Annotated in this window: 53 protein-coding genes (1 of these 53 running past the window's edge); 21 read left to right on the top strand and 32 right to left on the bottom strand. The window is 59.4% G+C overall.

What is annotated here, in order from left to right:
- Positions 1-641: the 5' portion of a peptidoglycan editing factor PgeF gene (gene pgeF, locus D882_RS0116025; protein ID WP_027924180.1), read on the bottom strand. 112 nt of this gene lie to the left of the window's left edge; the window shows 641 of its 753 coding nt (coding positions 1-641); the start codon lies at positions 639-641; its stop codon lies off the left edge, out of view.
- A complete protein-coding gene (rluD, locus tag D882_RS0116030; protein WP_007942311.1) occupies positions 638-1,600 on the bottom strand; it encodes a 23S rRNA pseudouridine(1911/1915/1917) synthase RluD in 963 nt (320 codons plus the stop codon). The genes pgeF and rluD overlap by 4 nt, the downstream gene beginning before the upstream one ends.
- Before the next feature lie 151 nt (positions 1,601-1,751).
- Here rluD and D882_RS0116035 point away from each other — a divergent pair, with 151 nt between their 5' ends.
- The 4 genes from D882_RS0116035 (at position 1,752) to D882_RS0116050 (ending at position 6,052) form a co-directional block, all read left to right on the top strand.
- A complete protein-coding gene (locus tag D882_RS0116035) occupies positions 1,752-2,774 on the top strand; it encodes an outer membrane protein assembly factor BamD (protein ID WP_027924181.1) in 1,023 nt (340 codons plus the stop codon).
- A 122-nt stretch (positions 2,775-2,896) separates the two neighbouring features.
- Positions 2,897-3,130 (top strand): PP0621 family protein, encoded by a 234-nt coding sequence (locus tag D882_RS1000000132090; protein ID WP_027924182.1) that lies wholly within the window; start codon positions 2,897-2,899, stop codon positions 3,128-3,130.
- Positions 3,120-4,709, top strand: a complete 1,590-nt coding sequence (locus tag D882_RS0116045; protein WP_027924183.1) for a PAS domain-containing sensor histidine kinase — start codon at positions 3,120-3,122, stop codon at positions 4,707-4,709. The genes D882_RS1000000132090 and D882_RS0116045 overlap by 11 nt, the downstream gene beginning before the upstream one ends.
- A 2-nt stretch (positions 4,710-4,711) precedes the next feature.
- Complete coding sequence (locus D882_RS0116050) at positions 4,712-6,052, top strand: sigma-54 dependent transcriptional regulator (RefSeq protein ID WP_032833556.1); 1,341 nt, start codon at positions 4,712-4,714, stop codon at positions 6,050-6,052.
- Between the two features lie 72 nt (positions 6,053-6,124).
- On the opposite strand, the gene thiO is transcribed toward D882_RS0116050, so the two are convergent.
- From thiO to D882_RS0116085, 7 genes are read right to left on the bottom strand one after another with little or no spacing between them, the layout of a single operon-like run.
- Positions 6,125-7,225 carry a glycine oxidase ThiO gene (gene thiO / locus D882_RS0116055; RefSeq protein WP_027924185.1) on the bottom strand — a complete coding sequence of 367 codons (1,101 nt, stop codon included), beginning with the start codon at positions 7,223-7,225 and terminating at the stop codon, positions 6,125-6,127.
- 55 nt (positions 7,226-7,280) lie between these two features.
- Positions 7,281-7,682 (bottom strand): type IV pilin protein, encoded by a 402-nt coding sequence (locus D882_RS0116060; RefSeq protein ID WP_027924186.1) that lies wholly within the window; start codon positions 7,680-7,682, stop codon positions 7,281-7,283.
- A 14-nt stretch (positions 7,683-7,696) separates the two neighbouring features.
- Positions 7,697-10,789 (bottom strand): pilus assembly protein, encoded by a 3,093-nt coding sequence (locus D882_RS0116065; protein ID WP_027924187.1) that lies wholly within the window; start codon positions 10,787-10,789, stop codon positions 7,697-7,699.
- Positions 10,776-11,246 (bottom strand): PilX N-terminal domain-containing pilus assembly protein, encoded by a 471-nt coding sequence (locus tag D882_RS0116070; protein ID WP_027924188.1) that lies wholly within the window; start codon positions 11,244-11,246, stop codon positions 10,776-10,778. Before D882_RS0116070 ends, D882_RS0116065 begins: the two co-directional genes overlap by 14 nt.
- Positions 11,243-11,956, bottom strand: a complete 714-nt coding sequence (locus tag D882_RS0116075) for a PilW family protein (protein WP_027924189.1) — start codon at positions 11,954-11,956, stop codon at positions 11,243-11,245. The genes D882_RS0116070 and D882_RS0116075 overlap by 4 nt, the downstream gene beginning before the upstream one ends.
- The gene (pilV, locus tag D882_RS0116080) at positions 11,953-12,402 is read right to left on the bottom strand and encodes a type IV pilus modification protein PilV (protein ID WP_027924190.1); all 450 of its coding nucleotides are present in this window, start codon (positions 12,400-12,402) and stop codon (positions 11,953-11,955) included. The genes D882_RS0116075 and pilV overlap by 4 nt, the downstream gene beginning before the upstream one ends.
- Positions 12,399-12,872, bottom strand: coding sequence for a GspH/FimT family pseudopilin (locus tag D882_RS0116085; protein ID WP_027924191.1), 474 nt, complete (start codon positions 12,870-12,872; stop codon positions 12,399-12,401). Before D882_RS0116085 ends, pilV begins: the two co-directional genes overlap by 4 nt.
- A 130-nt stretch (positions 12,873-13,002) precedes the next feature.
- On the opposite strand from D882_RS0116085, the gene D882_RS0116090 reads away from it, so the two are divergent.
- Entirely contained in the window at positions 13,003-13,521 is a 519-nt protein-coding gene (locus D882_RS0116090) for a GspH/FimT family pseudopilin (RefSeq protein WP_027924192.1), read from the top strand.
- Here the strand turns inward: D882_RS0116090 and ispH are convergent.
- The 6 genes from ispH to murJ form a co-directional block, all read right to left on the bottom strand.
- On the bottom strand, positions 13,518-14,465 hold the full coding sequence (ispH, locus tag D882_RS0116095; RefSeq protein WP_027924193.1) for a 4-hydroxy-3-methylbut-2-enyl diphosphate reductase: 948 nt from the start codon (positions 14,463-14,465) through the stop codon (positions 13,518-13,520). The genes D882_RS0116090 and ispH overlap by 4 nt on opposite strands.
- A gap of 147 nt (positions 14,466-14,612) precedes the next feature.
- A complete protein-coding gene (fkpB, locus tag D882_RS0116100; RefSeq protein ID WP_010467538.1) occupies positions 14,613-15,050 on the bottom strand; it encodes an FKBP-type peptidyl-prolyl cis-trans isomerase in 438 nt (145 codons plus the stop codon).
- A 7-nt stretch (positions 15,051-15,057) separates the two neighbouring features.
- Positions 15,058-15,570: a signal peptidase II gene (gene lspA / locus D882_RS0116105; RefSeq protein ID WP_027924195.1), complete on the bottom strand. Its 513-nt coding sequence runs from the start codon at positions 15,568-15,570 to the stop codon at positions 15,058-15,060.
- Complete coding sequence (gene ileS / locus D882_RS0116110; RefSeq protein WP_027924196.1) at positions 15,563-18,394, bottom strand: isoleucine--tRNA ligase; 2,832 nt, start codon at positions 18,392-18,394, stop codon at positions 15,563-15,565. The genes lspA and ileS overlap by 8 nt, the downstream gene beginning before the upstream one ends.
- Complete coding sequence (ribF, locus tag D882_RS0116115; RefSeq protein ID WP_027924197.1) at positions 18,395-19,345, bottom strand: bifunctional riboflavin kinase/FAD synthetase; 951 nt, start codon at positions 19,343-19,345, stop codon at positions 18,395-18,397. It lies immediately after the preceding gene.
- A 128-nt stretch (positions 19,346-19,473) separates the two neighbouring features.
- Positions 19,474-21,012, bottom strand: coding sequence for a murein biosynthesis integral membrane protein MurJ (gene murJ / locus D882_RS0116120; protein ID WP_027924198.1), 1,539 nt, complete (start codon positions 21,010-21,012; stop codon positions 19,474-19,476).
- Between the two features lie 252 nt (positions 21,013-21,264).
- On the opposite strand from murJ, the gene rpsT reads away from it, so the two are divergent.
- Positions 21,265-21,543, top strand: coding sequence for a 30S ribosomal protein S20 (rpsT, locus tag D882_RS0116125; RefSeq protein WP_007942340.1), 279 nt, complete (start codon positions 21,265-21,267; stop codon positions 21,541-21,543).
- 184 nt (positions 21,544-21,727) lie between these two features.
- On the opposite strand, the gene D882_RS0116130 is transcribed toward rpsT, so the two are convergent.
- The 5 genes from D882_RS0116130 to rplU form a co-directional block, all read right to left on the bottom strand.
- Positions 21,728-22,192, bottom strand: coding sequence for a CreA family protein (locus D882_RS0116130; protein WP_008022496.1), 465 nt, complete (start codon positions 22,190-22,192; stop codon positions 21,728-21,730).
- A gap of 12 nt (positions 22,193-22,204) precedes the next feature.
- A complete protein-coding gene (gene proB / locus D882_RS0116135; RefSeq protein ID WP_027924199.1) occupies positions 22,205-23,323 on the bottom strand; it encodes a glutamate 5-kinase in 1,119 nt (372 codons plus the stop codon).
- 137 nt (positions 23,324-23,460) lie between these two features.
- On the bottom strand, positions 23,461-24,684 hold the full coding sequence (gene cgtA / locus D882_RS0116140; RefSeq protein WP_027924200.1) for an Obg family GTPase CgtA: 1,224 nt from the start codon (positions 24,682-24,684) through the stop codon (positions 23,461-23,463).
- 194 nt (positions 24,685-24,878) lie between these two features.
- A complete protein-coding gene (rpmA, locus tag D882_RS0116145; protein WP_007943982.1) occupies positions 24,879-25,154 on the bottom strand; it encodes a 50S ribosomal protein L27 in 276 nt (91 codons plus the stop codon).
- 34 nt (positions 25,155-25,188) lie between these two features.
- Complete coding sequence (rplU, locus tag D882_RS0116150) at positions 25,189-25,503, bottom strand: 50S ribosomal protein L21 (protein ID WP_003176051.1); 315 nt, start codon at positions 25,501-25,503, stop codon at positions 25,189-25,191.
- A gap of 240 nt (positions 25,504-25,743) precedes the next feature.
- Here rplU and D882_RS0116155 point away from each other — a divergent pair, with 240 nt between their 5' ends.
- The 3 genes from D882_RS0116155 to D882_RS0116165 all read left to right on the top strand — a co-directional run bounded on the left by D882_RS0116155 (position 25,744) and on the right by D882_RS0116165 (position 27,640).
- Positions 25,744-26,712 carry a polyprenyl synthetase family protein gene (locus tag D882_RS0116155; protein ID WP_027924201.1) on the top strand — a complete coding sequence of 323 codons (969 nt, stop codon included), beginning with the start codon at positions 25,744-25,746 and terminating at the stop codon, positions 26,710-26,712.
- A gap of 122 nt (positions 26,713-26,834) precedes the next feature.
- Complete coding sequence (locus tag D882_RS0116160) at positions 26,835-27,176, top strand: zinc ribbon domain-containing protein YjdM (protein WP_027924202.1); 342 nt, start codon at positions 26,835-26,837, stop codon at positions 27,174-27,176.
- Between the two features lie 206 nt (positions 27,177-27,382).
- A complete protein-coding gene (locus D882_RS0116165) occupies positions 27,383-27,640 on the top strand; it encodes a hypothetical protein (protein ID WP_027924203.1) in 258 nt (85 codons plus the stop codon).
- A 113-nt stretch (positions 27,641-27,753) separates the two neighbouring features.
- Here the strand turns inward: D882_RS0116165 and D882_RS0116170 are convergent, their stop codons facing one another.
- From D882_RS0116170 to D882_RS0116180, 3 genes are all read right to left on the bottom strand, one after another.
- Complete coding sequence (locus tag D882_RS0116170; protein WP_027924204.1) at positions 27,754-28,371, bottom strand: FKBP-type peptidyl-prolyl cis-trans isomerase; 618 nt, start codon at positions 28,369-28,371, stop codon at positions 27,754-27,756.
- Between the two features lie 121 nt (positions 28,372-28,492).
- On the bottom strand, positions 28,493-28,804 hold the full coding sequence (locus D882_RS0116175; RefSeq protein ID WP_027924205.1) for a DUF6482 family protein: 312 nt from the start codon (positions 28,802-28,804) through the stop codon (positions 28,493-28,495).
- A 212-nt stretch (positions 28,805-29,016) separates the two neighbouring features.
- Positions 29,017-29,505: a TIGR00645 family protein gene (locus D882_RS0116180; protein WP_027924206.1), complete on the bottom strand. Its 489-nt coding sequence runs from the start codon at positions 29,503-29,505 to the stop codon at positions 29,017-29,019.
- Between the two features lie 171 nt (positions 29,506-29,676).
- Here D882_RS0116180 and D882_RS0116185 point away from each other — a divergent pair, with 171 nt between their 5' ends.
- A complete protein-coding gene (locus D882_RS0116185) occupies positions 29,677-31,506 on the top strand; it encodes a hypothetical protein (protein ID WP_027924207.1) in 1,830 nt (609 codons plus the stop codon).
- A 4-nt stretch (positions 31,507-31,510) separates the two neighbouring features.
- Here the strand turns inward: D882_RS0116185 and D882_RS0116190 are convergent, their stop codons facing one another.
- Together D882_RS0116190 and D882_RS0116195 are read right to left on the bottom strand one after the other, a co-directional pair.
- Positions 31,511-31,840: a hypothetical protein gene (locus D882_RS0116190; protein ID WP_027924208.1), complete on the bottom strand. Its 330-nt coding sequence runs from the start codon at positions 31,838-31,840 to the stop codon at positions 31,511-31,513.
- Between the two features lie 324 nt (positions 31,841-32,164).
- Entirely contained in the window at positions 32,165-34,603 is a 2,439-nt protein-coding gene (locus tag D882_RS0116195; protein ID WP_027924209.1) for a Lon protease family protein, read from the bottom strand.
- Positions 34,604-34,881: 278 nt separating this feature from the next.
- Here D882_RS0116195 and D882_RS0116200 point away from each other — a divergent pair, with 278 nt between their 5' ends.
- The 4 genes from D882_RS0116200 to D882_RS0116215 all read left to right on the top strand — a co-directional run bounded on the left by D882_RS0116200 (position 34,882) and on the right by D882_RS0116215 (position 38,456).
- Positions 34,882-35,370 carry a DUF3015 domain-containing protein gene (locus D882_RS0116200; protein WP_027924210.1) on the top strand — a complete coding sequence of 163 codons (489 nt, stop codon included), beginning with the start codon at positions 34,882-34,884 and terminating at the stop codon, positions 35,368-35,370.
- A gap of 92 nt (positions 35,371-35,462) precedes the next feature.
- Positions 35,463-37,316 carry a DUF4105 domain-containing protein gene (locus tag D882_RS0116205; RefSeq protein ID WP_027924211.1) on the top strand — a complete coding sequence of 618 codons (1,854 nt, stop codon included), beginning with the start codon at positions 35,463-35,465 and terminating at the stop codon, positions 37,314-37,316.
- A gap of 218 nt (positions 37,317-37,534) precedes the next feature.
- Positions 37,535-37,891 carry a hypothetical protein gene (locus D882_RS0116210; protein ID WP_027924212.1) on the top strand — a complete coding sequence of 119 codons (357 nt, stop codon included), beginning with the start codon at positions 37,535-37,537 and terminating at the stop codon, positions 37,889-37,891.
- A 70-nt stretch (positions 37,892-37,961) separates the two neighbouring features.
- The gene (locus tag D882_RS0116215; protein WP_027924213.1) at positions 37,962-38,456 is read left to right on the top strand and encodes a GreA/GreB family elongation factor; all 495 of its coding nucleotides are present in this window, start codon (positions 37,962-37,964) and stop codon (positions 38,454-38,456) included.
- A 91-nt stretch (positions 38,457-38,547) separates the two neighbouring features.
- Here the strand turns inward: D882_RS0116215 and ettA are convergent, their stop codons facing one another.
- Positions 38,548-40,212: an energy-dependent translational throttle protein EttA gene (gene ettA / locus D882_RS0116220; protein WP_027924214.1), complete on the bottom strand. Its 1,665-nt coding sequence runs from the start codon at positions 40,210-40,212 to the stop codon at positions 38,548-38,550.
- A gap of 285 nt (positions 40,213-40,497) precedes the next feature.
- Between ettA and D882_RS0116230 the strand changes: the two genes are divergently transcribed.
- The 5 genes from D882_RS0116230 to D882_RS0116250 all read left to right on the top strand — a co-directional run bounded on the left by D882_RS0116230 (position 40,498) and on the right by D882_RS0116250 (position 48,915).
- Positions 40,498-44,346 carry a bifunctional diguanylate cyclase/phosphodiesterase gene (locus D882_RS0116230; RefSeq protein ID WP_027924215.1) on the top strand — a complete coding sequence of 1,283 codons (3,849 nt, stop codon included), beginning with the start codon at positions 40,498-40,500 and terminating at the stop codon, positions 44,344-44,346.
- 250 nt (positions 44,347-44,596) lie between these two features.
- Positions 44,597-45,850, top strand: a complete 1,254-nt coding sequence (gene glyA / locus D882_RS0116235) for a serine hydroxymethyltransferase (protein WP_027924216.1) — start codon at positions 44,597-44,599, stop codon at positions 45,848-45,850.
- 275 nt (positions 45,851-46,125) lie between these two features.
- On the top strand, positions 46,126-47,439 hold the full coding sequence (locus D882_RS0116240; RefSeq protein ID WP_027924217.1) for a C4-dicarboxylate transporter DctA: 1,314 nt from the start codon (positions 46,126-46,128) through the stop codon (positions 47,437-47,439).
- 57 nt (positions 47,440-47,496) lie between these two features.
- Positions 47,497-48,201 carry a FadR/GntR family transcriptional regulator gene (locus D882_RS0116245; RefSeq protein WP_027924218.1) on the top strand — a complete coding sequence of 235 codons (705 nt, stop codon included), beginning with the start codon at positions 47,497-47,499 and terminating at the stop codon, positions 48,199-48,201.
- A gap of 24 nt (positions 48,202-48,225) precedes the next feature.
- Positions 48,226-48,915, top strand: a complete 690-nt coding sequence (locus D882_RS0116250) for a GntR family transcriptional regulator (RefSeq protein ID WP_027924219.1) — start codon at positions 48,226-48,228, stop codon at positions 48,913-48,915.
- 96 nt (positions 48,916-49,011) lie between these two features.
- On the opposite strand, the gene yjiA is transcribed toward D882_RS0116250, so the two are convergent.
- From yjiA to D882_RS0116265, 3 genes are all read right to left on the bottom strand, one after another.
- Positions 49,012-49,986, bottom strand: coding sequence for a GTPase (gene yjiA / locus D882_RS0116255; RefSeq protein WP_027924220.1), 975 nt, complete (start codon positions 49,984-49,986; stop codon positions 49,012-49,014).
- Positions 49,987-50,149: 163 nt separating this feature from the next.
- The gene (locus tag D882_RS0116260) at positions 50,150-50,347 is read right to left on the bottom strand and encodes a YbdD/YjiX family protein (RefSeq protein ID WP_007895266.1); all 198 of its coding nucleotides are present in this window, start codon (positions 50,345-50,347) and stop codon (positions 50,150-50,152) included.
- A gap of 15 nt (positions 50,348-50,362) precedes the next feature.
- The gene (locus D882_RS0116265; RefSeq protein ID WP_027924221.1) at positions 50,363-52,429 is read right to left on the bottom strand and encodes a carbon starvation CstA family protein; all 2,067 of its coding nucleotides are present in this window, start codon (positions 52,427-52,429) and stop codon (positions 50,363-50,365) included.
- A 160-nt stretch (positions 52,430-52,589) separates the two neighbouring features.
- Here D882_RS0116265 and D882_RS0116270 point away from each other — a divergent pair, with 160 nt between their 5' ends.
- Positions 52,590-52,958 carry a PilZ domain-containing protein gene (locus D882_RS0116270; protein ID WP_027924222.1) on the top strand — a complete coding sequence of 123 codons (369 nt, stop codon included), beginning with the start codon at positions 52,590-52,592 and terminating at the stop codon, positions 52,956-52,958.
- 119 nt (positions 52,959-53,077) lie between these two features.
- On the opposite strand, the gene radA is transcribed toward D882_RS0116270, so the two are convergent.
- Genes radA through D882_RS0116285 form a run of 3 tightly spaced genes read right to left on the bottom strand, consistent with a single transcriptional unit; the run spans position 53,078 to position 56,634 of the window.
- Positions 53,078-54,445 carry a DNA repair protein RadA gene (gene radA / locus D882_RS0116275; protein WP_008040321.1) on the bottom strand — a complete coding sequence of 456 codons (1,368 nt, stop codon included), beginning with the start codon at positions 54,443-54,445 and terminating at the stop codon, positions 53,078-53,080.
- A gap of 45 nt (positions 54,446-54,490) precedes the next feature.
- Entirely contained in the window at positions 54,491-55,033 is a 543-nt protein-coding gene (locus D882_RS0116280) for an ankyrin repeat domain-containing protein (protein ID WP_027924223.1), read from the bottom strand.
- A 59-nt stretch (positions 55,034-55,092) separates the two neighbouring features.
- Positions 55,093-56,634, bottom strand: coding sequence for a catalase (locus tag D882_RS0116285; RefSeq protein WP_027924224.1), 1,542 nt, complete (start codon positions 56,632-56,634; stop codon positions 55,093-55,095).
- A gap of 284 nt (positions 56,635-56,918) precedes the next feature.
- Here D882_RS0116285 and mscL point away from each other — a divergent pair, with 284 nt between their 5' ends.
- Entirely contained in the window at positions 56,919-57,332 is a 414-nt protein-coding gene (gene mscL / locus D882_RS0116290; protein ID WP_027924225.1) for a large-conductance mechanosensitive channel protein MscL, read from the top strand.
- Positions 57,333-57,355 lie beyond the last annotated feature (23 nt).

Here is a 57,355-nt window from a genome sequence, read left to right on the forward strand (position 1 = left end):
CAAAAACCGCCACCGTAAACAGCGGTAACACCACGGGCCGCCAGACGCAAACGCGCCAGTTCGTAGATATCGGCCATGAACTTGCCAGCATTGGCACTCGGCACAAAGGCTTTGGCGGCTGCCGGCAATTGCTCGACGAAGGTTTCGCGCACTTCCGGGCCGACTTCAAAGGCTTTGGGGCCAATGGCCGGGCCGAGCCAGACCAATACGTCAGCGGGCGGCACGTCCAGGCTGTCGAGCGTTGCTTCCAGCACACCCGCCGCCAATCCACGCCAACCGGCATGGGCCGCCGCAACGCGAGTGCCGGCACGGTTGCAAAACAGCACCGGCAGACAGTCAGCGGTCATTGAAGCGCAGGCAATACCGGGCGTGGCTGTCCAACTGGCGTCAGCAGTGACGACCTGGCCTGGGTCCGCGTGGGCCACGGCAATGCCGTGAACCTGTTGCAGCCAGGCCGGTTGAATAGAGAAATGATCGGTGAGACGCCGGCGATTTTCGGCCACAGCTTCGGGGCTGTCGTCGACGTGATCGCCGAGGTTGAGGCTGTCGAACGGCGCCAGACTGACGCCGCCCGCACGGGTGGTCACGCAGGCTTTCACCCCGGCAGGCGCAGGCCAGTCGGGAATCAGCCAGTCACTCATCCGATGAACGCCTCACGGTCTTGCTTGAGCAGGGTCAGCAACCAGACGAAATCGTCCGGCAGCGGCGATTCCCAGCTCATGCGTTTACCGGTGGTCGGGTGATCCAGTTCCAGGAACCGCGCATGCAGGGCCTGGCGCGGGAACGCCTTCAACGATTCGACCATGGTCACACTGGCTGCCGGCGGGATACGGAAGCGACCGCCGTAGGCAGGGTCTCCGACCAACGGGTAGTTGATGTGGGCCATGTGCACACGAATCTGGTGGGTACGACCGGTTTCCAGCTTCACCCGCACGTGAGTGTGGGAGCGGAAACGCTCGAGCACGCGATAGTGGCTGACGGCTTGCTTGCCGCCTTCCATGACCGCCATGCGCTGACGTTGCTGGCCGTGACGACCGATTGGCGCATTGATCTTGCCGCCTGCCGTCACCACGCCGATCACGATGCATTCGTAGATCCGGCTTACGCTGCGGCTCTGCAATTGCGTGACAAGCTGTGTCTGCGCCTGAATGGTCTTGGCCACCACCATCAGACCGGTGGTGTCCTTGTCCAGGCGATGCACGATACCGGCGCGGGGCACATTGATAATGTCCGGCACGTGGTGCAGCAAGGCGTTGAGCAAGGTGCCATCAGCGTGGCCGGCAGCCGGATGCACCACCAGACCCGCAGGTTTGTTGATCACCAGGATGTCATCGTCTTCATAGACGATGTCCAGTTCGATGTCTTGAGCGATCCATTCGCCCTGAGCTTCCTGCTCGGCGGTCAGTTCAAGAATGGCGCCACCGTGAACGATGTCTCGCGGGCGGATAACCGCCCCATCCACAGTCAGGCGGCCGTCTTTGATCCAGGCGGAAAGGCGCGAGCGCGAGTGCTCAGCGAATAATTGTGCGGCGACTTGATCGAGGCGTTGGCCGCCCAATTCGGACGGCACCTCTGCGCGAAGTTCAATTTTATCGGACATGCTCAGACTAGGCGTCGGCACAGCCTTTGGTTTCGGCTGCGCGCTTGTGGTTAAATACGGCGTCTTTTGCCCCGAGGCTATTCAACGGGGCGCTCATCATAACAGGACGGCCCCGCCCAAGACAGCGGCCGTCATAGGGACGCAAGCCGCCATGCAAGTGAAACACCTGCTGCTGATCGCCATCCTCGCATTGACCGCTGCTTGCTCATCGAAGGAAGTCGTAGACGAAAACCTTAGCGAAGTCGAGCTGTACCAGCAGGCTCAGAACGATCTGGACAATAGTAGCTATACCAGCGCCATTGCCAAGTTGAAGGCTCTGGAATCGCGCTATCCGTTCGGTCGCTACGCTGATCAGGCTCAACTCGAGCTCATTTACGCCAACTACAAGAACACCGAGCCTGAAGCCGCCAAGTCTGCTGCCGAGCGTTTCATTCGCCTGCACCCGCAGCATCCGAACGTGGATTACGCCTACTATCTGAAAGGTTTGACGTCGTTCGACCAGGACGTCGGCCTGCTGGCGCGCTTCCTGCCGCTGGACATGACCAAGCGTGACCCGGGTGCCGCTCGCGACTCCTACAATGAGTTCGCCCAGCTGACCAGCCGCTTCCCGAACAGCCGCTACTCGCCGGATGCCAAGCAGCGCATGATTTACCTGCGCAACCTGCTGGCCTCCTACGAGATTCACGTTGCCGACTACTACCTGACCCGTCAGGCCTATGTCGCCGCCGCAAACCGTGGCCGTTACGTGGTGGAAAACTTCCAGGAAACCCCGTCCGTCGGTGACGGCCTGGCGGTCATGACTGAAGCCTACCAGCGCCTGCACCTGGACGAACTGGCAGCCACCAGCCTCGAAACCCTGAAGCTCAACTACCCGAACCACCCAAGCCTGGTGGACGGTCAGTTCCAGCCTTCGGTTGCCGAAGCCGACAACCGTTCGTGGTTGAGCAAGGCCACCCTGGGCCTGATCGAATCCCGTCCGCCGCTGCCGCCGGGCGAAACCCGCGCCAACCAGGACGTGCAGAAGCAGTACCAGGATGCCAAGGACGCGATTCCGAGCGAGCTGAAGCCTAAAGATGGCAATGGCGATGCCGTCGAAGAAGAGCAACACGAGTCCGAAGGCAACAGCAGCGACCGCTCGTGGTTCAGCTACATGACCTTTGGCGTGTTTGACTGACACCTCAGGTTGTACAAAAAGGAGCCTCGCGAGGCTCCTTTTTTGTGGGCGTGATGATTACGCTGTGCGCTCGGCATGACCTTGGCTAAACTGCTGAATCACTCGTCATAAAGCAGCTCACCATGCTTCGTTTACTGTTCTGGATCGCCCTGATTGCCGCTGCAGTATGGTTCTGGCGCAAGTTCAAGGGCGCGGCTAATGCCCCAAGGTCCTCCGCCGAGCTGGAGGCGGCTCCCATGGTCCGTTGCGCCCATTGCGGCGTGCACTTGCCCCGCGACCGCGCGCTGAGCCTTCAACAACAGTGGTATTGCAGCCAGGCTCACCTTGAGCAAGGCCCGGGCCCAAGTGGTCGCTGAGACCTCCAGTCCCGGCGGCAAACAGGCTCAGCGACTGCTGCGCCTCTATCACCTCTACCGTTTAAGTATCGGCATCACCCTCGTGCTGTTGATGACCAGCAACCTGGACAACCAGTTGCTGGCGTTCGCCAATGACGACCTGTTGCGCAATGGCAGCTGGTTGTACCTGGTACTGAACATTCTGCTGGTGGTGTTCCTGGAAAACACCCGCCGGCCGGCGCAGCTGTTCAGCCTGGCGCTGGTCGATGTCTTGCTGCTCTGCGGTTTGTTCTACGCCGCGGGCGGAGTGGCCAGCGCCATCGGCAATCTGTTGATTGTGTCGGTGGCCATCAGCAATACCCTGCTGCGTGGGCGTGTCGGCCTGTTAATCGCCGCGGTCGGCGCGCTGGGCATCGTCAGTTTGAGCTTCCTCCTGAGCTTCAGCCATCCGGCCAGCCCCAACGATTACCTGCAAGTCGGCATGCTCGGCGCACTCTGTTTTGCCGCGGCTTTGCTGGTGCAAGGGCTGAGCAGACGCCTGGAAGTCAGCGAACACCTCGCCGAACAGCGAGCCGGCGAAGTGATGGGGCTCGAAACGCTCAATGCGCTGATCCTGCAACGCATGCGCACGGGCATTCTGGTGCTCGACGAACAGCGACGAGTGCAACTGGCCAATCACAGCGCATTGATACTGCTGGGGCACAAAGCACTCGACGGACGGCTGATCGACGATTTTTCCCCGACGCTGGTCGAACGTCTCCAGCTGTGGCTCAACAATCCGATCTTGCGCCCGCAAAGCCTGAAAATCCCCGCCAGCGGCCTGGAGCTGCAACCCAGCTTCATTGCCCTGGACCAAAGCCCGAACCCACAAACCCTGGTTTTTCTCGAAGACATCGCTCAGGTTGCACAACAGGCGCAGCAATTGAAACTCGCCGCCCTCGGTCGACTGACGGCGGGTATTGCCCACGAAATCCGCAATCCATTGGGTGCCATTAGTCATGCCGCGCAATTGCTGCGCGAATCCGAGGAACTCAACGGTGCGGATCGGCGTCTGACCCAGATTATTCAAGACCACTCTCAGCGAATGAATCGGGTTATCGAAAACGTCCTGCAACTGTCTCGCCGCCAGCAAACCGTCCCGCAACGGCTGGACCTGAAGCCGTGGCTGGAAAGGTTCGTTGCTGAAACCCGTGAGAACGCGAAGGACGCCCAGCAGATCCACCTGCGTATGGGTTCCGGCGACTTCAACACCTTGATGGACCCAAACCAGCTCACCCAGGTCCTGGACAATTTGTTGCGAAATGCCTGGCGCCACAGCGCCCTGAATCACGACACGGCTCAGGTCTGGCTCGAGTTGTTTGTCGATACCGACAGCCAATTGCCGGTTCTCGAAGTTGTGGACGACGGCCCCGGCGTGGCGCCCGACCAGCAGGGGCATTTGTTCGAGCCGTTTTTTACCACCAGTAGCCAAGGCACAGGCCTTGGGCTTTATCTGTCCCGTGAGCTGTGCGAAAGCAACCAGGCCCGCCTAGACTTCAAACCACGCCAAGGCGGCGGCTGCTTTCGCATCACTTTTGCTCACGGACGGAAACAAAGTTGAACATGAGCCCACGGCCCAAAGTCCTGATCGTCGACGACGAACCGGATATCCGCGAACTCCTGGAAATAACCCTGGGACGGATGAAACTCGATACCTTCAGTGCCCGCAACCTGGTCGACGCCCAAGCCTTGCTGGCCCGGGAAACCTTCGATCTGTGCCTGACCGACATGCGCCTGCCCGACGGCACCGGCCTTGAGCTCGTGCAACACATCCAGAAGCGTTACGCACAGGTGCCGGTGGCGATGATCACGGCCTACGGCAGCCTTGAAACAGCCATTAACGCACTCAAGGCCGGCGCCTTCGACTTCCTGACCAAACCGGTCGACCTCACTCGCCTGCGGGAACTGGTCACCAGCGCCCTGCGCCTGCCTGCTCCAGCCGACGCCAGTACGGCGATTGATCGCCGGCTGCTGGGCAACTCGCTGCCCATGCGTAACCTGCGCAAACACATCGACAAACTCGCCCGCAGCCAGGCGCCGGTGTACATCAGCGGCGAGTCCGGCAGCGGCAAGGAGTTGGTTGCAAGACTGATCCACGAACAAGGCCCGCGAGCTCATCACCCCTTCGTCCCGGTCAACTGTGGGGCGATTCCGTCAGAGCTGATGGAAAGCGAGTTCTTCGGGCATCGCAAAGGCAGTTTCAGCGGCGCCGTCGAAGACAAGCGCGGACTGTTCCAGGCCGCCCAGGGCGGCACGCTGTTCCTCGATGAAGTCGCGGATTTGCCGTTGGCGATGCAGGTCAAACTGCTGCGTGCGATTCAGGAAAAAGCCGTGCGCAGTATTGGCGAGCAACAGGAAACCGTGGTCGATGTGCGCATCCTTTGCGCCACCCACAAAGACCTTGAGGCCGAAATCGTCGCCGAGCGTTTTCGTCAGGATTTGTACTACCGGCTCAACGTGATCGAACTGCGGGTTCCGCCCTTGCGCGAACGCCGTGACGACATCGAGGCATTGGCCAGCCATGTGCTCAAGCGCTTGGCGGCCGACAGCGGCCGACCTCCCGCGACACTCCATCCGCTCGCCCTGGATGCGCTCAAAAGCTATCGCTTTCCCGGCAATGTGCGGGAACTGGAGAACGTTCTCGAACGGGCTCACACCTTGTGCGAGAACAAGCAGATCGAAACCAGCGATTTACGATTGGCCGACGGTAATTGCGCGGCAGAAGGCGGGGTGCCGGACCTGACGCAGATCGACAATCTGGAAGACTATCTGGAAAACATCGAGCGCAAAGTCATCCTCCAGGCGCTGGAGGAAACCCGCTGGAACCGTACGGCGGCGGCTCAGCGGTTGAATTTGTCGTTCAGGTCGATGCGTTACAGGCTCAAAAAACTGGGCCTGGATTAAGGGCCCCTTGGCGAGCAGGCTCCGGGCGGCGTTCCGACGAAGGCAATATGACAGTCGCCGTAGATCCTGCGACTAGATACGCCCGACCGGAGCATAAGGCGTGGGATCAATAATCGGCTCACGCCCCAGCATCACATCCGCAAACAACTGACACGACGCCGGCGCCAGCACCAGCCCGTTTCGGTAGTGCCCGCAATTGAGCCAAAGCCCTTCAAACCCCGGCACCTGACCGATATAAGGAATGCCTTCCGGCGAGCCCGGCCGCAATCCGGCCCAGTGCCCGACGACTTCGGCCTCCGCCAGCGCGGGAATCAACTCCACCGCCGATGCCTTCAGGCTTTCCAAAGCCGAATCGGTCGGCGTCTTGTCGTAGCCTTCATGCTCCAGCGTACTGCCGATCAGAATGTGCCCGTCGCGGCGGGGAATCGCGTAACGCCCTTTGGCCAATACCATGCTCGGCAGAAAGTCGGCCGCGCACTTGTACAGAATCATCTGCCCTTTTACCGGTTCGACCGGCAGCGCCAGGCCCAGCCCCTTGAGTAAATCTCCACTCCAGGCGCCAGCGGTCAGCACCACTTGATCGCCCTGAATGGCCCCCGTCGAAGTCTGCACGCCAACGACTTGATCGCCTTCACGAATAAACCCGCTGACTTCGCACTGCTCATGGATGGTCACATTTGGCAGTGCCAGCAACGCAGCCTTCAGCGACTTCACCAGCCGCGGATTGCGCACATTGGCCACATCGGCCATGTAGATCGCCCGCGAGAACCCCGTGCCCAATACTGGCACCGCATCGTGTGCCGCCGAGATATCCACAGCCCGCAGCGGGCGGTTTTGCCGTTTGGCCCACACCAGTGCCTCGGCTTCGTCATCCAGGTCCAGCCAGTACAGGCCGGTGGTGTGAACTTCAGGATCGACTCCGGTCGCAGCGAACAAACGCTCACCGAGCTGTGGATAAAAATCCTGAGACCAATGCGCCAACGCAGTGACCGCCGGGTTGTAGCGCCACGGGTAGAGTGGCGAAACAATCCCGCCGCCCGCCCATGACGACTCCTGCCCGACGTTCGAACGATCCATCAGCACCACGCTGCGCACTTCGGACGCGAGATTGAACGCCGTCAGCAGCCCGATCACCCCGCCGCCGACAATCACCACTTGCTGTTGCCTGGTCATGTTCAGATCCAACCGTTAAATAGACAGAGGGCGCAAAAGGCGCCCGAAAGGAAACTCAGCGACCCCAGCAATCCTTGGCGGTCAAACCGGCTGTGGCGTTGACCATGTTCCGGACACCGGTATTGGTGAGGGTGAAATCCCCGCACTTGTCGGTTGCCATGCTCGAACCGGCCTTGCGCACGGCCGTCAGCAGGAAGGTCTGGTCAGTGATAGTCGGGGTGATGGTGTAATAGTCATTGCCGACGCTCAGGCCTGTGGCGCCGGTGTAGACATTGCTCTTGGTGTAGAACCGTTCAAGGATCTGCGCCTGCTCCGACAACACCCCGGCGATTTCGCTGCGCCGGCCCTTCTTCAGGTACTCGGTGAAGCTCGGGGCGGCAATGGTCATGACGATCCCGATGATCGCAATCACGATCATGATTTCGATCAGGGTAAAACCTCGGTTGGATCTACGCATGCCTCAACTCTCACTTACTGTATTTGTCGCCACATGATGCGACGGCTGCCGCCGCCGGATTTTTCCACCAGCGTGCTGATACCGCCACTGGAATCGTTTACGATTTTGCGGGTTGCACCGTTGACGATGGCGTTCAGGGTCGGAATGCCACCGGTGAAAATCACTCCGCTCGACACCGTATCTGTACTGTCGACCACCCCGTCGCCATTGGTATCAAGCACCGCATAGTTGAGCATCTTACCGCTGAATGCCTCCAGCTCGACCAGTTTGCCGGTACCGAAGCTGGCGCACGGGTCCGTAGTGTCCACACTCGCCGTAGTAAAAACGATCCGCCCCAGTATCAGACTGGCCTGATTGATCACCCGCTCGCCGATCAGCGCGTTGTTGTACACCAGTGGCAAATACCAGCCCTTCTCTGTCGGGTAGGTCACGTCGTTCTGGCTGGTGGTGATGAACTGGCCAGTGCTGCCAGAGAACACCCCCGTTACCGCCTGAGCCTGCAAACTGGCCACGGTGATTTGACCTGATCCGCCGTCCGCATCCCACACCGCATAAAATGCCTGTAGATCCTTGTTGGTCTTGTCGGCCGTCTCGTTGAATTTTCCGGTGCCGACAAACACTTCCTTACCGCCCAATGCATTATCCGCCAGCAACGGCTGCGCAGTGATGGGCTGAGTGGCGCCGCCTGCCGTGGTAAACAGCGGTTTGCCGGAAAAGGCTACGCCCCAGGTATCGGGCGCCGTGGCGCTCAGATCGAACTTCCACAACCGCCCTTTCAAGTCGCCGCCATAAGCGGCCTGCACCACATTCTGCGAGTTGACCCTGAGCTTCACCGACGACAGACCATTGGTGGTTTCAGTGCTGTCGACCACGATTTTCTTGATCAACGATCCATCACGCACATCCACCACGTACAACGCAGCGACGCCGGAGTTGCTGCCATAACCGTTAGAGATAAAAGCGGCCCATCGACCATCGGCCAAGCGTGCCACTTCCGGTCGAGCGTAGGCATAACCCAGGTCATTGAACACGTTTGCCGAACTCGGCGTGGTCGGCGCGGCGATTTCCCACAGCGCCTTGAATGCGTTACCCAACGAGGCATCGAACAGTTGCAGCGCATAGAAGACTTTGCCGCCCGCCCCGGTGCCGCCAATGGCCAGGGTTTTCCAGGCGCCGCTGAGTTGGGCATCGAACACACCGACCTGCCCATCGACCAGATACTTGTGGCTCACACCGTTGATGTAGGCTGGATCGGCGATGTACCGCAGCGAGGGCAAAACACTGGACGGCATGTAGGCATAGCGCCTGACACCATTGGCCGAGTTGATGACATTCACAAAACCGTCATTGGCGTTCACCACCAGGCTGGCACTCATATTGGCGGCTTTGGTGTTCAGGAAGGTGCTGTAAGTACTGTCGCCCAGCAGATCGGATGCGGTTTTATCCACAGGGGAGGCCAACACCAGCGGCGAGTTGATGATGTCGCCGAGCAATACGCTACGCACCTTGAGCCCGGTTTTGTTGGTGCCCTTGCTCCACTCCACCAGATCGCTGCCAGTGATGCCGGTGGGCAAGCTCTGACTCAACGATGTCTGCTGCGCCGGGGAGAAACTGCTGTAAGCCAGCGTGACGGCGGAGTTGTTCAGGGTGTTCCAGGATTGAAAGGTCGGTGCGGTGGCACCGGGGACGATGGTGGTGTCGGTGGTCCATTGCACAGCGGCAGTGTTCACCGCTCCACCGGACGTGAAACCAAAGGACTTGAGGGTGCCGCGCCAGTCTTTCGGGTCATAGCTGGTCTGAAAATAGCTGGAACCGCTGGCCAGAGTGGTGCCGCTGGTGACCCCGCTCCCCCCGGAACCAGCCTTGGAAGTGATCTCACTCAACGCTGACGACAATGCGTTGTTGAGCCCCACACTATCGGTCGCCTGATAATACTTGCCCTGCCCATAGCTCGCCGAGTCCGACAGCATTTGATTCGCAGCGGTGAACCCCACGGTGTAGGTGTTCATGTTCTGTTTCGGGAAATCCACCGCGTTCCAGCTTTTGCCGGCCGCGTCGGTGCCGGTGGAGCGCATGTCGATGTCGAACGCGAACTTGGCGATATCGTCGAGATAAAGCGTGTCACCTTCGCCGTCACCATTGAGGTTGTTGCCATCATTGTTCACGCCATCCCAGTTCGGCAGGCGAGCACCTCCCAGCGGATCGTTGGTCGGGAAGCTGCGGTCAAACGTCGGCAGGCCATCGGTGATGACCACACCGTAGTTCTTCTGGCAACGGTACTGGATCGGGCTGGTGTACGTGGCCGGCGTCGAGTTGTAGTACGGCGCCACCCCCCGGAAGTAGCGGGTGATTTCGTAATAGGTTTCCGCCAGTGGCGTATTGGCCACGGCGCTCAAGCCGTTGATGGAGGAGATCAGGTTGTTGTAATTGTTGTCGGCCTGCGATTGGGTCACGCTGCCGCTCACCACCGACAGATCACTGATCGAGCGGGCGATGAAGCCGCCATTGCCGGAGTTGCTGCTATTTACCGGATTGAACGTTGCAAGCCCCATGCGCAGGCCGCGGTTGCTGCTCACCAGTGCCGTGGACACGTTTCGCGCCACGTTCATGCGGTAGTCGTTGGGGATCGAGCCGGTGGTGAAGTCCCGGTTGCTGCCGTTGGCCAACCCCACCAGGTAGGACAGGTAATCGTCGGAGTAGCGGGTGTTTTCATTGCCCACCGGGTCCGGCAACTTCAGGCACAACGGCGCCAGGCTGTTGTTGTAAAACGCGTAGGCCCCACTGGAACAACCGGACTGCGGCAGGCTGGACAGGAAGATCGAATCACCGACGATGTCGCTGCCGCTCAAACACAGCCCGAGGAAAAAATTACATTGCTTGGCGGGCGGGCGCCCCGTGACGGTCGGATCGAACCCGGCGGCGTAAAGGATGCTGTTCATGCTCCCCGAATCGTCGATCAGCAACATCACGTTCGGTGCAACAGCGGCAGCGCTTAACAGCGGTGAATCCGAAGGCGTGAAGGCATACGCCGGGGCCGACAGATAAAGGCCGAACACAATGCCGCAAAACAGCTGCCCAATGCGGGCGCGCCATTCAGTACTTCGCATAGATACTCTCCACGACGCTGCGCGAGTTGCCCGCGATGCCGACGGCGGTCACCCGGTAAAGCGTCGCCGAGGTATTGCTCGGCACATTGACGGCGTTCAGCGTGGTGCCGATGTTCTGCACCCCGTAAAATCCACTGCCGGAAGCGATCCACGTCACACCAGAGCTGGAGTTGAGACCGGCGGCCGTGATGCTTGTGGCCTCGGCCGGCGGTGCACACTGGCTGCAGACCGGCAATGAATAGCTGTCGAGTTGCACCGCGCTTTCACCCACGCGCAACGCCGCTTCGGCCCCCTGAAACGACTGGTTGCGCAGGCTCACACTGCCGGCCATTTTTTCCTGCAGGGTGGCGTTCTGCATCGAAGAAAGGCCGATCAGTGTCAGCAACAGCAGAAACACCAGGCTGACCAGCAGCGCCATGCCACGTTGGGCTTGAGACGTCATGGTGGCCGTCCTCATGGCAGACGGTTGCGCAAGGCGGCAACCACGCTGAAGGTCTGATTGCGTACCCGATTATTCGGGTCGGTGAGGGTCAGGCTCAGACGTACGCTGCGAATGCGCGCCGGGTCCGACGGGTTGCTGCTGTAACTGGAAGCCGCCACATCGGTGGCGGAACTGGCGAGGCCGAAGCTCACGTTGAACGCACTCACGTTGTTCACCAGCACGTACTGGGCGGGCGTGCCGGCGCCGGCGCCCATCAATATCTGGTTGTTGCTGAAGCTGTAGATCAATCGCCGGATCGGAAACGCCAGAAACCCTGTCGCGGGTGTACGTGCGCCGGTGTATGCCGTCGCCAAGTTTCGACAGTCAGACACCACCGTCCAGGTCGGCGCCCCGCCGTTGCCGCCGACATCCGCCGTCACCAGGGTCAGCTTGAGGTTGGCGTTGTCCCAACTGATGGGCGTGATCTGACTGGCGTTGAAGTCACCCGACGAACTCGAATCGGTGATGGTGCCCAGACAGCCGAACATGCCGACCATACGGATTTCCTGAATCATTTTGCTCAACACAAAACGCGCGTCTTCCTGCATCCCGGCGGAGACGTTCTGGCTAACGTAGGTATTTTTCGCCGCGATGAAAATCTGCGCCACGCCCAGGACCACGATCAGGCTCAACGCCAGCGCAATCAGCAACTCGATCAAACCGAACCCTCGGCTGGAGCGGTTCATGGCGTGGACACCGGGTCGACCGTGGCGCGACTGGTCAGGACAAAGCTGCGGCGCGCGCTGGCGATATTGGCGGCGCGCGAGTCATCCCAGGTGATAGTGATGGTGTAGACCCGCTGGTTCAGCGTCACGCTGCCAGTGGCCGTCGCGCCACCGAAATTGACGATGTTGGTGGTGAAGTCGTAGAGGTCCTGGTCCCGGGCGACACTCAGGTTGCCCGAGGTCGGAGGCGTGACGGTGTAATCGGCGGCGGAATTGGCGCGGATGCGGTCCATCATGTCGTAGGCGATAAAACTCGCCTGGCTGGTCATCCGTGAACTGTCGGTGTACTTCAGTGCATTGAGCTGAATCGCCGCCGCCCCCAATAGCCCCACGGTCAGTATCAACAACGCCACCAAGACCTCGATCAGCGTCATGCCCTCCTGTGCACGCTTGCTCCCTTCCCTCATCCGCAACTTCCACCCAATAGAATTCGTCCGTTCAAACACACGTTCAGCGTCCTGTTTTGCGCCCCCGATACATAGTTGATGACCACGGCGGTAGACGGTGCCGACAAACCGCCCAGGTTGTTGAAGTCCAGCGCGGTTACTCCTGAGGTTAGCGACAGAGTGGCGCCGCTGCTCATCGCTGGAACAACCCGCAATACATTGGCCGGTGTGCCAGTACCGTCATAGACCGTCAATTCACCGGTCCACACACTGCCGCCCGCCGTCGGACGGACCCGGGTGGTAATGCCACGGTCGATGGCCTCCAGCCGGGCGAAGTTAAGTCCACGCTGCAAGTCGCCGATTTCGGTGTCGGCCCGGGTGGTTTGCACCGAACGGGTAAACGCCGGCACGGCCAGGGTAATGAGGATCAGAAACACCGCGAGCGTGATCAACAACTCGATCAGCGTGAAACCTTTTGTACGATGATCCATCGGTGCCCTCCGTTGCCGTCGGCTATACCTGCTTCTACACGCTAGAACATTCGACCGGCCCAGGCGGGTTGTTTTGCCATTACTCGCGCAAGGATTGCGCGGGTCACACCACTCCAGGGAGGGAAATGCCATGCATCAGCGAGGTTTCAGCCTGATCGAACTGCTTATGGGACTGGCGATTGCCGCAATTGTTCTGCTGTTGGTCAGTCCGGCGTTCGCAGCACTCACTGAATCGAACCATCGCGAGGCGACGGCGAACGCTCTGGTCAGTGGTATTCGCAATGCCAGAACCTTGGCCATTACACGCAATCAGGCCGTTGTGATTCACGGCATCAACGGGGATTGGGGTCAGGGCTGGCGGATCATTCTGGACATCAGTGGCAAAGGACCAGAGGACAGCAGCAATCCGCTGCTGGTTGAGCGCGTGGATAGCGCTCGGGGAGCGATTGTCGGCAATTGGCCGGTCAGGCGATATGTTCGATTCAGCGGGATCGGCGAACCCCAGATGCCCGGACGGGCGTTTCAAGCGGGGACTGTGCATTTTTGCGCAGCCCGCGAACCGGTCAGCCAGCTCCAGGTGGTGCTGGCCGCTACAGGTCGCGTCAGCCTGCGCAGCGACAAGGCTGAGCAGGCTTTATGTCAGCGTTAAAGCAGGGAACGCACGCGCAGCTCTTTAGGCATGGAGAACGTGATGTTCTCCTCGCGACCGGCCAGTTCATCGGCACCGGTGGCGCCCCATGCCTGCAATTGCTGGATCACGCCCCGCACCAACACTTCCGGAGCGGAGGCACCAGCGGTAATGCCGATACGTTCGACACCCTCAAACCAGCTCTTTTGCAGGTCTTCGGCGCCGTCGATCAGGTAAGCCGGGGTGGCCATGCGCTCGGCCAGTTCACGCAAGCGATTGGAGTTGGAGCTGTTCGGGCTGCCAACTACCAACACCACGTCGCATTCGTCGGCCAGTTGCTTGACCGCGTCCTGACGGTTTTGCGTGGCATAGCAGATGTCGTCCTTGCGCGGACCACCAATCGCCGGGAAACGTGCACGCAGTGCGTCGATCACGCGGCTGGTGTCGTCCATGGACAGGGTGGTCTGGGTCACGAAAGCGAGTTTTTCCGGGTTGCTCACCTGTAACTCGGCGACGTCTTTCTCGTCTTCGACCAGGTAAATCGCACCGCCATTGCTGCCATCGTACTGGCCCATGGTGCCTTCGACTTCCGGATGACCGGCGTGGCCGATGAGGATGCATTCACGACCATCGCGGCTGTAGCGTGCGACTTCGATGTGCACCTTGGTCACCAGTGGGCAGGTTGCGTCGAACACCTTGAGGCCACGGCCGGCGGCTTCGGTACGCACCGCCTGGGAAACGCCGTGGGCACTGAAGATCACGATGACGTCGTCCGGCACCTGATCCAGTTCCTCAACGAAGATCGCCCCGCGAGCACGCAGGTCTTCGACGACGAATTTGTTGTGGACCACTTCGTGGCGCACGTAGATCGGCGGCCCGAATACTTCCAGGGCGCGATTGACGATTTCGATCGCACGGTCCACACCGGCGCAGAAGCCACGGGGGTTGGCGAGTTTGATTTGCATGCTGTGCCTCGTGTCTTGCGCGCAAGAAATTAAAACATTGCAGGAGCTGAGCTTGCTCGCGAAAGCGCTGTGTCAGTCAACATTGATGCTGAATGTGGTGACGCCTTCGAGCAAGCTCTGCTCCTACAGGTGACCGTGTTCGGTCAGTTACAACGATTTGACGCTGATGATCTCGACGTCAAAGGTCAATGTCTTGCCGGCCAGCGGGTGGTTGAAGTCGATGGTCACTTGCTCGTCATCGAATTCTTTCACCACGCCAGGCAGCTCAGTATTCGCCGCATCGTTGAAGATCACCAGCAAACCCGGTGACAGCTCCATGTCCTTGAACTGCGAACGCGGGATGATCTGTACGTTTTGCGGGTTCGGCTGGCCGAAAGCGTTTTCCGGCTGAATGGTCAGCGTACGCTTGTCGCCTGCCTTGAAGCCGAACAGTGCCGCTTCGAAACCTGGCAACAGGTTGCCGTCGCCGACCTGGAAGGTCGCCGGGGCTTTGTCGAAGGTGCTGTCGACGGTGTCGCCGTTCTCCAGGCGCAGTGCAAAGTGCAAGGTGACTTCCGTGTTCTGGCGGATGCGTTGCTCAGCCAATACCTGTTCAGTCATGAACGGTTTCTCCGGTCTTCTTACTTTTGAACATATCCAGTGCCAGCATCACCGCACCGACAGTAATTGCGCTGTCGGCAAAGTTGAACGCCGGGAAATACCAGCGGTTCTGCCAATGCACCAGAATGAAATCGATCACATGGCCCAGGGCGATGCGGTCATACAAATTGCCCAGCGCGCCACCCAGCACCAGCGCCAGCGCGACGGCCAGCCAGGTTTCGTTGCGCCCAAGACGCTTGAGCCATACCACCAGCACCGCGCTGACCACCACGGCGATCAGGGCGAACAGCCAGCGCTGCCAGCCGGAGCTGTCAGCCAGGAAGCTGAACGCAGCGCCGGTGTTATAAGCCAGGGTCCAGCTGAAGTAATCGGGGATCACCACGATTTGCTGGTACATCTGGAGCTTGCCTTCGAAGTAGAACTTGCTGACCTGGTCGATGACCAGGACCAGCAAACTCAACCAGAGCCAGCTCAGCCGTCCGAAACGGCCAACGGCATTAGGCATAGTGACGAACCTCGCCAGCGCCGCTGATGTTGTCGACGCAACGACCGCAGATTTCCGGATGCTCCGGGTTCACGCCGACGTCTTCACGGCAGTGCCAGCAACGGGCGCACTTGGCGTGGCTGGACTTGACCACTTGCAGCTTCAAGCCGCTGACTTCGGTGACTACCGCATCGGCCGGTGCCAGTACAAACGGCGCAACGGTCGCGGTCGAGGTGATCAGCACGAAGCGCAGTTCGTTGCTCAGTTTGGCCAGGTCGGCGCTCAGCGCGTCATCGGCAAACAGCGTCACTTCGGCTTGCAGGTTGCCACCGACGGCCTTGGCCGCGCGCTGGATTTCCATTTCCTTGTTGACGGCTACCTTGACGGCCATGATCCGCTCCCAGTAGGCGCGGTCCAGCTCGACGCCTTCCGGCAGCTCGGTCAGACCTTCGTACCAGGTGTTGAGCATCACCGACTCGTTACGCTCGCCCGGCAGGTATTCCCACAGTTCGTCAGCGGTGAACGCGAGGATCGGCGCGATCCAGCGCACCAGCGCTTCGGAGATGTGGTACAGCGCGGTTTGCGCCGAACGACGGGCCTTGCTGTTGGCGCCAGTGGTGTACTGACGGTCCTTGATGATGTCGAGGTAGAAACCACCCAGCTCCTGCACGCAGAAGTTGTGGATCTTGGAGTAGACGTTCCAGAAGCGGTATTCGCCGTAGTGCTCTTGCAGCTCGCGTTGCAGCAACAGGGTGCGGTCCACGGCCCAACGGTCCAGCGCCAGCATGTCTTCGGCCGGCAGGATGTCGGTGGCCGGGTTGAAACCGGTCAGGTTCGAGAGCAGGAAGCGCGCGGTGTTACGGATACGCCGGTAGGCGTCCGCACTGCGCTGCAGGATCTGCTCGGACACAGCCATTTCACCCGAGTAATCGGTGGAAGCCACCCACAGACGCATGATGTCGGCGCCCAGGGTGTCGTTGACCTTTTGCGGAGCAATCACGTTGCCCAACGATTTGGACATCTTGCGACCGGACTCATCGACAGTGAAGCCGTGGGTCAGCAGTTCGCGGTACGGCGCGTGGTTGTCGATGGCGCAACCGGTCAGCAACGACGAGTGGAACCAGCCACGGTGTTGGTCCGAGCCTTCCAGGTACAGGTCGGCACGTGGACCGGTTTCGTGGCCCATCGGGTGCGAACCGCGCAGGACGTGCCAGTGCGTGGTGCCCGAATCGAACCAGACGTCCAGGGTGTCGCTGATTTTGTCGTAAAGCGGCGCTTCGTCACCGAGCAGTTCGGCGGCGTCCATCTTGAACCAGGCTTCGATGCCTTCGACTTCGACGCGCTTGGCAACTTCTTCCATCAGCTCGGCAGTGCGTGGGTGCAGTTCGCCGCTTTCCTTGTTCAGGAAGAACGGGATCGGCACGCCCCAGTTGCGCTGACGGGAGATGCACCAGTCGGGACGGTTGGCGATCATCGAGTGCAGGCGCGCCTGGCCCCAGGCCGGAACGAACTTGGTGTCTTCGATGGCTTTGATCGCCCGCTTGCGCAGGGTGTCGCCGGTCGCAGGCTCTTTGTCCATGCCGATGAACCACTGCGCGGTGGCGCGGTAGATCAACGGGGTCTTGTGACGCCAGCAGTGCATGTAGCTGTGTTCGATGATGGTGGTGTGCAGCAGCGCACCGACTTCAGTCAGTTTATCGACGATGGCCGGGTTGGCTTTCCAGATGAACTGGCCGCCAAAGAACTCCAGCGACGGCACATAAACGCCGTTGCTTTGTACCGGATTGAGGATGTCGTCGTTGACCATGCCGTACTTCTTGCAGGTCACAAAGTCGTCCACGCCGTAGGCCGGTGCGGAGTGAACCACGCCGGTGCCAGCGCCCAGTTCAACGTACTCGGCCAGGTAAACCGGCGACAGGCGATCGTAGAACGGGTGACGGAAATTGATCAGTTCCAGTTCTTTACCGGTGGTGGTCGCGATGACCGAACCTTCCAGGCTGTAACGGGCCAGGCACGACTCGACCAGCTCTTCCGCCAGTACCAGCAGCTTGTCGCCGACGTCGACCAGGGCGTAGTTGAATTCCGGGTGAACGTTCAGCGCCTGGTTGGCCGGGATGGTCCACGGGGTGGTGGTCCAGATCACGATCGAAGCCGGCTTGTCCAGCGACGACAGACCGAATGCGGCAGCCAGTTTGGCTTCGTCGGCGATCGGGAACGCTACGTCGATGGTCGAGGACTTCTTGTTCTCGTACTCGACTTCCGCTTCAGCCAGGGCCGAACCGCAGTCGAAGCACCAGTTCACAGGCTTGAGGCCCTTGAACACGAAGCCGCCCTTGACGATTTCAGCCAGGGCACGGATTTCACCGGCTTCGTTCTTGAAGTCCATGGTCTTGTACGGGTTGGCGAAGTCGCCCAACACGCCCAGACGGATGAATTCGGATTTCTGCCCTTCGATCTGCTCGGTGGCGTAGGCACGGCACAGTTCGCGGGTCTTGTCCGCGCCCAGGTTCTTGCCGTGGGTCACTTCGACTTTGTGCTCGATCGGCAGGCCGTGGCAGTCCCAGCCCGGAACATAAGGCGCATCGAAACCCGACAGGGTCTTCGAGCGGATGATCATGTCCTTGAGAATCTTGTTCAACGCATGACCGATGTGAATCGTGCCGTTGGCGTACGGAGGACCGTCGTGAAGTACGAACTTCGGACGATCCTTGCCAATCTCGCGCAACTTACCGTACAGGCCAATGCTGTCCCAGCGCTGCAGAATCTGCGGTTCGCGCTGAGGCAGGCCGGCCTTCATTGGGAAGGCGGTGTCCGGAAGGTTTAGCGTGGCTTTATAGTCGGTCATTTAAGGCTCTTCATTAGCGATTGGCGCTAGGTGCGACAGGGCACGGGCGGCGGCGACATCCGCATTGATCGCCGTCTTAAGCGCCTCCAGAGAGGCGAAACGCTGCTCTTCACGCAGCTTGTGGTGGAAGACCACCGTCAAACGCCGGTCATACAGATCGCCGGCAAAATCTAAAAGATGCACTTCGAGGTGGGCTTTGCCATCCCCTTGGACCGTTGGCCGCACGCCGATATTGGCGACGCCTGGCCAGGTCTTGCCGTCGATGTCGACGTTGACCAGGTAAACCCCGGTCAGCGGCACGCGACGACGCTTGAGTTGTATGTTGGCCGTGGGCGTACCCAGCTGGCGCGCCAGCTTCTGGCCATGTAGCACCCGGCCAGTAATCTGGAACGGCCGCCCGAGCAGTCGCTCGGCCAGGACGAAATCGGCAGCGGCCAGGGCATTGCGGACCTGGGTGCTGCTGACGCGAATGCCGTCCAGTTCGACGGTTTGCGCAGCTTCCACGGTAAAGCCCTGAACGATGCCGGCCTGTTGCAGGAAATCGAAATCGCCAACGCGGTCACAGCCGAAGCGGAAGTCGTCACCGACCTCAAGGTGCTGCACACCAAGGCCGTCCACCAGAATGGTATCGACGAATTCGCTGGCGCTGAGCTTGCTCAGCCGCTGGTTGAAGGCCAGGCACAGGACGCGGTCGACACCTTCGTCGGCCAGCAGCTGCAGTTTGTCCCGCAGCCGGGCCAGACGGGCCGGGGCCGTGTCCGGGGCGAAGAATTCTCGCGGCTGCGGCTCAAAAATCACCACGCAGCTCGGCACGCCCAACTCGAGCGCACGTTCACGCAGCCTCGCCAGGATAGCCTGGTGGCCACGGTGAACACCGTCAAAGTTGCCAATAGTGGCGACACAGCCCCGATGCTGGGGGCGCAGATTTTGGAGGCCTCGAACCAGCTGCATAACGCGCTTCTTGCTCATAAAGTGGTCGATTATAACCACACCCGGCGGCCGACGACAGGCAACACCGTAACCAAAGTGATCGAGCCGACAAAACCACCGGCTCGCCCGTGTTTATCGAGACTGCAACCTCAGCTCAATGCCTTGCGATTGAAGTCGCGCAAACGGAAGCCCATCAGCAGCAACATTCCGAAGTAAGCGACGATGCCGGCGGCGATCAAGGCGCCCAGACGCAGGAATCTTTCAAGCATATGCCCTTGATCCCATGCCGGCATAAAGTGCATCCCGACCAGCAATACGGCGGACATCACCAACACGGCGATAACGAGCTTGGCGCCGAACTTCGCCCAGCCCGGCTGCGGTTGGTACATCTGCTGCTTGCGCAGTTGATAGAACAACAGCCCGGCGTTGATGCAGGCACCGGCACTGATGGCCAGGGCCAGGCCGGCGTGGGCCAGCGGACCGATCAGCATCAGGTTGAACAACTGCGTAACCACCAGGGTGAAAATGGCGATTTTTACCGGCGTGCGGATGTTTTGTTGCGCATAAAAGCCCGGTGCCAGCACTTTGATCACGATAATCCCGAGCAAACCGACGGAATAAGCGATCAGTGCACGCTGGGTCATCGACGCATCAAAGGCACTGAACTGGCCGTACTGGAACAGCGAAACGGTCAGCGGCTCAGCCAGGATCCCGAGCGCCAGCGAACACGGCAACACCAGGACGAAGCACAGGCGCAGGCCCCAGTCGAGGATCCGCGAATATTCGTGACGGTCCTTGCTGGCGTAGGTTTTGGCCAGCGTCGGCAACAGAATCGTGCCCAGCGCCACACCCAATACGCCGGACGGCAACTCCATCAGGCGGTCGGCGTAATACATCCAGGACACGGAACCGGCCACCAGGAAGGACGCGAAAATGGTGTTGATGATCAGGGAAATCTGGCTGACCGATACGCCGAGAATCGCCGGCAGCATCTGCTTCATGACCCGCCACACGCCGCTGTCGCGCAGGTTCAGACGCGGCAACACCAGCATGCCGATCTTTTTCAGGTGCGGCAGCTGGTAAAGCAATTGCGCCAGGCCACCCACCAGAACCGCCCATCCGAGCGCCATGACCGGCGGATCGAAGTACGGCGTCAGGAACACCGAAAAGACGATCATGCTGACGTTGAGCAAGGTCGGCACAAAGGCCGGCACCGAAAAACGGTTGTAGGTATTGAGGATCGCACCGGCCAGGGACGACAGGGAAATCAGCAATATGTAGGGAAAGGTCACCCGTAACAGGCTGGAGGTCAGCTCAAATTTTTCCGGTGTATCGGTAAAACCCGGCGCCGTTGCCCAGATAACCCAGGGCGCTGCAATCATCCCCAGTGCCGTGACCAGCGCCAGCACGAGTGTCAGCAGGCCCGAGACGTAGGCAATGAATGTTCGCGTCGCCTCCTCGCCCTTCTGGCTTTTGTATTCGGCCAGAATCGGCACGAAGGCTTGGGAAAACGCCCCCTCGGCGAAGATTCGCCGCAACAGATTGGGCAATTTGAAGGCGATAAAGAAGGCGTCCGTCGCCATCCCGGCACCAAATGTACGTGCGATCAGCGTGTCACGAACAAACCCCAAAACCCGGGAAATCATCGTGATAGAGCTGACGGCGGCCAACGATTTGAGCAGATTCATTGAAAGAGTTTGTGCCTGTCGATAAACAGCAGGCGAACAAAGCGCCTACTTATGCGATACTCCGCGCCGCAGCAGCACAGAGCCAAAGCTCGCGAGTTTACAGGTCAAGCGCCGGAAATAAATATCCCGCCTCTTTATACCTACCACTTAGCGGAACGTCTCAACCGCCCTTGACAAGACATCAACTCATCGGCATGATTCGCGGCCTATTTTGTTTGCTATTTCCTAAAAAGTCTTTCGAGGAGCTCGACGGTGGCCAACACACCTTCCGCCAAAAAACGTGCAAAACAGGCTGAGAAGCGTCGCAGCCACAACGCCAGCCTGCGTTCCATGGTTCGTACCTACATCAAGAATGTAGTTAAAGCCATCGACGCAAAAGACGCTGCTAAAGCTCAAGCTGCTTACGTTCTGGCCGTGCCAGTTATCGACCGTATGGCCGATAAAGGCATCATCCACAAGAACAAGGCTGCTCGTCATAAGAGCCGCCTGAACGGTCACGTCAAGGCTCTGAACCTTGCTGTTGCCGCATAAGCGATAAGCTTGTTGAAAAACCGACCTCAGGGTCGGTTTTTTATTGCCTGCGATTTAACAGACACCATACAAAAAAATGCAGGAGCGAGCCTGCTCGCGATAGCGGTGCAACATTCAACACTGATGTCGACTGTTGCACCGCTATCGCGAGCAGGCTCACTCCCACATTTGGTTTTGCGTCAGATTATTGAGCGTGCGCCCACGGCAGGATCGGGATCGCCGTCACCGCATTCTGCGGACTACCCTCGATCAAGCGATCGCTGTAGACCAGATACACCAGCGTATTGCGCTTCTTGTCGAGGAAGCGCACCACCTGCATGGTCTTGAACACCAGCGACGTGCGCTCCTTGAACACCTCATCACCATCCTTCAGCTCACCCTTGAAACTGATGGGACCGACCTGGCGGCAAGCAATGGAGGCCTCGGCGCGATCTTCCGCCAGGCCCAAACCACCCTTCACGCCTCCAGTCTTGGCGCGCGACAGGTAGCACGTCACGCCGTCGACCTTAGGATCATCAAACGCCTCGACGACAATCCGGTCGTTCGGCCCGACGAATTTGAACACCGTCGACACTTGACCAATTTCCTCAGCCGAAGCCAGCAGCGGCATCGCCAGCAGCAGACCCAATAATCCTTTTGCCACACGCATTCAAATATTCCTTCAGACCAGAATCAGGTTATCGCGGTGAACCAGTTCCGGCTCAGCCATGTAACCCAACAGACCGACAATCGCCTCAGACGACTGACCGATGATTTTTTGTGCTTCCAGCGCACTGTAGTTGGCCAGGCCACGGGCGATCTCGCGACCATCCGGCGCCACGCACACCACCATTTCGCCGCGACGGAAGCTGCCCTGTACCAGCTTGACCCCCACCGGCAGCAAACTTTTATGGTCCTGGGCCAGCGCTTTCACCGCACCACCGTCCAGCACCAGCGTGCCACGGGTTTGCAGGTGCCCGGCCAGCCACTGCTTGCGCGCCGCCAGCATGCCACGCTCAGGCGAGAGCAAGGTGCCGATGCGCTCACCCGCCTTCAGGCGATCCAGCACGCGCTCAATGCGCCCACCAACGATGATGGTGTGCGCCCCGGAACGAGCTGCCAGACGCGCCGCACGCAATTTTGTCTGCATACCGCCACGCCCCAGCGCACCGCCAGTACCGCCCGCCACCGCATCCAGCGCCGGATCATCAGCGCGCGCCTCGTAAATCAGGTTGGCGTCAGGGTTGTTGCGCGGATCGGCGTCGAACATGCCATCGCGATCCGTGAGGATCACCAGCAAATCAGCTTCAACCAGGTTAGCCACCAGCGCCGCCAGCGTGTCGTTGTCGCCAAATCGGATTTCATCGGTCACCACGGTGTCGTTTTCGTTGATCACCGGGATCACTTTCAGCTCAACCAGGGCGCGCAAGGTGCTGCGGGCGTTCAGGTAGCGCTTGCGATCGGACAAGTCATCGTGCGTCAGGAGAATCTGCGCGGTGTGCCGGCCATGCTCGGCAAAGCTCGACTCCCAGGCCTGCACCAACCCCATCTGACCGATGGCGGCGGCGGCCTGCAACTCGTGCATCGCGCTGGGTCGTACGGTCCAGCCCAAGCGGCTCATGCCCGCGGCCACAGCCCCGGAAGACACCAACACCAGCTCGACGCCAGCTTCATGCAAAGCCACCATCTGCTCGACCCAGACACCCATTGCCGCGCGATCCAGGCCCTTGCCGTCCGCTGTCAGCAAAGCGCTGCCGATCTTCACGACCCAACGCTGCGCACCTGTCACCTTGCTCCGCATCATCTTCAACCTTAGCTTGAGGACAGCGCGACCTGGCACTGCCCGTGACGTTAATCGTGGCTATTACTGACCAACGATCGATTTCCAGATACTAAAACGCCGCTCGATTGAGCGGCGCTTAAGTTTACTGCAACGAATCAGTCACGCACGTAAATGATTTCCGGACCGTCTTCGTCATCCACATCTTCTTCGTCCCAATCATCGTCGCCGATGTCATGGACCGACTTCACGCCACTACGGCGCAGGGCACGCTGGTCATCCAGGGCCTGCAGCTGAGCACGAGCTTCGTCTTCGATGCGCTGATCGAGCTCTGCCAGCTCTTCCTTGTAGGCAGGGTCGGCAGCCAGACGATCAGCACGATCTTCCATGTAACGCATGATGTCGTGGCACAGACGCTCAGTGCCAAGCTTGGAGATGGCCGAGATCACGTAGACCGGACCAGTCCATTCCAGACGATCAACGATCTCCTTGACGCGAGCATCGTGTTCTTCTTCAAGGATCTGGTCGCACTTGTTCAGCACCAACCAACGATCACGCTCAGCCAGGGACGGGCTGAACTTGGTCAGCTCGCTGACGATCACCTCAGCCGCATCCGGTGCGCTGGTGTCATCCAGTGGCGCCATGTCCACGAGGTGCAGCAGCAAACGGGTACGCGACAAGTGCTTGAGGAAGCGAATCCCCAGGCCAGCGCCATCGGAAGCGCCTTCGATCAGACCCGGAATGTCCGCGACCACGAAGCTCTTCCAGCGATCGACGCTGACCACACCCAGGTTCGGCACCAAGGTGGTGAACGGGTAGTCGGCGACTTTCGGCTTGGCGGCCGACACCGAGCGAATGAAGGTACTTTTGCCGGCGTTCGGCAAGCCCAGCAGACCGACGTCCGCCAGCACTTTCATTTCCAGCTTGAGGTCACGCGCCTCACCCGGCTTACCCGGAGTGGTCTGACGCGGAGCACGGTTGGTACTGGATTTGAAACGGGTATTGCCCAGGCCGTGCCAGCCGCCGTGAGCCACCAGCAACTTCTGGCCGGCCTTGGTCAGGTCGCCGATCACCTCTTGAGTGGCCGCATCGATGACGGTGGTGCCCACCGGCACGCGCAGTACCAGCTCTTCACCTTTCTTGCCGGTGCAGTCGGTGCTGCCGCCGTTGGAACCGCGCTCAGCGTCGAAGTGACGGGTGTAACGGTAGTCGACCAGGGTGTTGAGGTTTTCGTCGGCGATCATGTAGACCGAGCCGCCATCACCACCGTCACCGCCGTTCGGGCCGCCGTTTTCAATGAATTTCTCGCGACGGAAGCTCATGCAACCGTTGCCGCCGTCGCCGGCCTTTACTCGAATCGATACTTCATCAACAAACTTCATAACAAAACGCCTCTCGCCATACGGACGAGCCGAAAAAATCTAGACATAAGACTCTTGCAAAAATGAGCGCAGCGACCTCAATCAACGACCGCAAAAACCTGCGCTGGAGCCCATCACAAACAGCTTTGCAAGAGACTCACCCCACAAACGAAAAAGCCCCGTCGCAAGACAGGGCTTTTCCAGCAACCACGTAATTATGCCGCGACGACGTCAGTCTTCGGAACAATGCTTACGTAACGGCGATTGAAAGCGCCTTTTACTTCAAACTTGATCACGCCGTCGATTTTAGCGAACAGAGTGTGATCTTTACCCATGCCAACACCGTAACCGGCGTGGAATTGGGTGCCGCGCTGACGCACGATGATGTTGCCCGGAATGATAACCTGGCCGCCATACATCTTCACGCCAAGGCGTTTGGCTTCTGAGTCGCGACCGTTACGGGTACTACCACCAGCTTTTTTGTGTGCCATGAGTCAATTCTCCTAGTGAGGAATTAGGCTGAAATTAAGCCTGAATACCGGTGATTTTGATCTCGGTGTACCACTGGCGGTGGCCCATACGCTTCATGTGGTGCTTACGACGACGGAACTTGATGATGCGGACTTTATCGTGACGACCTTGGGAGATCACTTCAGCCACAACGGTAGCGCCAGCAACAACTGGAGCGCCGATGTTCACGTCATCGCCATTGGCGACCAACAGAACGCGATCAAAAGTAACGGATTCGCCGGTAGCGATTTCCAGTTTTTCGATCTTCAGGTATTCACCTGGGGCGACCTTGTATTGCTTGCCACCAGTAACAATTACTGCGTACGACATGGTATTTCTCCGATAATCCTGCTCACCCAGCTCTTTATAAGAAGAGGTATTGGCTGGCATGGCTGCATAGGGCTGGAAGGCCGGTTTGCAATTGCGTAAGGCAGGTGCTGCCCAGGAAGTTCAGGGTGCGCGATTGTACGCAAGCTGCCGGAGTGATGCAAGAGGCCGTCCATCGCGCCTTGACACTCGCCGACGTGGGTCCTAGCATGCCGCGCAACCCTTCTGGAGCAACTGTCGCTGATGCAACCCCAAGCTTTCTACCGCGCGGTGGCGGACGATTTTAGCGCCGTCGACGGCATCATCAAGAAGCAGCTGACTTCCCGAGTGCCGCTGGTATCGAAAATCGGCGATTACATTACCTCGGCTGGCGGCAAACGCCTGCGTCCTTTATTAGTGTTGCTGTGTGGCAAGGCGCTGGGCCGCGAAGGCGACGACCTGCGTCTGCTGGCCGCGACCATCGAGTTCCTGCACACCGCCACCCTGCTGCACGACGACGTGGTCGACATGTCCGGCATGCGCCGTGGCCGCTCGACCGCCAACGCCATGTGGGGCAACGCACCCAGCGTGCTGGTCGGCGACTTTCTGTATTCGCGCTCCTTCGAAATGATGGTCGAGCTGGGCTCCATGCCGGTGATGAAGATCCTTTCGCAAGCGACCCGCATCATTGCCGAAGGCGAAGTGTTGCAGCTGTCGAAGGTCCGTGACGCCAGCACCACCGAAGAAACCTACATGGAAGTCATCCGCGGCAAGACCGCGATGCTCTTCGAGGCGTCGACCCACAGTGCTGCCGCACTCTGCGAAGCCACAGCTGAGCAGGCCGAAGCCCTGCGCACCTTTGGCGACCACCTGGGCGTGGCCTTCCAACTGGTCGACGACCTCCTGGATTACAAAGGCGACGCGGAAACCCTGGGCAAGAACGTCGGCGACGACCTGGCCGAAGGCAAGCCGACCCTGCCGTTGATCTACACCATGCGCGAAGGCACGCCGGAACAGGCAGCCCTGGTGCGCAAGGCGATCCAGAAAGGCGGCATCGAGGATCTGGAAAGCATTCGCGAAGCGGTAGAAGCCTCCGGCTCGCTGGAATACACCGCGAAACTGGCCCGTGATTACGTGGCCCGTGCGATCAAATGCCTCGACGCACTGCCTGCCAGTGAATATCGCGACGCATTGGTTGAGTTGAGTGAGTTTGCGGTAGCCCGCACGCACTAACTGCACCGTAATACCCTGTGGGAGTGAGCCTGCTCGCTCCCACAGTTTTCGGCGTCGCCCCCTCCCAGCTAAAACCCTATATAATGTGCGCTTTTTAGCGATCCTGAATCCAAGGAGCTTTAGTGAGCACGTTGCCACCCTGCCCAAAATGCAATTCCGAATACACCTATGAAGACGGCGCACAGCTGATCTGCCCCGAGTGCGCGCACGAATGGTCCGCCAGCGGCGAAGCCGATGTGGCGTCCGATGACGCCGTGAAAAAGGATTCGGTCGGCAATGTCCTGCAGGACGGCGATACCATCACCGTGATCAAGGACCTCAAGGTCAAGGGCACGTCGCTGGTGGTCAAGGTCGGCACCAAGGTCAAGAACATCCGCCTGTGCGATGGCGACCACGACATCGACTGCAAGATCGACGGCATCGGCCCGATGAAGCTCAAATCCGAGTTCGTCAGAAAAGTCTGAATCCGCTGTATTCCATCCCGCGCCACGCGTGGGATGGTGCTTCGCCCTCCCCCGCTTCAACCCGCCTGCCCGCGCAATAGCTAAACGCCAGCCGATTTGACCTTACGCAACCTTTACCCGGAAAGAAGCACAAACTGCCAATAGGCCCTTGCTATTTGATGAATAAGAATTATTCTCATTGAAACCCAAATCAATGGAGATGAGACATGACTTATTTGATCGATGCCTGGCTGGATCGACCACACCCTTACCTCAGGATCCTGCATCGGGAAACCGGGGAAGTCTGTGCCGTGCTTGAAGAAGAAGCCTTGAGCGAGTTGCAGGATCAGGGGGATCTGGACGTCAACGGACTAAGCTCCAGCGAGCCAGTGGTGCTGAAGGAACTGGTGCGTAATCTGTTTCTGTTCTGTTATGCCCGGGCGTTGCGCCCATCGAATGAACTGCACCACAAGATCGAAATATGAAAATCACCGCAAAAAAATGTGGGAGCGAGCTTGCTCGCGATGACTGACTAACATCCAACATCTCTGTCGACTGTTACGCCGCTATCGCGAGCAAGCTCGCTCCCACAGAGGTCTTACAGAACGTCGAGCAGTTCGACGTCGAACACCAGTACGCTGTGCGGCGGAATGCTGCCAACGCCTTGAGCGCCGTAAGCCAGTTCGCTCGGCACGTACAGACGCCATTTGCTGCCGGCATTCATCAGTTGCAGGGCTTCGGTCCAGCCAGCGATCACGCCGCCAACCGGGAATTCTGCAGGCTGGCCGCGCTCGTAGGAGCTGTCGAACACCGTGCCGTCGATCAGGGTGCCGTGGTAGTGGGTACGCACCTGATCTTCACGGGTCGGCTTCGCGCCTTCACCAGCAGTCAGCACTTCGAATTGCAGGCCGGAAGCCAGGGTGGTGATGCCTTCACGCTTGGCGTTTTCAGCCAGGAAAGCCAGGCCTTCGCCAGCAGCCGCTTCAGCCTTGGCAGCCGCTTCGGCTTGCATGATTTCACGGATCACCTTGAAGCTGGCGGACATTTCTTCCTGGCCAACACGGCTTTCCTTACCGGCGAAGGCATCGGTCAGACCCGCCAGGATCGCGTCCAGGCTAACGCCCGGTGGCGGGTTGTCGCGCAGTTGGTCGCCCAGCTGACGGCCAATACCGTAGCTGACGCGGGTTTCGTCGGTGGACAGATTTACTTCGGACATGACACTGCTCCGCTGTGCGGACGGCCCGGGAACTTGCCGTGTGTGCACAGCGCGTCCCGGAGCGCCCGGAACCAAAAGGGCCAGCAGACTAGCACAGATGGCATCGTCCTGATGAGGGCTGTCAGTGATGCCAGGAAGAGCGGAAGGCAATCGGCACCTTCAGACTTTCCCCCACGCTGGCACCCAGCCCGCACATTTCATCATGAACCGAGGCGTGAACCAGATTGAAGGGTAAGGTCGGGAATTTATGCAGCACCTGACGAGCATGCTCGACCGAGCGCAGGTGGAACATATGGTCGTGGGCATCGCTCAAGGGATACGCGGCACCGTGCATGCGCGCTTCCAGCAGATAGATCCCGCCTTCCATGGAGATCAGGTTCAACTCATCGACTTTCCCTGCGAGGGCATATGCGCGTAGTTCAACAAGGTTCATGAAGGCACCTCATACAATGGCGAGCCAAGACTACTTACAGGGATAGGCCCCGGCGCATCAAAGTACAAGCCAGCAACGGCACCGCCCGTCCGGTTCGACCATCTCTCCTTGCGGGAGCGTGGCTTGCCCGCGATGGCATCAGCGCGGTTTAGCGCCAGACCGAGATGATGCCATCGCGGGCAAGCCACGCTCCCACAGGGGTTTTGGGCGAATCAGTGCTTGGTCAGCTTGTCCAGATAACCCATGGCGAAGGCCGACACGACGAATGTCATGTGGATGATCACGTACCACTTCAAATGCTCGGGATCGACGTTCTTGGCGTCCATGAAGATCCGCAGAAGGTGGATAGAGGAAATCGCCACGATGGAAGCGGCCACTTTCATCTTCAGGGAAGAAGAATCCATGGTGCCCAGCCAGTTGAGCTTTTCCTTATGGTCATCGATGTCCAGTTCAGAGACGAAGTTCTCATAACCTGAAATCATCACCATCACCAGCAAACCGCCCACCAGCGCCATGTCGATCAGCGACAGCAGCACCAGGATCAAGTCCGATTCCGCCATCGAAAACACGTTGGGGATAACATGGAAAACTTCCTGGAAGAACTTCAGCGCCAGCGCCAGCAGCCCAAGCGACAACCCGAAGTAGATCGGCGCCAGCAGCCAGCGGGAGGCGTACATTGCATTTTCGATAAAGCGTTCCATTGAATCTCACACAGGGGTTGAAAATGGCCGCGAGTATACCAGCCACCCGTCGCTATCCAGAAGCTGCCAGGAACCATCGAGAAATCCGCCACCTGCGCCGTGTGTCACAAAGTTTTTCTGCTAGTGTCCAGACTATTGACCGCTCAGCGACATCGGACAGGAAGACTGGGAATGGATGTGCGATTGCCTTTAACGAGTGTCGGCATTTGCCTGACGTTGCTGATGAGCGGCTGCTCGCCCGGCGAGGACAAGCATCAGGTCAGCCTCGAGGAAAAAACCGCACAGTTCGAACAATCGCTGGATCAGATCCAGGACCCGAAACTCAAGGACGCCGTGTCCGAGCTCGGCGGCTCACTGCTGCTGCTCGAACGTGCGCAACTCAAGCTCGACAGCAAACCGGTGGAAACCGAATACGGCGAAGATGCCCTCGCCGTGCTCAAGCACTACCCAACGCCACAGGCCCTGGTAGACACCTACATCAATGGCCTGTTCGTGCTGCACAAGGATTCCAGCTCCGATTACCTGACCGACCTGCAACCGGTATTCCCGTTCAACTTCAATATTCCGGCGGCATTCCTGTTCCCCCATGGCCTGGAATGGCAATCGGTGACGCTGAGCAACAAACGGGTCATCCCCTTCCAACCCGAATGGTCGGAAACCGATCCCGGCATCCAGCTCAGCCCGTCGAGCTCCAACCTGACCAACCCCGACGACCTGACGGTGACCTACCCTTTCATCGACGGCCTGGATGTCGACAAGAAGAACCAACCGCAACCGGTGAGCCTGCAAGGCAAAGTCGAAGTGATCGCACCCCGCCGGCTCTACAGCGTTGTCCTGAGCAAAAAGGACGTCGGCCAGACCCGCACCAACGACAACCTCAGCGTCACCCTGTTGAAGCTCGGAAAGAACTACGCCGAAATCGAGTACAACAACAGCGTACCGGTGGCCCCCGAAGTCGGTGAAACACCGTTGAACCCACTGATCGTCCAGGCCAGGGACAGCACCGGGCAATTTCTCTCGCGCTCCGGATCGATCAACGAAACCCCCACGCAAATTGCCTTCTACCAAAAACAACTGGCGAAAATGCAGCAACAGAAAACCTGGAGCGAGGCGTTCGAAAAACAGCTCAATGACGAACAGCGTACGTTCGAGCAGCAGCAAGGCCAGCATTATTCCAAGGTGTACTTCAACGGGCCGATCGAGACCCTTGAAGTCAGCCTGTTGGATTTCTCGACCGCCACCGTCACACGCAAGGACTTGAACTTGCCGGTACGCCGCTTCGACCCACACACCACGGCAAAAACCGTGCAGCCGCTGAACTTGCCGGTGGTGGTGTATGACGATCAGGCGCCAAACTGGCTCAAGGGCGCGACACTGAGTGAGGAGCAGCTGAAAAAAAGCATCAACGTCAATCAGTCGGTGGACGACCCGAGTGCCGCGCGCATCGAATTCGATCACCCCAGAAGTTTCAACGACGAGTTGCTCGGCACGTCATTCAGCCCCGGCAATAGCCCGGTCAGTTTCTTTACCGCGGACAGCAGCGGTAAACGCGATGAGCCGATCGAACTGCCACCGGAGGCCTATCAGGTCGACCCTCTGCGCGGCACGATCACCTACGACCTGAACCTGTTTCCGCAAACGCCGGCGTTCGCCGTGGGCTCCATGCCCTTGTTCCTGGCCACGGTCGACAAGCAATCGCTCGACGCACAGAAATTGCCCAAGGGGCTTGAGCTCAAAGGCAATGCGCTGGTGGTGGATGCGAAACTGTTTCCTGCGCAGGACTGGCGATTTTTCGCCAGGGACGACAGCGGGAACTACCTGAAGGAGATTCTTGCGGTCACTCATGACGCTGGTGCCGATGGTCCGGCGTTATTTGACGTGCACTACTTCTATGGCCAGCCCACACGTCTGGAAACTTATCAGCGAACCGACCTCACCACTGTGCAATATGGTTTCGAGGTCAAACTGGCCAAGGCTGATCTGAGCCAGCTCGACCAATAACCCATCAGTGCTCGAAGCCACCCAGATTGCGGCAACGACCGCCGTTGATTTCCCGCAGCTGGGCTTGCAGGTGCAAACACCAGATTTGGGGATCATCGGCCAGTTCGTAGCCGTGCAGCGTCAGGCTTTCCACAATAGTGTCGAGGATGGATTCAGCCACGAAAGGGCCATGAAACGGGCCTTGTGCCTTGATGGCTGAAGGTTGCTCGCCAGCCATTCCGGCGGCGAAGAGCAAGGTCCACATGCCGGTATCTCCCGCCAAAGGGCGGATGGCACACTCGATACGGGTCACTAGGCCCAGGCATTGACGGGTAAGGCAGAGGTTGCGCGACATGGCGGCGACCCTCGGTAGATCCGGTATTCAGCCCCCGTGGGAAGGCTGTTTCGATCCTGTGATTGCTGTCGATATCCTTGAACCAGAGAATAGAAGAAAAGTCTGGCCAGCACGTCAGGCGAGACCAGAAGGCGCCGAATGGTCATAGTGTGAATATTGACGCCAGACTGATGGCACTTTTACTTGGATTCACGCAAAAAAATGTGGGAGCGAGCTTGCTCGCGATGAGGCACTAACATTCAACATCTCTGTTGTCTGAAAGTCCGCAATCGCGAGCAAGCTCGCTCCCACAGTGGATCGGGATGAGCCTCAGATTCGTTTGTCTCAGGCCGGCTTGGCCTCGACCAACGCTTCCTGCGCCGCTTCTTTCTCGGCTTCCTTGAGGTCTTCCTCGCTGATCATTTCCGCGATCACCCGCAGGCGCTCCACCACCCGCGCATTGACGCTGCCTTCAGGGAATTCGCCATTTTCATTCGGCGCCCCCGCCGGTTCGCCGACCAACAGGCTCAACGCTTCGTCCGCCTGACGCACCGCGTAAACATGGAACTGCCCCGCACGCACGGCAGCCAGCACCTTCTCGTCGAGCATCAAGGTAGCAACGTTCGCCTGCGGAATGATCGCACCTTGTTTGCCGGTCAGTCCGCGCGCTTCGCAGAGGCGGAAGAAGCCTTCGATCTTCTCGTTGACCCCGCCCACGGCCTGCACTTCACCGAACTGGTTGATCGAACCGGTGATCGCAAAGCATTGCTTGAGCGGTGTTTTCGACAAGGCCGAAATCAGCGTACAGGCTTCGCCCAGCGACGCACTGTCGCCATCGACATAACCGTAGGATTGCTCCAGGGCGATGCTCGCGGAAATCGCCAGCGGGAATTCCTGGGCGTAACGACTGCCCAGATACCCGGTGAGGATCATCACGCCTTTGGAGTGAATCGGCTGCCCGAGGTTGACCTCACGCTCGATGTCGACAATGCCGCTGCCGCCCGGATACACCGTGGCGGAAATCCGCGCTGGTACACCGAAGGCCGAGTCGCCGACTTCCAGCACTGTCAGGCCGTTGCACTTGCCGACGGCGGCGCCATCGGTGTCGATCAGGATGATCCCGGCCAGCATGTCATCAAGAATCCGCGCCGAGACGCGCCCGGTACGGGTGGCCTTGGCCTTGAGCGCACGCTCGATGTGCCCGGCGTCGGTCATTTCATCGCCCGCCAGGTGGCGAATGAAATCCGCCTCGCTGACCAGTTGGAACAGATCGCCGATGCGCGCCGACAAACGCCCCTGGTGTTCAGCCAGACGCGCGCTGTAAGTCGCCAGACGTGCGACGGCATCCGCCGTCAGCGGCGCCATGCCTTCTTCGGAGGTGCGGGTTTTGAGCAACTGGGCGAACTGCTCCAGGCTCTCGTCGACCATCGGGATGTCTTCATCGAAGTCCACCAGGACGCGGAACATCTCCTGGAAGTCCGGATCAAGGTCTTGCAGCGTGTAATACAGCTGACGGGCACCGATGATGATGACTTTGACCGCCAGCGGAATGTGTTGCGGCGTCAGGGTGACAGTGGCCAGTCGCCCCAGTTCACCCAACGGCGATTCCATTTTCAGCTTGCGCGATTGCAGGGCGCGCTTGAGCGCATCCCAGACGAACGGCTCGCTGAGCATTTTTTCCGCTTCAAGAATCAGGAAGCCGCCGTTCGCCCGGTGCAAGGCACCCGGTCGCAGTTGTCGGTAGGTCGTGTACAGCGCACCCTGATCGGTGCTGTATTCAATCCGGCCGAACAGGTTTTCGTAAGTCGGGTGCGGCTCGAACACCACCGGCGCACCGCCGCTGGCCGAATGCCCGACCACCAGGCTCGGCGCGTATTGCTCTTCCAGCAGCTTGCGGGCAATGGCGTCGGTCTTGCTGTCGTCCACCAGTTGCTCGACCACCGTCTTCAGCAGGTAAACCTGCATCGCTTGCAGGTAACCGCATACAGCCGCGTTCTCGGCGTACTTCTCCGACAACGGCGACAACAGCGGCTGCAAGGCCAGGGTAATGGTCTCTTCGTTGAGGTGGCGCAGTTGATTGCTCGACTCACGCTTCCATTGCGGCAGGCTGGCGAGCTCCTCATTCAGACGCTCTTCCAGGCCGGAAATATCATCGTGAAAACGCTCGCGATCAGCTTCCGGCAATTGGGCGAACTCCGCTTCGTCCAGCGCCTTGCCTTCACTCATCGGGGTAAACGCGATGTTGCTGGCGTCGCGATACAGCGCGACTTCTTTCTCCAGGGCCAGGCGCTCGATGACGTCCAGCGCCTTGTCGTAACGCTGGTTGAAGGCGCGGTCGATGGCGCTTTTCTTTTGCTGGTAGGACGGGTGTTCAAACACCGCAGGAAAGGTCGCCAGCAGGTTATCGATCAAGCCGTTGATGTCGCCGATGAAGGCACCGGCGGTGCCCGACGGCAATTCCAGGGCGCGGGGCTCGCGCGGCTCATCGAAATTGTTGACGTAGACCCAGTCCGCCGGGGCCTGCTGGCGTTTGGCTTCGGCCTTCAGGTAGCGTTTGACGAACGAAAACCGGCCGGTGCCGGGTTCCCCCATGACGAACACGTTGTAACCGGGGCGTGGCATGGCCACACCGAACTGCAAGGCTTCGACCGCACGTTCCTGGCCAAGCACACCGCGGAAGGGCTCCAGATCATTGGTGGTAGAGAAGCTGAACTGTTCAGCGGAAAACGGACGGGTCAGCGCTTCAGGCGCTAGACGCAAGCTGGCAGCAACAGGATCAGGCATCGGGCTTCCTTACATCAGGCGGGGCAGATAGCGGCATTCTGGCGCTGCCCATACCCCACTTGCAAGGCGCGCCTCCAGCCAAAGCATAGACAAACTGCCATCCTCAGGCAGGCCGGGGCTAAATCACTGATTTCGGCGAATGTTTTGCAAAAAATCACGGAACCCCGTGATCGTGCCTAAACTCCAAACTGCGCGGCTGGACTAATAACCGGCCCAACTGGCGCCGACACGGGCCAGAACCCCTTGTCCATTGGTATGCACACTAAGAGAACATAGCTATGAAACGGATTCTTCTCGGTACTCTCTTCACCGTTGTATCCCTCAACGCCATGGCGCAAGCCCCAGGCGGGCCGGATTGCGGTTGGGGCAACATGCTGTTCGAAGGTCAGCGTGGCACCCCGGCTCACTTCCTGGCCTCCACCACCAACGGCACCTCCGGCAACGCAACCTTCGGTATGACCTCCGGCACCAACGGCTGCGCAACGAATGCGTCGCTGACCTACGGCGGCAAATCCTGGTTTGCCATGAATGGCATGATGAACGAGCTGTCCGAAGACATGGCCAAAGGTCAGGGCGAAGCGCTGACCACTTACGCCGTGGTCCTGGGCGTGGCGCCGGAAGACCGTGCGCATTTCGCCGCCGTGACTCACGAGCACTTCCAGCAAATCTTCAGCAAGGCTGACGTGACCGCTGAAGACGTGCATACCAACACCCTGGCCGTTCTGAAGAGCGATCCGCGTCTGGCCAAGTACGCCACTCAAGCTTAAGCTCGAACCGCCCGCTCCTTTCGGGGAGCGGATTTATTTTTTTGACCCGCCCCTCCTTGGGTCTTTGTTTTTTTCGACTTAAGTTGCCCACTATGCTCAAACGCCTTGCCTGGCTGGCGCTCTGTGTCTGCGCCCCGCTGGCCGCCGCGCCGCACATCGAACCTCAACGTTTGCAGCAACTGGCCAATGACCCCTTCTGGATTTCCCTGGGCCACTATGAAACCGCCAAGCTCGGCGGCTGGCGCAGCTATGTCAGCGACAAGAAATTCTTCCTCGCGCCCGACGGCAACGAACACCCCGACCATGAACTGGCCGCCACCGTGCAAGCGTTGTACGCCCCGGCCAGCGCCGGCGAACACCACGCCCAATGCGTCTATCCGGCCCGTACCCGCTGGCTGAAAGCACAGCTCAACCTGACCGATCTGCCGACACTGGACTGCCGCGAATTCAAGCAATGGTTCAAGGACGTCTCGCCCCACAGTGCGGTGATGATTTTCCCGGCAGCGTATTTGAACAGTCCGTCATCAATGTTTGGCCACACGTTGCTGCGCATCGACCAGGCTGATGTACAGAGCGACCACACGGCCCTGCTCAGTTATGCGATCAACTTCGGCGCCTACATCGAAGGTTCGGACAACAGCATCCTCTATGCCTGGAAAGGCTTGATGGGCGGTTATCCGGGGCTGTTCGCGCTGGTGCCCTATCAGGAAAAACTCTCGGAATACCGCAGCCTCGAGAACCGTGACTTGTGGGAATACCGGCTGAACCTGACCCAGGAAGAAACCGCACGCATGGTCGAGCATGTCTGGGAGCTGAAACAGATCAAGTTCGACTATTTTTTCTTCGACGAAAACTGCTCCTACCGCCTGCTGGAATTGCTGCAAGTGGCACGGCCGAGCCTGCGCCTGACCGAGCAATTCCCGCTGACTGCGATTCCGACCGACACCGTCAAAGCCGTGAAAGAGGCCGGTCTGGTGGAATCCATTCAATACCGCCCGTCCCGCGAACGTGAGTTGTTAAGTCGTGCCGAACCGCTGAACCCTGAAGAACAGCAATGGGTGCTCAAAGTCAGCGCCGATCAGAAACAGTTGCAGGCGCCCGCGTTCAAGGCGCAACCCAAGGCTCGCCAGGCGCTGATCATCGATGCGGCCTATCGTCTTGAACGCTACCGCGCCAATGGTCAGGAGCGCGACCCGGCGCGGGCTCAGCGCAGTTTCGAACTGCTGCGGGCGATCAACCAGAACCCGGCGCCGGAACTGGATATCCCACAACCCGGCCTGCCCGAGGATGGCCATGAATCGCGTACCTGGCAGGCCGGCATCGGCACCCGCGGTGACAAGGCGTTTGGCGAATACGGCTTGCGCATGGCCTATCACGATCTCAACGACAACGCCGAGAGCTTCCCGCTCGGCGCCCAGATTGAAATCCTGCAAATGAAACTGCGCCAGTACGAAGGCAATCACTGGCAGTTTCAGCAGCTGGATCTGGCGACAATTCGCTCCCTGACCCCGCGCAACGAGCTGCTGCAGCCGCTGTCGTGGCAGGTAACGGGCGGCCTGGAGCGGGTGCCGGGCAAGCATGACGACGAAACCCTGGTCAGCCACGTCAATGGCGGTGGCGGCGGTACCTGGCAATTGGGCGAGGACATGCTCGGTTTTGCACTGGGCACGGTGCGCATCGAACACAACAATGACTTCGCCGAATTCATCGCCCCCGCGGCGGGCTTCAACACTGGCGTACTGTGGAAAAACCCACTGGGCAACTTCAGCCTGGAGACCAGGGGCGATTTCTTCACCAATGGCGAAGTGCGCCGCAACATCAGCCTGAATCAGCAGTGGGAACTGTCGCGCAACCTCGGCCTGCGCCTGAGCGCCCAGCGCGACTTCAGCCACCTCGCCACACCCGAGAACGAAGTGATGCTTGAAGTAAAGTGGTATCACTACTGACTAAAATCCACCGCCCCCCCCTGTAGGCGTGAGCCTGCTCGCGATAGAGGACTGTCATTCAGCATTGATGTCGACTGTCACACCGCTATCGCGAGCAGGCTCACTCCTACACGGGGATTGGCGTTATCCGACAGATTCATCACAGGCCTTTCACACACGCCTCACGAATCCACTTCTAGACTTCCCTTATAGGCCGTTGCACGGCCCGGGAGTTTGAGATGTGGCGCTGCGTTGCAGTCATAGGTGTGTTGATATTGATCGCAGGTTGCCAGACAACCCACGAAGAGTTGATCTCCAAAGGTTATCCACCGGCTTTCGCCGACGGCTTCGATGACGGTTGCAGCAGTGGACGGCAAGCCGCCGGGGCGATCAGTGGCGAATTTCGCAAAAACGTTCCGCGTTATCTCAAGGACAAGCAGTACGCCGAAGGCTGGAGCGATGGCTTTCGTCAGTGTCAGGCCATGCTCGAGAACCAGAACCGCGATGACTATCGCAGCCACCATTGGGACGACCGGGACAAAGCCTGGCAGCAACAGAAAGACCAGGACGCTGCACGTGCCTATCACTCGCCATGAGTCGCTTACAGACATCCGCCGAAACTAAAGGCCTGCAACCATGGCCCAAACCCTATAACGGGAGAAGACCATGAGCCGGGCATTCGTCAACGAAGATAACGCCGCCGAGCAAGCCGATCAGCCGGTCGAACGGCAGGTCAGCACACAACCCAATTACGTCACACCCACAGGACTTGCGCAGTTGCAGGCGAAAGTCGCCGAGGTGCAAAACCTGATCAATGAACAGAGCGCGAAAGGTGAACTGGCCGACAAACAGCGCCAGGCCGACCTTGAGCGTGACTGGCGGTATTTCAACCAGCGACTGCAAAGCGCTCAACTGGTCGTGACTGCTTCCTCGACCGACAAGGTACAGATTGGCGCCTGGGTGACCTTTGCCGATGAACAGGGCAGCGAACAACGTGTGCAGTTGGTGGGTGAGGATCAGGCGGATGCCGCCAGCGGATTAATCAATTGGGGCTCGCCGTTGGGGCGGGCGTTGTTGGGCGCGCGGGTGGGGGATGAGGTGGTTTGGAAACGGCCGGTGGGGGATTTGGTGATTGAGGTGTTGAGCATAGATATTGAGTGACCATCAGGCCGCCTTCGCGACTGGGTCTATCTGAACGCCCATAAAAAAACGGAGCCCCGGAGGCTCCGTTTTTTATGCAACCGACCCGATATCAGGCCAGTTTCTTGTGCCGTACACGATGCGGCTGGGTAGCCGCTTCGCCGAGACGCTTGCGGCGGTCGGCTTCGTATTCGGTGTAGTTACCTTCGAAGAACACCGCTTGCGAATCGTCTTCGTACGCCAGGATGTGGGTCGCGACACGGTCAAGGAACCACCGATCGTGAGAGATCACAATGGCGGCGCCCGGGAAGTCCAGCAGGGCTTCTTCCAGGGAACGCAGGGTTTCAACGTCGAGGTCGTTGGACGGTTCGTCGAGCAGCAGGACGTTGCCGCCCTCTTTCAGGGTCAGGGCCAGGTGCAAGCGACCCCGCTCACCGCCGGACAGGTCCTTGACGAACTTCTGCTGATCGCCGCCCTTGAAGTTGAAGCGACCGACGTAGGTACGCGACGGGATCTCGTAGTTGCCGATGCGGATCTGGTCCGAACCGTCGGAGATCTGCTGGAACACGGTCTTGCTGCCGTCCAGGTCTTCGCGGCTCTGATCGACACACGCCAGTTGCACGGTTTCGCCGACTTCGATGCTGCCCGAATCCGGTTGTTCCTTGCCCATCAGCATGCGGAACAGGGTCGATTTACCGGCACCGTTACCGCCGATCACGCCCACGATGGCGCCTTTAGGCATGGAGAACGACAGGTTGTCGATCAACACGCGATCGCCGTAACCCTTGGAGACGTTCTTGAACTCGATGACCTTGTCGCCCAGGCGCGGACCGGCCGGGATGTAGATCTCGTTGGTTTCGCTGCGCTTCTGGAATTCCTGCGATTGCATTTCTTCGAAGCGTTGCAGACGAGCCTTGGATTTGGACTGGCGGGCCTTGGCGCCTTTGCGCACCCACTCCAGTTCTTCCTTCATGGCTTTTTCGTGAGCCGATTGCTGCTTGGATTCAGCGGCCAGACGATCGGACTTGGCTTCGAGCCAACCCGAATAGTTGCCCTCGTACGGAATACCGGCGCCGCGGTCGAGTTCCAGAATCCAGCCGGCAACGTTGTCCAGGAAGTAACGGTCGTGCGTGATCGCTACCACGGTGCCCGGGAAGTCGTGCAGGAAGTGCTCCAGCCAGGCGACGGAATCGGCGTCCAGGTGGTTGGTCGGTTCGTCGAGCAGCAGCATGTCGGGGGCGGACAGCAGCAGGCGGCACAGGGCCACACGACGCTTTTCACCACCGGACAGGAATTCGACCTTGGCATCCCACGCCGGCAGGCGCAGCGCATCGGCGGCGACTTCCAGTTGGCGATCCAGGTTGTGACCGTCGCTGGCTTGCAGGATAGCTTCGAGCTTGGCCTGTTCTGCCGCCAGTTTGTCGAAGTCGGCATCTTCTTCAGCGTAAGCCGCGTAGACCTCGTCCAGGCGCGCCTGGGCGTTCTTGATCACGCTGACCGCTTCCTCGACCACTTCACGCACGGTCTTGGTCGGGTCCAGGATCGGTTCCTGTGGCAGGTAGCCGATGTTCAGCTCCTGCATCGGACGGGCTTCGCCCTCGAACTCGGTGTCGACGCCGGCCATGATTTTCAGCAGCGTGGACTTACCCGAACCGTTGAGGCCGAGTACGCCGATCTTGGCGCCGGGGAAGAACGACAGAGAAATGTTTTTCAGGATTTCCCGCTTCGGCGGAACAACTTTGCCCAGCCGATGCATGGTGAAGACGTATTGAGCCATGGAGAACCTTGGGTCAGTGACAGATGAATGATTGCAGCGCAGGCGAAGCCCGGCCAGACCGTGCGCGTCGTTCGATTGATGGGGGTCAATGCGTGCGCGCTGAAAAAGTCTGAGTTTAGGAGCTGGAACGCTCCCGCGTAACCGGCAAAGCTACCTGAATGACGGAAGGCAGTCCAGCCGACAGGGGCTGGCACTTAGCCACAACTCAAGGCATGCTAGCCGCCCTTCGGGCGTCAGGCTTATAGTGCACGTCGCGCCAGTCCAGTCAAACCGCAGGATTCCAGTTTGCCTAATGCCACCCCGCCAGTTCCCGTGAGCGCCCCCAGTCCTGCGACCGGCTCGCCCCTGCGCGGAACCTTGAAAGGCGCACTGGCCACCCTCGTCCTGTTACTGCTCGCGCTGCTGTTCTGGCAGTTGCTGGATCAACTTCGCGAAACCCAGAAACACCAGCGCCAATACACCATCGATTACACCGCCGACCTGGCCGCGCAAATCAGCCTGAACATGGCGCTCAACGCCCAGATCGCCCTTAACCTGCTACCGATCGTCGAGCAACCGCAAAGTGCCGACGAACAACAGGCGTTACTGCGCAAGCTGCAGCAGTCATTGCCCGAATTGCGCAGCCTGGCGTTGCTCAGTCCCTCCGGAAAGATTATCAGCGACAGTGCCACTGACAGTCAGGACGCCGACTACCTGAGTGAACTGGTGCGGCGCAGTCACGCCCAGGCGCACTATTTCAGTAATGCCGATGACGGCTCCATGGTGCATCTACTATTGCATCAGGCCAGCGGCAGCACGCGAGGCTATTGGGCCTTACGCCTGACACCGACCTTTTTCTCGGCCCTGACCAAACAAAACGAAGCCGGCATCCGCCCGCTGTGGCTGGTGGAGAACCGCGTCAATCGCCAGATCATCAGCCGCGATGATGCATTGCCGTCAAGCACGCCAACCGTGCTGACGCCAGATGAACTGGCCAGCAGTGTGCTGACCGTTCCCCTGAGCAGCAGCGACTGGCAGTTGCGTGGGTTGTTCGATCGGCAGCGGGTGCTCGAAGACCTGCTGCCGGCCTTCATCGGCAAATGCCTGCTGGGCCTGGCGCTCTCGTTACTGCCCTTCATTGCGTTGCTGAACATGCGCCGGCGTCAACGCCAGGTGCATGAAGGCCGTCGACGTTATCAGGACATTTTCGAAGGAACGGGAGTTGCCCTCTGTGTTCTCGATGTTTCCGGGCTCAAGAACGTTTTCGACAAGGCGCAGCTGAACAGCAGCGAACAATTGCAGGCCTGGCTTGATAATCCGGAACAACGACGGCAACTGCTGCAGGAGCTGCGCATCACCGAGGTCAACCTGGTTGCCCTGCAACTGCTCAACGTCAATTCCTGCGATCAAGCCTGGAACCTGCTGATCGACGGCAATCCGCTGGACGGCACCGCCATCGGCAATCAAGTGCTTGAAGCGGTGCTCAACCAGCAAAACCAGCTGGAGCTGGAAATCAAATTGCAGGGCGCCAATGAGCGTGATCAGCATTTGTGGCTGGTTCTGCGCCTGCCGGCCGATCAGGACGACTATAAAGCGGTGATCCTGAGCATCACCGACATCACCAGCCGCAAGCTGATCGAGCTGTCGCTGCTGGAACGTGAAGGGTTCTGGTCCGATGTGGTGCGCACCGTGCCGGATCACCTGTACGTGCAGGATGTGATCAGCCAGCGGATGATTTTCAGTAACCACCACCTGGGCCAGACCCTGGGTTACGACCGCACCGAACTGCATCAAATGGGTGAGTATTTCTGGGAAATCCTGCTGCACCCCGAAGACGCCGATTTCTACCACCGCTCCCGCCAGACCCAGCGCCAGGCGGGTTACAGTCAATTGATGCAGTGCCAGCTGCGCTTCCGTCATCGCGACGGCAAATGGCGGCGATTCGAGATTCGTGAACAGGCCCTGGCACGGGACAAGCACAATCAAGTCACGCGCATCATTGGCGTGGCCAAGGACATCACCGACCAGATCGAAGCCAGCGAATCGTTGCGCGACAGCGAGCAGCGTTACCGGATGCTCGCCGAAAGCATCAGCGACGTGATTTTCTCCACCGACAGCAAGCTGTCGCTCAACTACGTCAGCCCCTCGGTGCAAGCCGTGCTGGGTTATGACTCAGACTGGATCTTCCAGAACGGTTGGCAATCGATCGTCGCCAACCCGCAACAACTGACCGGCATCTTCACCCTGATGGACCGGGTCAGCAAAGCGCTGGATAAACCCGAGCAACTGGCGCTGTTGCGCAGCCAGGTGCAGACCCAACTGTTCCTGTTCGATTGCCTGCGGGCCGACGGTCGCAAGATTCCCATCGAGCTGCGGCTGGTGCTGGTCTGGGACGAACACGGTGCCTTCGAAGGCGTGCTCGGTGTCGGTCGCGACATCAGCCAGCAGCGCCGGGCCGAGAAAGACCTGCGCATGGCGGCCACGGTATTTGAGCACTCGACCTCGGCGATCCTGATCACCGACCCGGCCGGTTACATCGTTCAGGCCAACGAAGCGTTCAGTCGCGTCAGTGGTTACGCCGTGGAACAGGTGCTCGACCAGTTGCCGAACATCCTGACCGTCGACGAGCAGCAGGAAGCGCATCTGCGCTATGTGCTCAAGCAACTTCATCAAAACAGCACATGGGAAGGTGAAGTCTGGCTCAAGCGCCGTAGCGGCGAACACTACCCGGCCTGGGTCGGTATCACGGCGGTACTCGATGACGAAGGCGACCTGGCCAGTTACGTGTGCTTCTTCAGCGACATCAGCGAACGCAAGGCCAGTGAGCAGCGGATTCACCGCCTCGCCTACTACGACGCACTGACCCACCTGCCCAACCGCACGCTGTTCCAGGATCGCCTGCACACCGCGCTGCAATCGGCGGAACGACAGAAGTCGTGGGTGGTGCTGATGTTCCTCGACCTTGACCGTTTCAAACCGATCAACGACTCCCTCGGTCACGCCGCCGGCGACCGCATGCTCAAGGAAATGGCCACGCGCCTGCTCGGCTGCGTCGACGATGACGACACCGTGGCACGCATGGGCGGCGATGAATTCACCTTGCTGCTGCAGCCGAAGGTCAACCGTGAAGTCGCGCTGAACCGGGCGATCCACGTGGCAGAACAGATTCTCGCCAGCCTGGTAAAACCCTTTGTGCTCGAAGGGCGCGAGTTCTTCGTCACGGCCAGTATCGGCATCGCCCTGAGCCCGCAGGACGGCAACGAACTCAGTCAGCTGATGAAGAACGCCGACACGGCGATGTACCACGCCAAGGAACGCGGCAAGAATAATTTCCAGTTTTATCAGGCGGACATGAACGCCAGCGCCCTGGAACGTCTGGAGCTGGAAAGCGACTTGCGCCACGCGTTGGAACAGAACGAATTCGTGCTGTATTACCAACCGCAGTTCAGCGGCGATGGTAAACGCCTGACCGGTGCCGAAGCCTTGCTGCGCTGGCGTCACCCCCGTCGCGGGCTGGTGCCGCCGGGGGATTTCATTCCGGTGCTCGAAGAGCTCGGTCTGGTGGTGGATGTCGGCGACTGGGTGATCGCCGAAGCCTGCCGTCAGCTCAAGACCTGGCACCAGACCAAGGTCCGTGTGCCGAAGGTGTCGGTGAACATCTCGGCGCGGCAGTTCTCCGACGGCCAGCTGGGCACGCGGATCGCCACCATTCTCAGGGAAACCGGCCTGCCGCCAGCGTGCCTGGAGCTGGAACTGACCGAAAGTATCCTGATGCGCGAAGTCAGCGAAGCGATGCAGATACTCGCCGGGCTGAAGAACCTCGGCCTGAGCATTGCGGTCGACGACTTCGGCACCGGTTATTCATCGCTCAACTACCTCAAGCAATTCCCGATCGATGTGCTGAAAATCGACCGCACCTTCGTCGATGGGCTGCCGTCGGGCGAACAGGATGCACAGATTGCCCGAGCGATCATCGCCATGGCCCACAGCCTGAACCTGGCGGTGATCGCCGAAGGCGTGGAAACCCATGAGCAACTCGAATTCCTGCGTGAGCATGGGTGCGATGAGGTTCAGGGGTATCTGTTCGGACGACCGATGCCGGCCAATCGGTTTGAGGCGCAGTTCAGCAATGATGCGCTCTTCATGTTCGACTGAGATTTTGTGCGGCAGCGACCGGCCCTATCGCGAGCAAGTTCGCTCCCACAGGGTTTTGGGGTGTACACCCCCTTTGTGAACACCGCAGATCCACTGTCGGAGCGAGCTTGCTAGCGATGAGGCCAGCACGATCACCGCTGATCCCGTCATGAAGCCCACTTGTCTGCGACATGATGTCCTTTCATATGCCATCTAAAAGCGGTTGGGTTAGAATGCCCCCCTTTTCTGCCCCCGATCCTTGAGGACCGCCATGTTCAGCCGTGATTTGACTATTGCCAAGTACGACGCCGATCTTTTTGCCGCCATGGAGCAAGAAGCTCAGCGCCAGGAAGAACACATCGAGCTGATCGCTTCGGAAAACTACACCAGCCCAGCGGTGATGGAGGCTCAAGGCTCGGTACTGACCAACAAGTACGCCGAAGGCTACCCGGGCAAGCGCTACTACGGTGGTTGCGAGTTCGTCGACGTCGTCGAGCAGCTTGCAATTGATCGAGCCAAGGAACTGTTCGGCGCCGATTACGCCAACGTTCAACCGCACGCCGGTTCCCAAGCCAACAGCGCCGTTTACCTGGCCCTGCTGTCGGCTGGCGACACCATCCTGGGCATGAGCCTGGCCCACGGTGGTCACCTGACCCACGGTGCCAGCGTTTCATCCTCCGGCAAACTGTACAACGCCATCCAGTACGGCATCGACGCCAACGGCCTGATCGACTACGACGAAGTCGAGCGTCTGGCGGTTGAGCACAAGCCGAAAATGATCGTGGCCGGTTTCTCTGCCTACTCGCAGATTCTTGACTTCCCACGCTTCCGCGAAATCGCTGACAAAGTCGGTGCTTACCTGTTCGTCGACATGGCCCACGTGGCCGGTCTGGTCGCCGCTGGCGTCTACCCGAACCCGGTGCCATTCGCTGACGTCGTGACCACCACCACGCACAAGACCCTGCGCGGTCCACGTGGCGGCCTGATCCTGGCTCGCGCCAACGCCGACATCGAGAAGAAGCTGAACTCCGCGGTATTCCCGGGCGCCCAGGGTGGCCCGCTGGAGCACGTGATCGCCGCTAAAGCGATCTGCTTCAAGGAAGCGCTGCAGCCTGAGTTCAAGACCTACCAGCAACAAGTGGTGAAAAACGCCAAGGCCATGGCCGGCGTATTCATCGAGCGCGGGTTCGACGTGGTTTCCGGCGGTACCGAGAACCACCTGTTCCTGCTGTCGCTGATCAAGCAGGAAATCTCCGGTAAAGACGCTGACGCCGCTTTGGGCAAGGCGTTCATCACCGTGAACAAGAACTCCGTGCCAAACGACCCTCGCTCCCCGTTCGTCACCTCCGGCCTGCGCTTCGGCACTCCGGCGGTAACCACTCGCGGCTTCAAGGAAGCCGAGTGCAAGGAACTGGCTGGCTGGATCTGCGACATCCTGGCTGACCTGAACAACGAAGCGGTGATCGACTCCGTTCGTGAGAAGGTCAAGGCCATCTGCAAGAAACTGCCGGTGTACGGCGCTTAATTGCACCGCTAGACCAGCAACATGAAAAACCGGCCAGTGATGGCCGGTTTTTTTTCACCTGTGATTTTTTCGAGGGTCGAAAAGGCTCAAGATCGGGGCATTCCGCGCAACTGGTAAGACCGGTCATGCCGATGATGCAATTTCTGCTTGCGACCACCTAAAACCTGCGTCTAGACTGCGCCTGCACTGGACATACCGGTAAGACCACAATAATTAAGTCCTGAATCTGATGCGCCTCGCGCACGGCAGCCAGGACACCGACCAGGATTCCTCCCATGCTCAGATGGTGCTCGCGTTCAATCTTCCTTCAAGTGGTTCTCGGACTGGTGCTCGGCATCGTCTGCGGGCTGACCCTTCCCGAATACTCCGCCCAGCTCAAACCCCTCGGCGACGGCTTCATCAAGCTGATCAAGATGCTCATTGGCCTGATCGTGTTTTGCGTGGTGGTCAGCGGCATCAGCGGTGCCGGCGATCTGAAGAAGGTCGGGCGCATTGGCCTCAAGTCGGTGATTTACTTTGAAGTGTTGACCACCATCGCCTTGGTGATCGGCCTGGTCTTCGCCTTCAGCACCGGCATCGGCAGTGGCGCGAACATTCATCTGGATCAGCTCTCTGCTGCCGACATGGGTGACATCGCCCAGCGCGGCCAGCACATGCACACCACCACGCAATTCCTGATGGACCTGATCCCGACCTCGGTGATTGGCGCCTTCGCCGACAACAACATCCTGCAGGTGCTGCTGTTTTCGGTGCTGTTCGGCAGCGCGTTGAACCTGGTGGGCGAAGCGGCCTCGGGCATCTCCCGACTGATCAATGAACTGAGCCACGTCATTTTCCGCATCATGGGCATGATCGTGCGCCTGGCGCCGATCGGCGTGTTCGGCGCCATAGCCTTCACCACCAGCAAATACGGCCTGGATTCGCTGCAGCATCTGGGCAGCCTGGTCGGCCTGTTTTACCTGACGTGCGCCGCTTTTGTGTCGCTGATCCTCGGCCTGGTGATGCGCCTGTCCGGCCTGCGTATGTGGCCGCTGCTCAAGTACCTGCGCGAAGAACTGCTGATCGTCATGGGCACCGCTTCGTCAGACGCCGTGTTGCCGCAAATCATGCGCAAGCTTGAGCATCTGGGCATCGGCAGCTCGACGGTCGGGCTGGTGATTCCGACCGGTTACTCGTTCAACCTCGACGGTTTCTCGATTTACCTGACCCTCGCCATCGTGTTCATCGCCAACGCCACCGGTACGCCGCTGGCCATGACCGACTTGCTGACCATTTTGCTGGTGTCGCTGATCACTTCCAAAGGCGCCCACGGTATTCCCGGCTCGGCGCTGGTGATTCTCGCGGCCACCCTGACGGCGATCCCGGCGATTCCGGTGGTTGGCCTGGTGTTGGTGCTCGCGGTGGACTGGTTCATGGGCATCGGCCGGGCGCTGACCAACCTGATCGGCAACTGCGTTGCCACCGTGGCCATCGCCCGCTGGGAGAAAGACATAGACATCCAGCGCGCGAACAAGGTGCTTTCCGGTCAGGTGGGTTATACCTTCCAGCCGAGAAAACCGGTCGCGCCGGCGCACCAGCAGGAATTTTGAATCAAGTGGGAGCCTGCCAGACGGCGGGCTCCCCTGCCTTTATCCATGGAGCAAACCGTGATTACCACTTCAACGGTCGTCAATTCAGTCGTAGAAAAACTTCGGGCCGCACTGGCCCGTGGCCAGTGGCGCTCCGGCGAGATGTTGCCGGGCCAGCGTGAACTGGCCGAGCAACTGGGCATCAGCCGTCCGAGCCTGCGCGAAGCCGTGATCGTGCTGGAAACCCTCGGCCTGGTGCGCTCGATGCCGGGCAAAGGCGTGGTGGTGCTCGACGCCCACCTCGGCGACAGCCAAAGCCACGACAGCGCAGTGGCCGGCGCGAGCCTGGAAGACGTGCTGCAGCTGCGCTACACCCTTGAGCCGTTCATCGTCGGTCTGGTGGCGCAGTCGATCAGCAGCAAGGAAGTCGGGCAACTGCGCCTGACCCTGATGGACATGCGCGAAGCGCTGGAAGCCAACGACGCCGAGGCCGGGGTCAACGCCTACATCGCCTTCCACGAAGAATTGTTCACGCTGACGTCCAATCCGATTTTCCAGAGCGTGGTGCAGCAGACCAGTAATGCACTCAAGCAAAGCGCGCAAGTGCTGCGCAACTCGCCGGAACACCTGGCCGAGCGCTTGGAAGAAAACGAAGCCGTGGTGCGCGCCATCCGTAGCAAGAACAGCGCCCAGGCCAGTGCCGAAATGCGTCGGCACATCCTTCGCGAAGGACGGCGAATGGGCATCGAATTGAACATACCGGAAGACAACCTCGGCAGTTAAAACCATTGGAACCGGAGACCGGCCATGAACAGCTTCGCTTCACCGCAGACGCTTGTTGCCCTGCCCTTTCCCAACCGGGAGGAGAATCTGTATTCACGGGTTTTCGATGCGATTCTCGAACAGCGCCTTGATGCGGGCAGTCGTTTTACCGAAGAAAGCCTGGCGCAGGTGTTCAACGCTCGACGCGGTGATATCCGGGGTGTACTGACGCGATTGGCTCATCAGCAGATCATCGTCCTTCGGGCAAATCATCGGCCCCGTGTCGCTGCGCTCAATGTCGAGCAGGTCCGGCAAACGCTGCATGCACGGCGGCTGGCCGAGATCACGCTGGTGCGGTTGGCCTGTCAGCACCCGTGCCCGCACGCGTTAAAACGCCTGGGAGCGTTGATCGACAGCGAGCGCGAAAGTACCCAGCGTGGTTCGGCGATTCGGTTGTCGGGGGAGTTTCATTTACAACTGGCGAAAATGGCGGGGAATGCTCCTTTGGCGCATTTTCTGGACAGTCTGGTGCCGCTGACTGCGTTGGCCGTTGCGCAGTTTGATGGCTGGCTGGAGGGTTATTGCGATTGGCAGGTGCATCAGCGGGTTTTGACGGCGGTGGAGCGTGGCGATGAGGAGATGGCGGTCGCCTTGCTGAATCAGCATCTGGATCATTTGGGAGCGGTGTTGCTGAGCTCTGGGCCGACACTCAGCCAGAATCGTGTTGCCGGGTAAATCGCCATCGCGAGCAGGCTCACGCCTACAATTGGAATGCATTCCCCTGTAGAAGTGAGCCTGCTCGCGAAGAGGCTCTTTCAGCCACCGAAAATATCAGGGCTGCGCCGCCACCCGCGCAAATCCCTCACGAATCTTCTCTTCCGGCAAATCATCGGCAATAAACACGATCACGCTTTCCCGCGCCTCGCCCTCTGCCCATTCCGTGTCCCAGTCGAATCCGTACAACTTCAGGACACCCTGGAACACCATGCGTCGCGGCTCGCCAGCAATGTTCAACACGCCTTTGTAGCGCAGCAACTGCTTGCCGTGATCCTCCAGCAGCTCATTCATGAACTCGCTGAGTTTGTCGATATCCAGTGGCTGGTCGGTGCGCAGCACCAGGCTGGAGATGCGGTCGATGGACGGCGCTTTGCTCACCGGACGCAAACTCACGCCACCGCCGAGGTCGGCATTCAGGTTAAAACCACGCACGTCGAGCAATTCGGCCAGGTCGATCTGGCCGTGATCGACCACGCGGATCGGTGCACGCCGGTTGATGCGGGTCAGACGCTCACTCAATGCGGTGAACGTCGGCTCGTCCACCAGATCGCGTTTGCTCACCAGCAAGCGGTCGGCGAAACCGATTTGCGCCTGGGCGATGGTTTGGGTCAGGTGAGTCTCGGCGTGCGCCGCGTCCACCAGGGTGATGATGCCGTCGAGGATGTAGCGCTCGCGCAGCTCTTCATCGATGAAGAAGGTTTGCGCCACCGGCGCCGGATCGGCCAGCCCGGTGCATTCGATCACCAGACGGTCGAAGGCGATGTCGCCGCTGTCCAGGCGTTCGAGCAACAGGTACAGCGCTTTGGTGAGGTCGGTGTGGATGGTGCAGCAGACACAGCCGTTGGACAGCGTCATGACTTGTACCGGCTCGTCGCCCAACAGTTGGGTGTCGATACCGGCATCACTGAATTCGTTTTCGATCACGGCGATTTTCAGCCCGTGCTCGGCTTTGAGCAGGTGGCGCAACAGCGTGGTCTTGCCAGCGCCGAGGAAGCCGCTGAGGATTGTTACCGGGATGGGAGAGGACAAACTGGATCTCCTGACTCACAAAATTAAAGTATCAACACAAAACAACTGTGGGAGCGAGCTTGCTCGCGATAGCGGCTTAACATTCAACATCACTGTTGATTGAAATTCCGCCATCGCGAGCAAGCTCGCTCCCACAGGTATTGCTGTTAAGCCGACAACCGGATCAACAGCACTTCGGCCCACCCTTGCCACCGTAACGAGCTTCCTGGCGTTCGCGGAAGAACATCTCGTAGCTCATCACCGGTTTGTCCGGGTGTTTGGTTTGCATATGCTCGACGTAGTTGTCGTAGTCGGGCATGCCGACCATCAGGCGCGCGGCCTGACCGAGGTATTTACCGAGGCGACTCAGGTCATTGAACATGCTTGCAATCCTCGATTACGCGTCCGGCAGGGCCTGGAATGGCGCTTCTTTATCCGTACGCTCTTTGGTACCCCAGGCGGCAATGCCGACCTTGAGTGCGTAGAACAGGATACTGAAGACCACGAACAGGAACAGCGCTGTCAGCGTTGCGTTGGTGTAGGCATTGAAGATCACGTGCTGCATCTGCGTGATGTCCTTGGCCGGGGCAAGGAGCTGACCATTGGCCAGCGCATCGCTGTATTTCTTCGCCAGCGACAGGAAGCCGATGGCCGGATTAGCGTCGAACAGCTTGATGAAACCCGCCGTCACGGTGCAGATCAGCAGCCAGACGGCCGGCAGCATGGTCACCCAGATATAGCGTTGGCGTTTCATTTTGATCAGCACAACGGTTGCCAGCATCAGCGCGATACCAGCCAGCATCTGGTTGGAGATACCGAACAGCGGCCACAAGGTGTTGATCCCGCCCAACGGGTCGATCACGCCTTGGTAGAGCAACCAGCCCCACATCGCCACACAACCGCCGGTGGCGATCAGGTTGGCGGTCCAGGACTCGGTACGGCGCAAGGCCGGCACGAAGGAGCCGAGCAAATCCTGGAGCATGAAGCGACCGGCACGGGTACCGGCATCGACCGCCGTCAGGATGAACAGCGCTTCGAACAGGATCGCGAAGTGGTACCAGAACGCCATGGTGTTTTCACCCGGCAGGACACTGTGCAGGATCTGCGCGATCCCCACCGCCAGGGTCGGTGCGCCACCGGCACGGGCCAGGATAGTGGTTTCACCAATGTCATGGGCCACCGCTTGCAGGGCTTCCGGGGTAATCGCAAAGCCCCAGCTGCTGACGGTTTGCGCGACCGCTACGATGTCACCACCAACTACGGCAGCCGGGCTGTTCATCGCGAAGTACACGCCCGGCTCGATCACCGAGGCGGCAACCATGGCCATGATGGCCACGAAGGATTCCATCAACATCGCGCCGTAACCGATGTAACGGGAATTGACTTCGTTATCCAGCAGCTTCGGCGTGGTGCCGGAAGAGATCAGCGCGTGGAAACCCGAGACCGCGCCACAGGCGATGGTGATGAACAGGAACGGGAACAGACCACCCTTCCACACCGGACCGGTGCCGTCGATGAACTGGGTCAGCGCGGGCATTTTCAGCTCGGGCATGGTCACTAGAATGCCGATCGCCAAGGCCACGATGGTGCCGATTTTCAGGAACGTCGACAGGTAGTCACGGGGTGCCAGGATCAGCCACACCGGCAGTACCGCCGCGACAAAACCGTAGCCGACCAGCATCCAGGTGATCTGGATCCCGGTGAAACTGAACGCCTTGGCCCAGACCGGATCAGCGGCAATCTGCCCACCGAGCCAGATCGAACCGAGCAGCAACGCCACGCCGACCACGGAGATTTCGCCAATGCGACCCGGACGGATGTAGCGCATGTAGATGCCCATGAACATCGCAATCGGGATGGTCGCCATCACCGTGAAAATGCCCCACGGGCTTTCGGCCAGGGCTTTCACCACGATCAGCGCCAGCACCGCGAGGATGATGATCATGATCAGAAAGCAGCCAAACAGCGCGATAGTGCCGGGGATACGGCCCATTTCTTCGCGGACCATGTCGCCCAGGGACCGGCCATTGCGGCGGGTCGACATGAACAACACCATGAAGTCCTGAACCGCACCGGCCAGCACCACGCCGGCAATCAGCCACAATGTGCCGGGCAGATACCCCATCTGCGCCGCCAACACCGGCCCGACCAGCGGCCCCGCGCCAGCAATGGCCGCGAAGTGGTGACCGAAGAGGATGTGCTTGTTGGTCGGAACGTAGTCCAGACCGTCATTATTGAGTACGGCGGGGGTGGCCCGTCGCGGGTCGAGTTGCATCACATTGGTGGCGATGAACAGACTGTAGTAGCGATACGCAACCAGATAAATGGCCACGGCAGCGACTACAATCCACAGGGCGTTGATCGCCTCACCTCGGCGCAATGCCACCACACCAAGGGCGCACGCACCGACGATTGCCAGCAGCAGCCAGGGTAAATGGCGTAGCAGGCTATTATTATTTTTCATTTTATGATTCCAGCCAGAGTGGACAAGAAAGACAGCCACCCCGAGTTTAGCTCCCCTGACGGCAAAGGCCATACCCCGACATTGGTCTAGACGCCTGCCCGCGCTGGCAGGCTTTAACAATGCAGGTCTATAGTCAGCGTACCTTTCCGAGGATTGCGCCATGAGCGAACACGCAGCCGACCGCCGTCGCTTCAAACGTATCGCGTTCGACGCCCAAACCGAACTGCGCCAGGCCGAATACATCTGGCAGGTGAAGTTGATTGATCTGTCGCTCAAGGGGCTGTTGGTCGAGAAGCCCGAGCCGTGGCTGGGCAATCGGGAGCATCACTTTTGCGTTGATGTTCATCTGACGCCTGAAGTCGCGATCAAGATGGATGTACTACTGACCCACGATGACCATGGCCAGCTCGGCTTCGTCTGCAAACACATCAGCCTGGAATCGATTCAACGCCTACGGCGGTTGATCGAATTCAATCTGGGGGATCCGCAAGAGCTGGAACGCGAGCTGGGCGCCCTGTTCGAAGTTTGAACCCACGACAAATCCACTAATGTAGGAGCCGGGCTTGCCCGCGATAGCGACTTCACTTTCAACATCATCGTTGAATGACAAGTCGCTATCGCGGGCAAGCCCGGCTCCTACATCTATGGTTACTCGAACAGTGCGTCGAGGGCCTGCTCCAGACGGGTAACGGCAATAATCTGCAAACCCGGCGGCGCCTCTTTCGGCGCATTGCCCTTGGGCACGATGGCGCGCTTGAAGCCGTGCTTGGCGGCTTCTTTCAGGCGTTCCTGACCGCTTGGCACCGGGCGCACTTCGCCGGACAGGCCGACTTCGCCAAACACCAGCAGATCATGTGGCAATGGCCGGTTGCGCAAACTGGACATGACCGCCGCCATCAAGGCCAGATCAGACGCGGTCTCCAACACCTTCACACCACCGACCACGTTGAGAAACACGTCCTGATCGTGGGTCGGAATGCCGCCATGACGGTGCAGAACCGCCAGCAACATCGCCAGGCGATTCTGATCCAGCCCCAGCGTGACCCGGCGCGGGTTGGCCAAATGGCTGTCATCCACCAGGGCCTGGACTTCCACCAGCATGGGCCGCGTCCCTTCCCACGTCGCCATGACCACACTGCCAGGGACTTCCTCCTGAGCGCGTGTGAGAAAAATCGCCGACGGGTTAGAGACTTCTTTCAGACCCTTGTCCGTCATGCCGAACACACCCAATTCGTTGACCGCGCCGAAACGGTTTTTGACCGCTCGCAGCAAACGCAAACGCCCATCGGATTCGCCTTCGAAATACAGCACGGTATCAACCATGTGCTCCAGCACACGGGGACCGGCCAGGGCGCCTTCCTTGGTTACGTGACCAACGAGGAAAATCGCGGTGCCACTCTGCTTGGCATACCGCACCAGCAAGGCCGCACTCTCGCGAACCTGGGAGACGCCACCCGGGGCCGATTGCAGTTGTTCGGTGAAGATCGTCTGGATCGAGTCGATCACCATGACCTTGGGTTTTTCCACCCGGGCCGTGGCGATGATGGTTTCGATGCAGGTTTCGGTCATCACTCGCAGTTGGTCCTGCGGCAAGCCCAGCCGGCGGGCGCGCATGGCCACTTGTTGCTGCGATTCTTCGCCGGTGACGTACAGCGCCGGCATGCTCTTGGCGAGGTTGCACAAGGTTTGCAACAGGATGGTCGATTTACCGATGCCCGGGTCACCGCCGATCAGCACCACCGAACCGTCGACCAAGCCCCCACCCAACACTCGATCGAGTTCACTGGAGGCTGTGGAAAAGCGCGGGATTTCCTCGACACTGACTTCGGCCAGGGTCTTGATCTGGGCCTGTTGGCCAGTCCAGCCGGTGCGACCGCTCGGGGCGGCGGCACCACCGCTTTCCACCATGGTTTCGGTCAGCGTGTTCCAGGCCCCGCACTCGCCGCACTGGCCGGCCCACTTGGGGAAGGTTGAGCCACACTCGGTGCAGCCGTACATGCGCTTGGCCTTGGCCATCTGAACTCCCGGCAAAAACCGCGATGATAGCTCAGCTGACGCCGATCAGCGCGGCGCGGCGATACGGATTTCGCCGCTGGCCAGACGCGTGGCACTGTTGCCCAATGGATCTTCGGCCTCCAGGTCCGCACCTTTGGCCTTGAGTGCGTCGAGCAGTTCGGCACGCTTGAACAATCCGGCGTACATCGCAGCCGTTTGCCCCGCGCCGTTGCGTTGGTCGGGGCTGCAATTGGCCAATAGTAAAGTCCGGGCAATCTGTACTTCCCCTTTGAAAATCGCCCCCATCAATGCCGTGTTGCCTCGCTGGTCCTGAGCACAGGCATCCGCGCCGGCGGCGAGCAAACGCTCTACTGCGGCGGTCTGGCCGTGATAGGCCGCCAGGATCAGCGCGGTGTAGCCCTTGCTGTCGCGGGTATCGAGTGAGTAGCCAGCCTCAATGAACGTGTCGAGCATGGGCACATCGCCACGGCGGGCGGCGTCGAAGTAGTAATCCTGCAGTTGAGCAGACAGCGCCGCAGAGTCGTCGGGTGTGGTGGAAAAGGCACTGGTCGAGAGCAACGCCAGCCACACAAACAGATAAATACGCATCGCAAACTCCTTGGCCCGACGGGACCTCATCGGAGGTCCCGCATTTCAGGCAAACGCCGTCAGTCGACCAGGTTGGCCGCCAGCGCCTTGACCCGGCTCAAGTCACCCTTGGCCACCTTGGTCACGCCGGTCCCGTATTCCGGGTCGGCTTTGTACAGGAACGACAGAATGATGTGCTTGCTCTCGTCATCGGTTGTCGCGAGCGAACCGCCAAAACTCTCGATAAGGTCGTTCCGCTCCTTTTTACTGAAGGAGCGATACAGATCACCGGCCTGCTTGAAGTTTTGCTCGCGCGGGATCTTCGCCTGCTGGGTGCTGCCCGTCAGCGCCGATGGGCTGTAACGCGCGGTTTGCGGCTCGTCGCGGGGCATCAAACGGCTTGGCTGATAGTTCACGCCTGTGGTGCTGTGACCGATGTTCATCGCACCGTCCTGATTGCCGTTATTCACGGCAACTTTTGGCGCATTGATCGGCAACTGAAGTGCATTGGCACCCAGGCGATAGAGTTGAGTATCGGCATAGGAGAACACTCGCCCTTGCAATAAGCGATCTTCCGAAGGTTCGATACCGGGAACCAGATTGGCCGGAGCCATCGCCACTTGTTCGGTTTCCTGGAAGACATTCGAAGGATTACGATCCAGGATCATTTGTCCAACTTTTCGTTCAGGAACTCCAGGCCAGATCTTCGTCGCATCCAATGGATCGAAATCAAACTTGTACAAATCTTGAGAGCTCACAACCTGAACGTACAAGTCCCATTTCGGAAAGTCACCCTTGTTAATATGAGCAACCAAATCATTGGTCATACGGCTGTAATCTTTTCCTTGAACTTTCGACACCAACTCAGGATCGAGATTATTAATCCCCTGCAAACTCTTCCAGTGAAACTTCACGTAATGCACATCGCCTTTGGCATTAACTAACTTGTACGCATGCACACCGTTTCCATCCATCTCCCGATAACTGGCCGGTGTACCCGAGTTGGAATACAACTCGGTCAGGGTGCGAGTGGCTTCAGGGACATGGGAGAAGAAATCAAATCGCCGCGAATCATCGTCGAGGTTGGTGCGCGGGTCGGGTTTGAACGCGTGGACCATGTCTGGAAACTTGATCGCATCACGGATGAAGAAAGTCGGGAAATTGTTTCCCACTAGGTCCCAGTTGCCGTCGGCGGTGTAGAACTTGGTAGCGAAACCACGAGGGTCGCGCAGGGTTTCCGGCGAATGGTTGCCATGAACGACGGCGGAGAAACGCACGAACACCGGTGTGCTCTGACCGCCAGCAAACACTTTCGCCTTGGTCAGGTCGCTCAGGTCATTGGTCACGGTGAAGGTGCCGTGGGCGCCAGTGCCACGAGCATGCACCACACGTTCAGGAATGCGTTCACGGTCAAAGCGCTGCAGCTTCTGGATCAGTTGCACGTCCTGCAACAACACCGGGCCTGTGGCACCTGCCGTTTGTGAGTTCTGGTTATCGCCCACGGCAGCGCCATTATCACGGGTCAAGTTGGCAGCATGGACGGAGAAGGACAGCAGGCTGGCGGTTAAAACGCCAAGCGTACGCCAATGGGGAAAAGCCCCAAGGCCAAGTGTAGAAGTCATATCAGGTTCCTCTGTTTTCAAGGCGCACTCCCAGTGCGCTGAACCGAGGCTAGAGGCCGAACCGGCAAAACTTAAATAGAAAAAACGCAACGTGATGATTCAGATATTTATGTCGCTAATCAGTCAGTTAGCGCGTATTTCGCGCGCGATTGCTGGCACTTTGCAAACTAATTGCCGGCAGACAGGTCGATAGTCACGAGCATTGTAATGAGGTGTTTCGAGCAAGAGCCGTTTTGCTGAATTACACTGCGTTCACCAACCTCATCTGTAACAAGGAATAACCTATGGGCGTGATAAGTGAGTTCAAGGCCTTCGCGGTCAAAGGTAATGTGATCGACATGGCCGTCGGTATCATCATCGGCGCCGCCTTCGGCAAGATCGTGACGTCGTTTGTCGGCGACGTGGTCATGCCGCCCATTGGCTTGCTGATCGGCGGTGTGGACTTCAGTGATCTGGCCATTACGCTCAAGGCTGCCGAAGGCAATGCCCCGGCCGTGGTGCTGGCCTACGGCAAATTCATCCAGAGCATGATTGACTTCATCATCGTCGCGTTCGCGATTTTCATGGGGATCAAAGCGATCAACCAACTGAAGCGCGAAGAGGCGGCGGCCCCGACGCTGCCGCCGGTTCCGACCAAGGAAGAAGAGTTGTTGAGCGAGATCCGCGATCTGCTCAAGGCCCAGAACGATCGGCCTTGAAGGCGGGTTGCAAACAGAAACGG

Source organism: Pseudomonas sp. URMO17WK12:I12, from assembly GCF_000514395.1.
Lineage (GTDB): Bacteria > Pseudomonadota > Gammaproteobacteria > Pseudomonadales > Pseudomonadaceae > Aquipseudomonas > Aquipseudomonas mucoides.

Excerpts from the sequence above, each read along its gene's own strand:
- ispH (WP_027924193.1), bottom strand. The coding sequence starts at position 14,465 with ATGCAAATCAAACTCGCCAACCCCCGTGGCTTCTGCGCCGGTGTGGAC.
- D882_RS0116210 (WP_027924212.1), top strand. The coding sequence starts at position 37,535 with ATGTGGCGCTGCGTTGCAGTCATAGGTGTGTTGATATTGATCGCAGGT.
- thiO (WP_027924185.1), bottom strand. The coding sequence starts at position 7,225 with ATGACCAGGCAACAGCAAGTGGTGATTGTCGGCGGCGGGGTGATCGGG.
- D882_RS0116285 (WP_027924224.1), bottom strand. The coding sequence starts at position 56,634 with ATGACTTCTACACTTGGCCTTGGGGCTTTTCCCCATTGGCGTACGCTT.
- D882_RS0116215 (WP_027924213.1), top strand. The coding sequence starts at position 37,962 with ATGAGCCGGGCATTCGTCAACGAAGATAACGCCGCCGAGCAAGCCGAT.
- ileS (WP_027924196.1), bottom strand. The coding sequence starts at position 18,394 with ATGACCGACTATAAAGCCACGCTAAACCTTCCGGACACCGCCTTCCCA.
- D882_RS0116165 (WP_027924203.1), top strand. The coding sequence starts at position 27,383 with ATGACTTATTTGATCGATGCCTGGCTGGATCGACCACACCCTTACCTC.
- ribF (WP_027924197.1), bottom strand. The coding sequence starts at position 19,345 with ATGCAGCTGGTTCGAGGCCTCCAAAATCTGCGCCCCCAGCATCGGGGC.
- D882_RS1000000132090 (WP_027924182.1), top strand. The coding sequence starts at position 2,897 with ATGCTTCGTTTACTGTTCTGGATCGCCCTGATTGCCGCTGCAGTATGG.
- D882_RS0116050 (WP_032833556.1), top strand. The coding sequence starts at position 4,712 with ATGAGCCCACGGCCCAAAGTCCTGATCGTCGACGACGAACCGGATATC.
- mscL (WP_027924225.1), top strand. The coding sequence starts at position 56,919 with ATGGGCGTGATAAGTGAGTTCAAGGCCTTCGCGGTCAAAGGTAATGTG.
- D882_RS0116200 (WP_027924210.1), top strand. The coding sequence starts at position 34,882 with ATGAAACGGATTCTTCTCGGTACTCTCTTCACCGTTGTATCCCTCAAC.
- D882_RS0116205 (WP_027924211.1), top strand. The coding sequence starts at position 35,463 with ATGCTCAAACGCCTTGCCTGGCTGGCGCTCTGTGTCTGCGCCCCGCTG.
- proB (WP_027924199.1), bottom strand. The coding sequence starts at position 23,323 with ATGCGGAGCAAGGTGACAGGTGCGCAGCGTTGGGTCGTGAAGATCGGC.
- ettA (WP_027924214.1), bottom strand. The coding sequence starts at position 40,212 with ATGGCTCAATACGTCTTCACCATGCATCGGCTGGGCAAAGTTGTTCCG.
- D882_RS0116280 (WP_027924223.1), bottom strand. The coding sequence starts at position 55,033 with ATGCGTATTTATCTGTTTGTGTGGCTGGCGTTGCTCTCGACCAGTGCC.
- radA (WP_008040321.1), bottom strand. The coding sequence starts at position 54,445 with ATGGCCAAGGCCAAGCGCATGTACGGCTGCACCGAGTGTGGCTCAACC.
- D882_RS0116190 (WP_027924208.1), bottom strand. The coding sequence starts at position 31,840 with ATGTCGCGCAACCTCTGCCTTACCCGTCAATGCCTGGGCCTAGTGACC.
- D882_RS0116170 (WP_027924204.1), bottom strand. The coding sequence starts at position 28,371 with ATGTCCGAAGTAAATCTGTCCACCGACGAAACCCGCGTCAGCTACGGT.
- D882_RS0116060 (WP_027924186.1), bottom strand. The coding sequence starts at position 7,682 with ATGCGTAGATCCAACCGAGGTTTTACCCTGATCGAAATCATGATCGTG.
- rplU (WP_003176051.1), bottom strand. The coding sequence starts at position 25,503 with ATGTCGTACGCAGTAATTGTTACTGGTGGCAAGCAATACAAGGTCGCC.
- D882_RS0116085 (WP_027924191.1), bottom strand. The coding sequence starts at position 12,872 with ATGGATCATCGTACAAAAGGTTTCACGCTGATCGAGTTGTTGATCACG.
- D882_RS0116175 (WP_027924205.1), bottom strand. The coding sequence starts at position 28,804 with ATGAACCTTGTTGAACTACGCGCATATGCCCTCGCAGGGAAAGTCGAT.
- D882_RS0116035 (WP_027924181.1), top strand. The coding sequence starts at position 1,752 with ATGCAAGTGAAACACCTGCTGCTGATCGCCATCCTCGCATTGACCGCT.
- lspA (WP_027924195.1), bottom strand. The coding sequence starts at position 15,570 with ATGCCTAATGCCGTTGGCCGTTTCGGACGGCTGAGCTGGCTCTGGTTG.
- D882_RS0116075 (WP_027924189.1), bottom strand. The coding sequence starts at position 11,956 with ATGAACCGCTCCAGCCGAGGGTTCGGTTTGATCGAGTTGCTGATTGCG.
- D882_RS0116195 (WP_027924209.1), bottom strand. The coding sequence starts at position 34,603 with ATGCCTGATCCTGTTGCTGCCAGCTTGCGTCTAGCGCCTGAAGCGCTG.
- glyA (WP_027924216.1), top strand. The coding sequence starts at position 44,597 with ATGTTCAGCCGTGATTTGACTATTGCCAAGTACGACGCCGATCTTTTT.
- D882_RS0116090 (WP_027924192.1), top strand. The coding sequence starts at position 13,003 with ATGCATCAGCGAGGTTTCAGCCTGATCGAACTGCTTATGGGACTGGCG.
- murJ (WP_027924198.1), bottom strand. The coding sequence starts at position 21,012 with ATGAATCTGCTCAAATCGTTGGCCGCCGTCAGCTCTATCACGATGATT.
- rluD (WP_007942311.1), bottom strand. The coding sequence starts at position 1,600 with ATGTCCGATAAAATTGAACTTCGCGCAGAGGTGCCGTCCGAATTGGGC.
- D882_RS0116155 (WP_027924201.1), top strand. The coding sequence starts at position 25,744 with ATGCAACCCCAAGCTTTCTACCGCGCGGTGGCGGACGATTTTAGCGCC.
- D882_RS0116180 (WP_027924206.1), bottom strand. The coding sequence starts at position 29,505 with ATGGAACGCTTTATCGAAAATGCAATGTACGCCTCCCGCTGGCTGCTG.
- cgtA (WP_027924200.1), bottom strand. The coding sequence starts at position 24,684 with ATGAAGTTTGTTGATGAAGTATCGATTCGAGTAAAGGCCGGCGACGGC.
- D882_RS0116270 (WP_027924222.1), top strand. The coding sequence starts at position 52,590 with ATGAGCGAACACGCAGCCGACCGCCGTCGCTTCAAACGTATCGCGTTC.
- D882_RS0116240 (WP_027924217.1), top strand. The coding sequence starts at position 46,126 with ATGCTCAGATGGTGCTCGCGTTCAATCTTCCTTCAAGTGGTTCTCGGA.
- D882_RS0116065 (WP_027924187.1), bottom strand. The coding sequence starts at position 10,789 with ATGCGAAGTACTGAATGGCGCGCCCGCATTGGGCAGCTGTTTTGCGGC.
- pilV (WP_027924190.1), bottom strand. The coding sequence starts at position 12,402 with ATGAGGGAAGGGAGCAAGCGTGCACAGGAGGGCATGACGCTGATCGAG.
- D882_RS0116265 (WP_027924221.1), bottom strand. The coding sequence starts at position 52,429 with ATGAAAAATAATAATAGCCTGCTACGCCATTTACCCTGGCTGCTGCTG.
- D882_RS0116130 (WP_008022496.1), bottom strand. The coding sequence starts at position 22,192 with ATGCGTGTGGCAAAAGGATTATTGGGTCTGCTGCTGGCGATGCCGCTG.
- D882_RS0116070 (WP_027924188.1), bottom strand. The coding sequence starts at position 11,246 with ATGAGGACGGCCACCATGACGTCTCAAGCCCAACGTGGCATGGCGCTG.
- D882_RS0116250 (WP_027924219.1), top strand. The coding sequence starts at position 48,226 with ATGAACAGCTTCGCTTCACCGCAGACGCTTGTTGCCCTGCCCTTTCCC.
- D882_RS0116260 (WP_007895266.1), bottom strand. The coding sequence starts at position 50,347 with ATGTTCAATGACCTGAGTCGCCTCGGTAAATACCTCGGTCAGGCCGCG.
- D882_RS0116185 (WP_027924207.1), top strand. The coding sequence starts at position 29,677 with ATGGATGTGCGATTGCCTTTAACGAGTGTCGGCATTTGCCTGACGTTG.
- rpmA (WP_007943982.1), bottom strand. The coding sequence starts at position 25,154 with ATGGCACACAAAAAAGCTGGTGGTAGTACCCGTAACGGTCGCGACTCA.